Origin of the sequence: Cohnella silvisoli (genome assembly GCF_021190915.1) — a bacterium.
GTDB lineage: Bacteria > Bacillota > Bacilli > Paenibacillales > Paenibacillaceae > Cohnella > Cohnella silvisoli.
The window spans coordinates 173,015-225,320 of sequence record NZ_JAIOAP010000014.1 but is presented as its reverse complement, the minus strand read 5'-3'; the positions used below and the strand labels follow the sequence as shown (position 1 = coordinate 225,320).

The following is a 52,306-nucleotide window of genomic DNA, read 5'->3' as shown; positions in this document are numbered from 1 at the left end:
AACAAGATTCGTTCGACTTGCATGTATTAGGCACGCCGCCAGCGTTCGTCCTGAGCCAGGATCAAACTCTCCATAATAGTTGAAGCCGAAGCTTCTTATTAAAGAGCCTTTGAGGCTCAATCTGTACAACTGGTTTGCCATCCGACAACCGAAGTCATCTTCAGATGTTTGTTCGTTTTCTTACGCTCAATGTTCAGTTTTCAAAGATCAATTTGTGTTGCTTTTTGTGCTTCGTTTTTCGTCATCCGCGTTAACGGCGACTCAAATAATATATCACGCTAGGCGAATGGATGCAAGTGTTTTTTTGAATTATTTAATAAACTGTTTATATTGCTGTTATTATATTGTAATCCTAAGAAGTAAAGATACCCGCCCGCTCTAAGGCTAAGCCTCCAATTTCAGAACAATATCAAATACACAAAAGACCGGAAAAGAGGCCCTATGCCTTTCTTCCGGTCTTCTATACGATGAGAAAATCTCTTATTTGGTTGCGAATACTTCGCAAATGAACAGCTGACGATTCTGCCCGAGATTCACAATCTGCCCGTTAATGGATACCATCGGACGCGTCGGATTGTTGCGATCGGAGAATACGATTTCCCCAATGCTTCCATTGTTCAATTTAACGAATACTCCATTATGAAATTGCGTCGTTCTCTCAATAAAGGTCTGAACATACAGAGGCTCCAGCTTGCCGAAAGAACCGGAGTGCAGCTCTTCTAATACAAGGTAAGGCGACTCCGCTTTACGGTAATTACGATTGGAGGTCATCGCATGATACATGTCGGCTATTGCGACAATCTTCGCATACGGATGGATTTTATCCCCTTTAACTTTCATTGGATACCCACTGCCGTCGATACGCTCATGATGTTGAAGCGCCGCAAGCCATACGCCTTGATTCATCGAAGTGCTGCCCTCGAGCAATCGGAATCCATATACGGTATGCTGTCTCATCTCTTGCAGCTCTTCGGCAGTTAGCTTGCCCGTCTTGCGAAGAATCGCTTCATCCACTTTCACATTGCCGATATCGTGAAGCAATCCCGCCATCGAGATTGGGAGCCAATCTTTCTCAGGGAACTTGTTCCACTTGGCCAATTGATAAGAGGTCATTGCACAAAGTACGCTATTGCGAACTAAGACGTCTATTGCTACCGCGGAAGGCGGTGCATAGAACGTAAGCACGTTGTAATCGTCCATATGTTCGAGCAGCGCATTCAATCCATTACGCAAATCGAGCACAGGCAACTTTAAGCCGGAGGTAACCATAGACATAATACGTTTAAGAAGTTTCTCCAAGTTAAGAAACTCTTGCTGCAATGAGCTTAGCTTAACTTCCGCTGCAGCCGCTGCCGTCTCATCAGCGGCTGCATCCGGATCTATCTCTTCCATTCCGGCACGTCTGATGTCCACGCTAGGAATCAAAAAAGCCTGTAATATTTCCGCGTCCCGTTCAGAAAGCGTTCGACCTTGTTGCAGCAGCACGCTTCCGAGAGCGGTCTGAACGTCGCTGCCTAATCGATCGCCAGCTTGTATTTGTGAGGTCGGAATAATCGGCATACTGCAATCCTCCCTTGGAGCGGTCCAGGAAAACTTAAGATTAAACTTCTTCCTGTTCGCCTTCTTCTTCAGACTCCGTATCCGCATCTTCGCTGCGCGGCGCGCGAGCAACCGTCGCCACTGAATCATCGTCGCGAATATTTATCAACTTAACGCCTTGAGTAATCCGTCCCATTGTATTGATACCGGACATGCTGGTGCGAATCAAGGTTCCGGACGAAGTCATGATCATCAAGTCTTCATCATCATGAACAACTTTTAATCCCACGATGACTCCGTTTTTCTCCGTCACGTTCAAGGTTTTAATTCCTTTACCGCCGCGGGTTTGAATACGGTATTCCGTCATAGGGGTACGTTTGCCGTAGCCCTTGGCTGTTACGATCAGAACTTCTTGATCTGCCGCTACGACGTCCATATCGATAACCGCATCTTCTTTATCCAGTTGGATCCCCTTAACACCGGTCGCGGAACGGCCCATTGCCCTGACATCCTGCTCCGAGAAACGGATAGACATTCCTTGGCTTGTGCCCATGATGATCTCGCGTTCACCGTCTGTTAACTTCACGCCAATCAAGTCATCATCTTCCCGAAGAGAGATCGCGATCAGCCCGACTCTGCGGATGTTGGCATAATCATCAAGCGGCGTCTTCTTAACGATTCCGTTGCGGGTCGCAAAGAACAAGAATTGATTAGGCGCGAATTCCTCTACCGGAATGACCGCATTAATCGTCTCACCCTGATCGATCTGAATGAGGTTAATGATAGGTGTCCCCCGTGCCGTACGGCTCAGATCCGGAATCTCATAGGCTTTTAACCGGAATACCCGGCCTTTGTTCGTGAAGAACAAGAGGTAGTGATGGGTATTGGAAACGAATAGATTTTCTATGAAATCTTCGTCCTTCGTTCCCATCCCCATAACGCCTCTTCCGCCCCTCTTCTGGCTGCGATATGTGGATACGGGCAGGCGTTTAATATAACCGGTGTGAGTCATGGTGACGACAACATCATCGCGTGGGATAAGATCCTCATCCAGAATTTCGTCGTCGCTGACCGTAATCTCGGTCCGCCGATCGTCGCCGAATTTAAGTTTGATTTCTTCTAATTCCGAATGAATGATCTCATTCACCAGGTTCTCGTCCCCAAGGATCGCTTTGTATTCAGCAATCTTCACTTGCAACTCATTGTATTCTTGTTCGATTCTCTCACGCTCCAACCCCGTAAGGCGTTGAAGACGCATATCCAGAATCGCTTGCGCTTGATCATGTGAAAGACCGAATCGAGTGATCAAGCCTTCGCGAGCTTCTTCTGCGGTTTGCGAAGAACGAATAAGCGCAATAACCTCGTCCAGGTGATCCAAGGCGATGCGCAATCCTTCGAGAATATGCGCGCGCGCTTCCGCTTTCTTCAAATCGTATTCCGTACGACGACGAATAACCTCAACCTGATGCTTAATGTAGTGGTAAAGAACATCTTTCAGGTTAAGCGTTTTTGGCTCGTTGTTAACGATCGCAAGCATATTAATTCCGAATGTGCTCTGCATGGAAGTTTGTTTATATAAGTTGTTTAGCACAACGGTAGGCGTAACATCACGGCGCAATTCGATCACGATTCTCATACCGTTACGATCTGATTCGTCCCGTAAATCGGTAATTCCGTCGATTTTCTTCTCGCGTACCAATTCGGCTATTTTCTCGACCAGTCTAGCTTTATTAACCTGGTACGGAATTTCATGAACAAGAATACGCGCTTTGCCGTTTGTTTCCTCAATCGTAGCTCGCGCACGCATCGTAACGGATCCACGGCCAGTAGCATAAGCCTGACGAATGCCAACCCGGCCAAGAATAAGTCCAGACGTTGGGAAATCGGGCCCTTTGATATACTCCATCAAGTCGTAAGGCGTCAATTCCGGATCTCTTAAAAGCGCCTGCGTGCCTTCGATAACTTCCCTCAGATTGTGGGGAGGAATATTCGTAGCCATACCAACCGCGATACCGGTATTGCCGTTAACGAGCAAATTCGGATATCTTGCGGGCAATACGACGGGTTCAATTTCTTCGCCATCATAGTTAGGCCTGTAATCGATCGTTTCTTTGTTGATGTCTCTCAACATCTCCATTGCGATCTTAGACAGTTTAGCTTCCGTGTAACGCATAGCTGCCGCAAAATCACCGTCTACGGAACCGAAGTTTCCGTGACCATCAACTAACATGTAGCGGAGCGAGAAATCTTGCGCCATCCGGACCATTGCTTCATAAATCGGAGCGTCACCGTGCGGATGGTACTTACCAATAACTTCGCCGACGATTCTCGCCGACTTTTTGTAGGGCTTGTCCGGGGACATTCCGAGCTCAGACATCGCATAAAGAATACGTCTATGAACCGGCTTCAAGCCATCACGAACATCCGGCAAAGCCCGGCTCACGATAATGCTCATTGCGTAATCCATGAACGATTCCCGCATCTCGACCCCGATATCGCGGTCGCGGACTTGGAAGCGTTGTTCTTCCGACATGAAGATCCTCCTCATAACATGCAATCAGCGCTTTACGATTACTCACCGTATAGCGATTTCAGTCATAGATTAGAAAATATACAATAATTCATTATATCATAATGCTGAAGGGAAAGGTTGGATGAACCCGCATGGCGATTCAACGCGTCCGGAGTAAACGGGCTAAAACCGACGTTCTTCTCGCCGACCCCTCCCTAAGAGAATTCATTCCTTCTACCCGCAGCTTCCAACGCACAACCGTTGAACAAATGCTTGATCATTACGAAATGATCTACGTTAAACCGGTAAATGGTACATTCGGCAACGGTGTCATCCGTCTGGAGAAGAAAGCCGGAGCCGCAGAGCCCTATTTCTTTCAATCAGGCCAGCGTAAATACTCTTTCTCTACCTTTGACGATATGTACCGTAAATTACTTCGTGTCAAGAAACGCAAAGCTTACTTATCGCAGCAAGGCATTCATCTTCTCAAGTATTCCGGCAGAAGATTCGACCTTAGGGTGATGGTCCAGAAAAATCCTCATTCCCAATGGGAAACAACCGGAATGATCGGCCGCGTAGCCCATCCGCGCAAAATCGTCACGAATTACCATGCTGGGGGTACTCCCATGCCTGTAACTAAATTGCTTAAAGGGTCGATGACCACAGAACAAGTCAAGCATTATAAAACCCGTCTTCGCAAGTTAGGCGTCGATATCGCTAGCGCCTTGGAGAAGAAGTTTACTCGCATTAAGGAAATCGGAGTAGACATTGCGGTTGATCATAACTTGAAGCCTTGGGTACTCGAGGTCAATACGCTGCCTGACCCGTTTCTATTCAAGAAGTTGCCGAGTCGGGCAGTGTTCCGAAAAATGTATGCCTACGCGGTAGCATACGGTCGATTCAAGGCCCGCAAAAAGAAAGTTTAATCCGCAGGGGGCATCTCCAATAGAGATACCCCCTGATTTCACCCGTTCCAAATCAACCCCATATCGCAAACCAACTCGTCGTTGTCATCACTTAAACGTCTAAATTTTTAACGTATTTCGCATACTGTTGAATAAATTCCCGACGGGGCTCTACGTTGTCGCCCATCAAGGTATCGAACATTAAATCCGCTTTAATCGCGTCTTCAATTCTAACTTGCAGCATCGTCCGGCTATCCGGATCCATCGTCGTTTCCCACAGCTGGGTGCCGTTCATTTCTCCCAAGCCTTTGTAACGTTGGATATTCAACTTAGCGCCTTCTCCGAACTCGGCGATGATTTGATCGCGCTCTTTTTCGCTCATCGCGTAACGTACCGTTTTGTTGCGTTCAATCTTGAACAACGGCGGCTGAGCGATATAGATATATCCTTCTTCGATCAGTTTGCGCATGTAACGATAGAAGAACGTAAGAATTAGAGTACGGATATGCGCTCCATCGACGTCGGCATCGGTCATGATAATGATTTTGTGGTATCTTGCCTTGGCGATATCGAAGTCATCGCTGATCCCGGTGCCTAGCGCCGTAATCATCGCCCGAATCTCCAAGTTAGACAAAATCTTATCCAGACGCGCCTTCTCAACGTTAAGAATTTTACCGCGCAGCGGCAATATCGCTTGGAAGTGTCGATCGCGGCCCAACTTCGCCGAACCTCCGGCTGAGTCGCCTTCTACGATGTAAATCTCGCTGATAGAGGCATCCTTGGAAGAGCAATCAGCCAGTTTACCCGGCAGGGAACTTACTTCCAAAGCGCTCTTGCGACGAGTCAGCTCACGAGCCTTGCGAGCGGCTTCCCTTGCTCTTGCGGCTTGAAGGGATTTCTCCATAACCTTTCGCGAAACGGCGGGATTCTCATCGAGAAACTGTAGTAATTTCTCGCTGAATAAAGACTCGACCAAACCACGGACTTCGCTGTTTCCGAGCTTCGTCTTCGTCTGTCCTTCGAACTGCGGTTCCGGGATTTTAACGGAAATAATCGCCGTCAAACCTTCCCTTACGTCATCCCCGGTTAAGTTGGATTCGTTTTCTTTCACGAAACCCATCTTACGGGAATAATCGTTAATGATTCTAGTTAAAGCGCTCTTAAAGCCGGACTCGTGCGTTCCGCCTTCATGCGTATTGATATTATTCGCGAACGAATAGATATTTTCCGTGTAACCGTCGTTATATTGCAACGCGACTTCAACGTGGATATGATCCTTCATTCCTTCGACGTATATTGGCTGCTCATGCAAAGGATCGCGGGTGCGATTCAAATATTGCACGAACTCCACGATTCCGCCGTCATATCGGAACGTATCGCTCATTCCCGTTCTTTCGTCGCTGATGTTGATCTCGATGCCTTTATTCAGAAACGCAAGCTCGCGAATACGGCCAACAAGGGTATCATAATCAAAAACAGTCGTTTCCGTGAAAATTTCCGGGTCCGGCTTGAACCTAGTTTGGGTACCCGTTTCTTCGGTTTCCCCGATAATCTTCAAGTCGTATTGCGGCGCGCCCCGACGATATTCTTGCTGATAGATTTGCCCGCCGCGTTTTACGGTAACAATAACCTGCTCAGACAGTGCATTCACGACGGATACGCCGACACCATGCAGTCCGCCGGATACTTTATATCCTTCTCCGCCGAATTTACCGCCCGCGTGCAAGACGGTCATAACGACTTCAAGCGTCGATTTTTTCAACTTCACGTTCTCGCCTACCGGAATTCCTCGGCCGTTATCAATAACGGTAATGCTATTGTCTTCTTGAATAATAACGTCGATCCTTGTACAAAAGCCGGCCAACGCTTCGTCAATGCTGTTATCGACGACTTCCCACACAAGATGGTGCAAGCCTTTGCCGCTGGTCGAACCGATGTACATACCGGGACGTTTGCGTACCGCTTCCAAACCTTCAAGTACTTGGATCTGACTTTCATCGTAAGTGTTATGCTGTGAATTAACGGACAAACCTTCCACCGCCTTCTATACGTACCCACTCTTGAATAACGATTTATAACTATCCATCCAAATAATGCGCCCTTTTCTTTAGCGTGGACGTGGATATAGGAGAGTAATAAACTTTATGTTCCGTTACGACAATCGACTTCGGATCTTCTTCGCCGATTGTTTCTACTTCCTTGTTCTTCTGCGCATGAACGACGAATTGCCTGGAAAGCTTAGAAGATTGCTCAATGGAAATATCGAAAATAGCCACGAGCTGCGACGTTCGAATGATTTTTTCCCCGCCTAGATGAATGTACACGGAGTTCCTCCTTACATTAACGCAGCACTTGGCCGTTTCTCACATGAAAAATAGAAGCATCCTTTAACCGGCTCATGTTGACGCTCTCTAAACCCGTTGTCGTAATAAAAGTCTGCACCCGGCTCTGGAAAGTCTCAATTAGCTGGGTTTGCCGAGTCTGGTCGAGCTCCGAGAGAACATCATCGAGCAGAAGTAACGGGTATTCCCCGATCTCTTCGTGCATAAGCTCCAACTCGGCGAGCTTTAACGACAATGCGGCGGTTCTCTGCTGACCTTGCGATCCGAAGGACTGAACGTCTTTACCGTTGATGGCAAAAACCAAATCGTCCCGATGAGGTCCGGTTAAAGTCATTCCCCGCCTGAATTCCTGTTCTTTGCCTTGTGATAACTTTAACATAAATTGTTCGAATAAAGAAGAATGTTCTTGGTTATCCATCCCAGATGAACTGCCGAAAGAAGGTTTGTACTCCACGGTAAGGAGCTCGTTCCCTCCCGTTATGCCGGCATGTATTTTCTCTGCCCACTTTTGCAGGTGTACAATAAAGTTTTTCCTTTTTTGCATCATTTTAACACCGGACGTCGCAAGTTGTTCATTCCATACGTCCAACATTTCCGGTGAAGCTCTATTCATGTCCGTTGACTTTAAGTAATTGTTCCTCTGCTGCAGTATTTTCTGATATTGCTGCATGTCGTACAAATAACCGGGGTGCACCTGGCCGATTTCCATGTCCATGAATCGGCGGCGCACTCCCGGTGCTCCTTTGACGATGTCCAGATCTTCCGGCGCGAACAACACGACATTCAGCGTTCCGACGAAGCTGCTTAGCTTCCTCTGTTCCAGTCCGTTTATTTTGGCCTTCTTACCTTGAGCGGACAATTGCAATTCCAGGCTTACTTCGCCGTATTTTCGTTGTATTTGCCCGCGGATCAATGCGGCTTGCTGATTCCATCCAATCAGTTCCTTATCCTTGGATGTACGGTGTGATTTCGTTAAAGACAAGACGTGAATGGCTTCGATTAAGTTTGTTTTCCCTTGGGCATTAGGCCCGATAAAAATATTAACGCCGCCTTCGGTCGATAGCTTTAATGAATCATAGTTGCGGTATCCTTGAAGCTCCAAGGTATTTAACTGCATAGGATATTCCCTTTCCGACCGACTCTCTAAAGTCGTCAGGATTATCGGGTGACGATAATAAACGAACCGTTTCCTTCAACCTCGATTTGATCTCCGACCCTCAGCTTGCGCCCTCTGCGATTTTCCGCTTCCCCGTTGACTTGGACGCCTTGCTCCTGCAGAAAATGTTTCACTTCTCCGCCCGTGCCGATGCAGTCCGCAAGCTTGAGAAACTGTCCTAAAGTAATATACTCCGTCGTTATTCCTATGTTCTTCATCTTGCTCGCCTCAATTCGTCGTTCTGTAAGGGAGAATGAGATGCAGGCTGTTCTCGTGATCGCTCGGTCTAATAATAATCGGGCTCATCGCGCCGTTAAAGCCGATAAACAGTTCCTCGCTATCTATAACCTTCAATACGTCAAGCATATATTTGGAGTTGAATGCGATCTTCAGCGGGTCTCCGCTCATACTCGTTACGCTTAATTGTTCCGTTACTTTACCTAATTCAGAAGAACTGGAGGAGATTTCAATCCCTCCGGTTTCCGTTGTAACTAAGCGCACGATATTCGTTTTCTCTTCCCTGGAGAGCAAATAAGCGCGATCAATCGAATCGCTTAACGCTTTTGTATTCAATACGAGTTCTGTTTTGAAGCTTTGCGGAATAATCTTGGAAGTATCGGGATAGGTCCCGTCCAACATTCTGGAGTAGAACAATACATTTCCGAGTTTGAAAAGAACTTGATTTTCCGCGACGACAATATCGACCATGACGTTCTGATCCGGTACGATTTTCGCCAATTCATTCAAAGTTTTACCGGATATGACAATATTGGAAAATCGTACATCGTAGAGTTCGACAGTTGCCGTGCGGCTTGCCAGTCGATGTCGATCCGTAGCCACGAATTTGTAGATGCCTTCTTGTAAGTTCCATAGAACGCCCGTCAAAATCGGCGTCGATTCGTTGGTCGTAACCGCGAATACCGTTTGTCTGATCATATCCCTAAGGAGATCGCCTGGAATCGAAACCACTTGATCCTCTTGAACGCTCGGTAAAACCGGGAATTCCTCAGGGTCTAGTCCGACCAGTTGAATTTCGGTTGCTCCAGACGTAATTAAAGTCTGAAATCGATCTCCAACTTCAATATGAACCTCTTCATGAGGAAGTTTCTTAATGATTTCTACAAAAAATTTAGCCGTTAGAACAACGCTTCCCGTTCTTTCGACCGTTCCGATTGTTTTATTGGGCGTTTCGAGCGGGATGAAGCTTTGAATGGAGATATCGGTGTCGCTTGCGGTTAATGTAACCCCAGTTGGACTAGCATCCAATTTAATCCCACTTAAAATTGGGATTGTTGTCCTTGATGCAACGGCTTTGGATACATGTTGAATAGCGTCATTTAACTCGTTGCGCAATATCGTCAATTTCATGAGTTCACCTCGTCGATTTTGTATATTGTATCATGTTTAAATCTTAAAGTCGTAGTAGGGGCCCTGAATATGTGGATAACCGCGAAAAAGCTCGAAAATAGCGCCTATCCACATGTGGATGCTTTGTGCATAGGCGCTGGTGTTTTTTTAGGTTAAATTTTTGATTTTTTCCGTCAGGCTGTTGATAATTTTGTACAAGTCCTGGTCCACCTTTAATAACTGCGAAATCTTCTCATGAGCGTGGATGACGGTCGTATGGTCCCTGCCGCCGAAAGCATCGCCGATCTTGGGAAGAGAATAATCCGTTAACTCGCGGGATAAATACATCGCGATCTGTCTCGGAAAAGCGACGGCTTTCGTTCGCTTACGCGCTTTGAAATCCTCAAGCTTCAACCCGTAATATTCTCCAACCCGCTGCTGAATGTCCTGCATCGTAATCAAACGATTTCGTCCTGTCGGCAATATATCCTTAAGCGCTTCCGCTGCCAGATGCGCGGTAATATCCTGGTTGGTGAGGGAGGAGTAGGCAACGATCCGGATAAGGGCGCCTTCCAGCTCCCGAATGTTGGAATCGATCATGTTGGCGATATACATCATCGCTTCATTAGGGATATCGAGGTTTTCCGCTTTGGCTTTTTTCCGCAGAATGGCGATCCTTGTCTCTAAGTCCGGCGGCTGGATATCCGTAATCAACCCCCATTCGAAACGAGAGCGAAGACGCTCTTCGAGCGTTGGAATTTCTTTGGGCGGACGGTCGCTTGAGATGACGATCTGCTTATGTTCTTCATGCAGCGCGTTAAAAGTATGGAAAAACTCCTCTTGCGTTCCTTCTTTACCGGCGAGGAATTGAATATCGTCAATGAGGAGCACGTCGATGTTGCGATATTTGTTGCGAAAGCTTTCGCCACGGTTATCGCGGATCGCGTTAATAAACTCATTGGTGAATTTCTCGGAAGAAAGATAAAGAACCTTCATATGAGGGTTATGTTCCAAAATATAATGTCCGATCGCATGCATGAGATGCGTTTTACCTAGTCCGACTCCACCGTACATAAAGAAAGGATTGTAAGATTTAGCAGGAAGTTCCGCTACCGCTAACGATGCCGCATGCGCAAAACGGTTAGCAGCCCCAATGACGAAAGTATCGAACGTATATTTCGGATTCAGCATGTGCATCATAGGTTCTTCGGACGACGCTGGCTGACGGTTCGACGGTATTTGCGGATAAGGTTCTACGGGTTCTGCCGGGCGAATTTCTTCAATAGAAAATTTAACGTCTACGATTCTGCCAATATAATCCGAAAGCGTTGAAGAAACGAGTTTCGTATATCGCGTTTCCAGCCATTCGACCGCGAATGTTGTAGGCGCTGTTACGACAACGACATTGTCGCTTAAGAAGGAAGCTTTTGTCGCTTTGAACCAAGTATCAAAGCTGGGCTTGCTAAGCTTCGTTTGGATGACCGACAACACTTGTTGCCAGACTTCGTTGTTGCGGTTGTCCACGAGATTTTCTCTCCTTTAACCCGTCGCAAAGACAAAAAATAAGCGGAAAACGAAAAGTCGAATAAGTGCTCCGACCAGTTATCCACATAATTCCCTGAATTATTTGTAGGGATATTCAGTAAAAAGGGGTTTGTTCACAAAGTTATACACAGATTGTTAATAAACTGAGGAGTAAAAACAGAAATCCACTGGCAAAGTCTTGACTAATCATAGCAGACAAACCCTCTAAATTCAACGAATTTCACGGTGTTATCCACAATTTCAATAACTTGTGGATGAAAACTGTGCACAGTACTACATATTGTTGATAAGATGTGCGAACCTTCGACAAAGTTCAACTTTATACGGATTTCTGCATAAATTTTATTCACATGTGCATAAGTAAAATAACGGGAAAACACTGCTTTTATTGACTTTTTTCCTGTGTCGTGTTTTAATATATAAACGTGAGTTTTTAAGTAAGGGGGTTGGAATCATGGGTCCTACATTTAAGCCGAATGTAAGCAAACGCAAGAAGGTTCACGGTTTCCGTAGCCGCATGAGCTCGAAGAACGGTCGTAAAGTTCTCTCTGCTCGTCGCCATAAAGGTCGTAAAGTTTTGACAGCATAGTTTGCGAAAGACCACTTCGGGTGGTCTTTTTTTCATTAGAATATTTCCGGATAGATGGAGCGGTGTAGGATGCATAGGAAGCTGCGCCTTCGGAAAAGAGAAGATTTTAACGTTGTCTACCGATACGGTCGTTCGTTTGCCAACTCGCAATTTGTGGTTTATTGGCGCAGGCGCTCGCAGAGGGGATCTTTTCGCATGGGCGTTTCCGCCAGCAGCAAGCTGGGAGGAGCCGTCGTAAGAAACCGATTGAGACGAATGGTGAAAGAAATTATCCGATTGAATGCGGCTAAGCTTATAGAAGATACCGATTTAATCCTGATCGTGCGCAAACCGGCGCTTTCTCTTCCTTATAAAGAGATGGAAGGCAGCATTCTTCATGTTCTCCGGAAATCAGGGCTTATTAAAGGATCCAGTCCGAATATCGGGGGAACACCGCATTCGTCTTCCCGTGGAAATCGTCCGAATAACCGTAATGGAAAACAGGGCAAGTAAGCGTGTTCTAACCGGATAAGCCTTTGCTTTTCTTTGCCTTTCTTCTTATGGTATAGTGGACTTGTATGAGTGTGCGTATGTACAGGTTTTTTTCCGTTACACAATATTTCGGCATGCCGGGTTTTTAGAGGGGAGTTTTCAGTTTTGTTGCGAAATCGCAAATGGTGGATTGTTATCGGCGGGTTGACGCTGATGACGTTATTAACGGGCTGTACTGCAGCTACTACGGCAATAACGACAGGTGAAATGTCGGAAAGCCATTCTTGGTGGACTAGGAACGTCGTTTATTGGTTCTCGCTAATGTTAGATAAGTTTGCGGATTGGTTCGGCGGCGAATACGGTTTATCCATTCTATTGCTTACCATTATTGTAAGAACGATAATTCTTCCTCTAATGATTAAACAATACAAGAATACGAAAGCCATGCAAGCCCTTCAACCGGAAATGAAGAAGGTTCGCGAGAAATTCAAGGATGACCCTAAGAAACAGCAAGAAGAAATGATGAAGCTGTACCAGACGAACCAAGTTAATCCCTTGGCCGGGTGTTTGCCCCTGATCGTTCAAATGCCGATTTTTATTGCTTTATATAGTTCGATCAATAAGAACATTGCCATTCGTGAGCATACCTTCATTGGATTGAAACTGGGGGTTTCCCCGAGCGAAGCAGGGCACTGGTACTACTATCTGATCCCAATCGTTGCTGCAATGACGACTTTCATCCAGTCGAGGATGATGGCTTCGCAACAACCGATGGTCGGACCGATGAAGGGGCTTATGTACATTTTCCCGGTCATGATCTTCGTAATGGCGATCAATTTCCCTATCGCTTTGCCGCTGTACTGGATTTACAGTAATATCTACACGATTACGCAAAATTATTTCATGTATGCGCGTTCCCCTAAACCAACTGGCGATGAACCAAAACCAAATCAAAAGCAAAAGCCAAGAGGTAAAGGCAAGGAGGCCCGTGCCAAATGAAAAAGCTCCTGGCATCAGGAAAAACGGTAGAAGATGCGGTTCGTAACGGTTTAGCCCAATGGGGCGTGCAAGCAGACCGAGTGAACATCACGGTATTGGAACAAGCCAGTAAAGGTCTGTTCGGACTCATCGGAGTCAGAGAAGCAAAAGTAGAGTTGGAATTGCTGCCGGATGGCGTTGAAGAAGCCATTCAGTTTCTAGGCGAGGTTGCGGCAGCGATGGAACTAACCGTTTCTGTTGAACGGGTAGATGAGAATGATGCAGTGCGGATTAACATTACGGGTTCCGACTTGGGCATTCTGATCGGTCGACGTGGACAGACTTTGGATTCTCTTCAATACCTGGTGAACATCGTGGCTAACCGCCACTCGAATCACCATCTTCGTATCGTGCTTGATGCCGAGCAATTTCGTGAACGCCGTCGTCAGACTTTGGAGGCACTCTCCGAGAGAATGGCGATGCGGGTCATTCGCACGCGTAAAGAAATCGTGCTTGAACCTATGACTTCGCAGGAAAGAAAGATCATTCACGCACGGCTGCAAGCTAACCCGAGCGTGAAGACCTTCAGTCAAGGGGACGAACCTAACAGACGTATTGTAATTGCTTTAAGATAAATGAATGAGACCGCGCAATGGCTTCCGCAACGTTGGGGGTCATTGCCTTTTTTGTACGATACAAGAATTAAAAAGAGGGATAGGAATGGGTGAAGATACGATTGCCGCGATCGCTACGGCTTTAGGAGAAGGCAGTATTGCTGTCGTTCGGGTGAGCGGGCCGGATGCGATCAACACGGTCGCAAAGGTGTTCAAATCCAAGCAAAATCTGCGAGAAGTTCCCACTCATACGGTTCAGTATGGATGGATTGTCGATCCGCATAATGATAATGTGCTGGATGAAGTACTCGTTACGGTCATGAAGGGCCCTCGCTCATTTACGGCGGAGGATGTTGTAGAGATTAGCACGCATGGCGGCATTGTCGCGGTTAAATCGGTTTTGGAGTTAGTTTTGCGCCATGGCGCCCGGCTCGCGGAACCCGGGGAATTTACGAAGCGCGCTTTCCTGAACGGTCGAATTGATCTGGCGCAGGCTGAAGCGGTTATTGACTTGATTCGATCGAAGTCCGACCGTGCTTTCCAGGTGGCGAGAAAGCAGGCCGAGGGAGCTTTATCTAAGCAAATCGTTCCAATGCGTCAGCAATTAATTGAATTACTCGCACATGTTGAGGTTAATATTGATTATCCGGAGCATGATGTAGATGACGTGTCTTCCGGTCTTATTCGCGACAACTGCAGCTCGGTATTGAAACAAGTACAGGAGCTTTTAATAAAATCCAACGAAGGCAAAATACTAAGAGAAGGTATTGTGACAGCCATCGCAGGCCGTCCGAATGCAGGCAAATCCTCTTTGCTTAACGCACTAGCTCGCGAGAATAAAGCGATTGTAACGGACATTCCGGGAACGACCCGCGATATTGTAGAAGAAACGATCTCCTTGTCCGGTATCCCACTGAGACTCTTGGATACAGCAGGTATTCGGGAAACCAGTGACCGGGTGGAACAGATTGGCGTAGAAAGATCCCATGGTGCCCTTAACGATGCGGATTTGATCTTACTCGTATTAAACCATCATGAGCCTTTACACGATGATGAAAGAAAGCTTCTGAAACAGCTGAAGGATCGTTCGACCCTTATTGTCGTGAATAAAATTGACTTGCCAGGACAACTGGTTATCGAAGAAGTCGAGCAGGATTACGCCAAAGAACGTATTGTGTATTTGTCAGCCAAAGAGGGAAGCGGCATCGAGCAGTTGGAGAAGGCGGTTTCCGGGATGTTTTTCAGCGGTGCGGTAGAGTCGGGGGATATTACTTATGTAAGTAATGCACGGCACATTGCATTATTGCATCAGACGAAGCAATCTTTAGAAGATGCCATAAGGGCTTCGTATGAAAGCGTGCCGATCGATTTAATCCAGATCGATATTGCCGCCTCGTGGGAATCGTTAGGCCATATACTCGGTGATGCGGCAGGAGACTCCTTACTCGATCAAATATTTTCACAATTCTGTCTTGGAAAATAATAAACTCATTAGAAAGCAAGGAGGGAATCAGCATGACTTACCGTGCAGGAGATTATGATGTTATTGTTATCGGCGCCGGGCATGCGGGGTGCGAGGCTGCATTAGCTGCAGCCCGCATGGGCTGCGAAACGCTTTTGTTGACCATTAATCTGGATATGGTTGCGTTCATGCCCTGTAATCCGTCGGTTGGCGGGCCTGCCAAAGGTCACGTAGTAAGGGAAATCGATGCTTTAGGCGGAGAGATGGGCCGAAATATAGATAAAACCTTTATTCAAATGAGGATGCTGAACACAGCTAAAGGGCCGGCCGTACATGCGCTTAGAGCCCAAGCGGATAAATTTATGTATCAGCATAAGATGAAAGAAACGATTGAACAGCAAGAAAGGCTCACGTTACGTCAAGGTTTGGTCGAAGATTTAATGATCGAGGATGGAGCATGCGTTGGCGTTGTTACCAAGACAGGTGCAGAGTACGGAGCGAAAACCGTTGTTCTTACGACCGGTACTTATTTGCGAGGCAAAGTTATTCTTGGTGAGTTAATGTATGAGAGCGGACCGAACAACCAACAGCCGGCAGTTAAACTGTCGGAAGCATTGAAGCGCTGCGGATTTCAATTGGCGCGATTCAAAACAGGTACCCCTCCGAGGGTGCATGAGGATTCCATTGACTTTAGCAAAACGGAAATACAGCCGGGAGATGACAAGCCGAAATATTTTTCCTACGAGACGGGATATATGGCGCACTCGGAGCAGCAAATTCCTTGTTGGCTGACGTACACTTCCGAGGAAACCCACCAGATTATTAATGATAATTTGTACAGGGCACCGATGTTCTCGGGTTTAATCGAAGGAACGGGACCTAGGTATTGCCCGTCTATAGAGGATAAAATCGTCCGCTTTGCGGATAAACCGAAGCATCAGATCTTCTTGGAGCCTGAGGGTAGGAACACGAAGGAATACTACGTGCAAGGCCTTTCCACGAGTATGCCGGAAGAGGTTCAAATAGACATTTTGCGATCCATACCGGGTTTAGAAAAAGTCGAGATGATGCGTCCTGGTTATGCCATAGAATATGATGCGGTCATTCCAACTCAGTTGTGGCCTTCATTGGAAACGAAGATCGTGCAGAACTTATTTACAGCAGGCCAGATCAATGGTACCTCGGGTTATGAGGAGGCCGCGGGACAGGGGATAATGGCCGGAATTAATGCAGCGCGCAAAGTCCAAGGTGCCGAACCGGTTATTATTGATCGCTCGAAAGGTTATATCGGCGTCATGATTGATGATTTGGTTACGAAAGGGACGAATGAGCCCTACCGGCTTCTTACGTCTAGAGCAGAATATCGGCTATTGCTTCGCCACGATAATGCGGATTTGCGTCTAACGCCAATTGGATTCGAAATTGGTTTGATCACGGAAGCGCGTCATCAAAAATTTGTTGAGAAGAGAACGCGAGTAGAAGCGGAGATTGAGCGGCTTAAGGAAACGAAGTTCCGTCCTGACGAAACGGTGCAAGCGATGCTTGCGCAGGCGGAGTCGGCCCCGCTTAGCAATACGGTGGATGGTTTAACTTTACTTCGACGCCCAGAGCTTACTTATGGCCATCTGGAATCGTTAACACCGTCTCCAATCGAACTGTCGGATGACATAAAGGAACAAGTCGAAATTCAGGTCAAATATACGGGATATATCGAGAAACAACAAATTCAAGTCGATCGCATGGAGCGAATGGAGAAAAAGCGCATACCCGACAATATCGATTACGACATTATTTATGGTTTAGCGGTCGAAGCTAAGCAAAAACTCGGCAAAATTCGACCGTTATCTATCGGCCAAGCTTCAAGGATTTCAGGGGTGACACCGGCAGATTTATCGATTCTTCTCGTTCATCTAGAACATTATAATCGTGTAACAGCGGCGGCCCACGGATCATGATAGACACCATTCAAGTGCAATTTACGAAGCAGGTAGAGAAACTGGGCATCACATTGTCGGAAGGGCAATTGGCGCAATTCGAGTCTTATTATTCCTTGCTTATCGAATGGAATGAGAAGATAAATTTAACCGGCATTACGGAGAGGGATGCGGTGTACGAGAAGCATTTCTACGATTCGTTAACCATTGCCGGGGTCATACCTTTAGACAAGCAAAGCTCATTAGCGGATATTGGATCGGGTGCCGGGTTCCCATCCATCCCGCTTGCTATTGTTTTTCCTCATTTGCAAATTACGATTATCGATGCTTTAGCGAAGAGGATTAAATTCCTCGGGGAAGTAACCTCAAAGCTGGGCCTAACGAAAATATTATGCTTGCATAGCCGTGCGGAAGATGCCGCAAGAAAGAGAGAGCATCGTGATTGTTACGATGTCGTAACGGCTAGAGCAGTTGCAAGACTTTCGGTGCTTAACGAATTTTGCTTACCTTTCGTACGTACTGGCGGACTATTCATTGCGATGAAAGGAACGGACATCTCGGCAGAGCTGGACGAAAGTCGTTATAGCGCGGCTAAATTAAACGGTAAAATCCAAGACGTGAAGAGATTAACGCTGCCTTCTGAAGGCGCGGAACGGCATTTAGTCATTTGCATGAAGGAAAGTCCAACTCCCGCGGCATATCCTCGCAAAGCGGGGATCCCTATTAAATCACCGCTAGTTAAACCGAACACAGTTACTTCGTAACCCATACGCTTTATCAATTACAATGTTCCACGTGAAACATTACTCTCAAGTGAGAGTTATGTTTCACGTGGAACATTTTAACGCTTCCGGTTTGAGCGCAGTTGTGATACGGTTAGAAGGCCGTGAAAGTTTTTTCATAAGCAGGAGAATAGGGTTGGAATGGCGAATAGAATAGAATATCAGATAAGCGTGCCGCAAATACGCCACCTGGCGTGAATTGGCGGCGCTTTTTCGTCACTATGGACACAAAACTAACCGTCCTATCCTACTTAATGTGGTGATCCGAGAGAAATGAAAGAGCCATTCTCAAGACTGCTCGGCTTATCAGACCGTAGCAATCAGGAAGAAATCAAGCAAATCCCGGTTCGGGAAATTGTTCCAAGTCCTTATCAACCCCGATCCGTATTTGATGATGAACGGATTGACGAACTGTGTCAGACGATTAAGACGCATGGTGTCATTCAACCGATAGTCGTTAGAATTCGTAACGGTAAATTCGAAATCATTGCCGGCGAGCGTCGTTGGAGAGCTGTTACGAAGCTGGGTATGGAGCATATACCCGCAATAATAAGAGAAATTAACGACTCCCAAGCTGCTTCAGTGGCACTGATCGAGAACCTGCAACGCGAGGGTCTGACTGCATTGGAAGAGGCGATTGCCTACCAGAAGCTAATCGATTTGCATCAATTGACGCAAGAAAGCTTGGCACAACGACTCGGCAAAAGCCAATCGACGATCGCCAATAAAATTCGTTTGCTTCAATTAGGTGAATCGGTAAGAGCGGCGTTGTTCGAAAGAAAAATCACTGAACGTCATGGCAGAGCGCTGCTTTCATTGCCAAATGAAGAGATGCAAAACAAACTTCTAGGCGAAATCATTGAAAAAGAGCTGAATGTTAAACAAACGGAAACAAGAATCGCATTTCTGTTAGAGGCTACGAAACCGCAGAAGACGAAACGTTTCTCGTTTACCAAGGATGTACGTCTGGCATTAAATACGATACGGCAATCCGTAGATATGGTTACGGGGTCGGGGATTCCGATCAAAGCAAGCGAGAAGGATTGCGAGGATCACTACGAGATCATTATTCGGATCCCCAAACGATAGATCGAAGTGGGGACGTATGTGGCGCATAGTAATGCTTACCTGCGAGCGGATAGAGGGTAAGTGTTGTATAATGCAATGTCCGCTGTAGGCGATAAACATTGAGGTGAATTAGGTTGTCCAAAATTATTGCGATTGCCAATCAAAAGGGTGGTGTTGGTAAGACAACGACATCGGTTAACCTTGGCGCATGCTTGGCTTCACTAGGCAAAAAAGTACTTATCGTTGATATCGATCCACAAGGCAACACGACGAGCGGTATCGGAATCAACAAAGCAGACGTCAATTATTGCATATACGATGTGTTGATCAACGAAGTACATCCTAAACAAGCCGTGGCGGATACAAGTATACCCAATCTCAAGATCATACCTGCAACCATTCAATTGGCAGGTGCGGAAATTGAGTTAGTGCCAACTATGTCCCGTGAAATTCGACTCAAGAAGGCATTGGCGCTAGTGCGATCCGAGTTTGATTATGTATTGATCGATTGTCCGCCTTCACTGGGGATTCTCACAATCAATTCGTTGACGGCAGCGGATTCTGTTTTGATCCCGATTCAATGCGAGTATTATGCGTTGGAGGGACTAAGTCAGCTTCTAAACTCGATCAGACTCGTCCAAAAACATCTGAATACTTCGCTGCAAATCGAAGGCGTTCTGCTGACGATGTTCGATGCGAGGACGAATTTGGGTATTCAGGTTATTGAAGAAGTAAAAAAGTATTTTCAACAAAAGGTGTACCAGACCGTTATTCCGCGTAATGTAAGGCTTAGCGAAGCGCCATCTCATGGTCAATCCATTATTACTTACGATCCAAAGTCTAAAGGCGCCGAGGTTTATCTCGAGCTGGCGAAGGAAGTGATTTCGTATGAGCAAGCGGCTAGGTAAAGGATTGGACGCGCTAATCACCTCCCTTTCTATTAAAGAGGATGATAAGATCGTTGAAATCCCTTTAACGCAACTGCGAGCTAATCCCTATCAACCTCGTAAAACCTTCGAAGAAGAGGCCATTAAAGAGTTGGCTGAATCTATCCGCGAGCACGGGGTCATCCAACCTATCGTTGTAAGGCAAGCGTTAAGAGGTTTTGAGATCATAGCCGGCGAGAGAAGATTTCGTGCATCCCAGTTACTAGGTAATGTGACAATCCCGGCAGTCGTAAGAGCGTATAACGATCAACAAGTGATGGAAATTGCATTAATAGAAAATGTGCAGCGCGAGGATTTGAATTCGATAGAGGTTGCAATTGCCTATCAAGCGATCATGAATCAATTCAAACTTACTCAAGAGGAACTTTCGCTGAAGGTCGGCAAGTCCCGCTCGCATATCGCGAATTTTCTTCGCTTGTTATCGCTCCCGGACGAGATCAAGGATTATGTTTCACGTGGAACATTATCCATGGGTCACGCGCGCGCATTAGCCGGAATTAAAGATGATGCGGCAAGGCGGCAGTTAGTAAAACAAACCGTTGCGGGTGAGTGGAGCGTTCGCGAGCTGGAAGAAGCCGTTCAGAAATCGGAAACCAAAGCAAACGTGAAAGCAAAGACGAAGTCAAAGGCGAAAAAACGGGACCCGTTTATCGAAGAAATAGAAGAAACACTGCGCGAGAAATTTCAAACAACCGTCCGAATAAAGCCGAACAAAGATAAGGGAAGAATAGAACTTTCCTACTTTGGGCAAAGCGATCTTGAACGATTGCTAGAGTTACTAAAAGCGATGGCATAATATGTGAGGCGATAGCATACCCAAGTTGTAATCTTCCCAGGGAAAGATTAAACTAAGGTATGCTATCGTTGCGTTAGGACGGTGAATAATAAAACAATGGACAATAAACCGATCATATACTTAGATAATGCCGCAACAAGCTGGCCGAAACCGCCTGCCGTATGGGAAGCGATGGAACGAAACATGCGGGAGAGCGCAGCCAATCCAGGCCGCGGAAGCCATGCAATGGCGGTTAAAGCGAGCAGGGTTGTATTTGAAACGCGTAAACGTATAGCACGGTTGTTTCGAATCGGCAATCCAAATGATATCGCATTTACAATGAATACAACTCATGCTCTGAATCTTGCGATACAAGGGTTGTTGCAGCCGGGAGATCATGTTATTGCAACTTCGCTTGAGCATAATTCAATAAGGCGGCCGTTGGAGGCGTTGAAACGCAAAATAGGCATCGAAGTTACTTATATCTCAACAGACGTAAAGGGATTTCTGGATGTAAAGGCTGTAGAAGCAGCGATAACGGCAAGGACTAAACTAATTGCCGTCACGCACAACTCTAACCTTCTCGGTACAATAGTTCCTGTCGGGGAAATCGGTGCAATTGCGCGCCGTAGAAATGTGAAGCTGCTAGTAGATTCCGCACAAAGCGCGGGAGTGTTACCCATAGATGTTGAGGATATGGGCATTGATATGCTTGCGTTCCCGGGTCACAAAGGATTGATGGGTCCGCAAGGCACAGGCGGGTTGTACATTCATCCGAATTTGGAATTAGAGCCTTTAATGCAAGGCGGTACAGGTAGTAAATCCGAAGCGCCAGAACAACCTCATATACGCCCGGATCGATATGAAGCGGGCACTCCGAATACGGTCGGATTGGCAGGGCTATCGGAAGGCGTTCAATATATTATTAAGGAAACGCCGCAGGCCATTCATAATAAAGAGCAGCAATTAACCTTTGAATTAATGGAAGGCTTGCAACGAATACCGGGCGTCACCTTGCTTGGCCCAGACATCGGTGAAGAAAGAACGGCAATCGTATCTTTCCTATTAGAAGGAGTAGATCCTTCGGAGATGGCTTTCTTACTCGATCAACAATTCGGGATTGCGGTAAGAGCGGGGTTCCATTGTACGCCTCTGGGGCATGAAACTGCGGGTTCCTATGAGACAGGCGCTGTTCGCGCGAGCCCGGGATATTTTACGCAGAAATCGGAGATCGTATCAATGATTGAAGCGGTAAGCGAAATCAATCGTAAGCTTAGATTTGGGAAATAAGAGAAATGAAATGCAAGAGATAATGGGGGAGACAGAAATAATGAACGGTTGGAACGACCAAATCGCAATGGCGATTGCTGCAGGAGAAGGGCTGCTGCTCTTGATCTTGTTCATATGGCTCGGTGTATATGCAAGCAAACTGCGAAAGTTGAAATCTGCGCATCATAAGCTTATGGGCGAAACGGGCGTGAATAACATGGAGGACGTCATGCATGTGCTTCATGAACGGCTTTCCGCCTTGGAACATAATCAGAATAATCAGGGCGAAAAACTGGTACAGCACGAAAAACGCCTTTCGTCCCTAAAGGGACGAATCAGCGTCCATCGGTTTAACGCGTTCTCGGATTCGGGAAGCGATCTAAGCTTTTCGATTGCTTTCGTAAATGATGATCAAGACGGGGTCGTTATTACGGGCATACATGGAAGGGAACAAATGTTCCTGTATGCAAAACCGATCGATAAAGGGCAATCAGCGTACATGCTTACACCGGAAGAGAAAACGGCTATCAATCTGGCAATGCAAAAGGGATAATCGTGCTGCTGCGAGTATTATGTACTGCGGTTATCAGGCTTTGAGCGATGATCTCGGACATTTTAACGACAAGGTTTAAACGTGTGTTCTGCAGGACAAAGTATTCCATGAAGCCGCCGACATTTACGATGCCGGTCATATGGATATCTCCAACGGGGGGCAGCTCCTTATTAACGCCTGCTCCTGGACGCACGGGGCCAGAGCCGACCTGAATGCACCCTACACTGGATACTTGTCCGAGACAAGCATCTACGGCGATGACGAAAGGCTGGCGTGACGTTCTCATGATCTTGAGCAGAGTATCTCCTAAGTTCATGGCGTGAACTGGTTCATCCAAAGTCCCGTACAAATCAAATAAAGAGCTGTATTCACGGGATAGAGCCGTCCCGACCAATGGACCCAGAGAATCTCCGGTTGAGCGGTCCGTGCCAACGCAGACGATGACAATACGACGATCCACCGGTAAAGCTTCCAGGTAATACTCGAGCTTCTGGGACAATCGATTTAAGACAGTTGGTTCGTTAAAAGGAATCTTTAAAGAGAGCGCCGCTGATTCCGGTGCGGAGCCCGGACGTTTCTCCCACGCGCCGTTCATTCGTCCGATTCGCCTCCTACCCTAGTATGCTACTAGTATATGGACGGAACGGCTCATTTATACTTGTATGGTCAGAAAGGATTAGTTTTATAGGCGGGAGGTATTCGTTATGGAGTCTCTCTTGATTGCATTTGATTCCACACAGCAGGCACTGCGGGCTGAAATGCTGCTGGAATACGCGGAAATCGAGATTGATATATGTCCGACACCTAAAGAAATTACGGCGGGATGCGCGTTATCCATAGCGTTCCCAAGCGCCGAGTTATTGCAAGTGAAACAAATCATCCTCTCAGAACATGTTGAAATCCGAGGGTTATTCGAGAAAACGTCCAATGGCTACGAAGAGGTTCATTGAAATAAAGGAGATTTAAGACCTATGCGTGCTTTGATCGCTATAGAACAGACTGCACCAGACGGCAATCTTTGGGATCATTTCGTTGATCGCATGTGGAATATGATACGGGATACGGAAATGTGGACGTCGGCTTCAATGGTGCTTTTACGGATCTTTCTTATCATTATATTAAGCCGGCTGGCGTTGATCACGCTCAATCGCATTATTGATCATGCAACGAACGAGAAGAAATCGAAACGGTTAAAGCTGCGGACAAGGCGGGTGCAGACCGTAGGCCGGCTTCTGAAGAACACGGCTTCGTATACCCTTAATTTCATTGCGATATTGTTAATTCTAGGCGAGTTCCATATTCAATTAGCCCCTTTATTGGCCGGAGCGGGAGTGCTCGGATTAGCCATCGGATTTGGGGCGCAAAGCTTGGTTAAAGATGTGATTACCGGGTTCTTCATTATTTTAGAGGATCAGTTCGCGGTCGGAGATGTCGTTCAGACGGGGGCATTTAAAGGGACGGTTGAAATGATCGGCCTGAGGGCAACGAGAATCAGAAACTGGACCGGCGAAATCCATATCATCCCTAACGGGCTCATTAACGAGGTTACTAACTTCTCGGTTAATCAATCGTTAGCGGTAGTCGATATTACGATAGCTTATGAGGACTCCGTTGAAACATTGGAAAATACGATCCGGACCGTGTTAACGAAGCTCAACGACAAGAACATTACGAAGACACCTGAGTTGCTTGGCATACAGGCGCTGGCCTTAAACCAAATGACCTTAAGAATAACGGCGCAATGTAAGCCCAACTCCGCATCGGAAGTTACGCGATTGATCAATACGGAATTAAGAAAAGCATTTGATGCAAAACGGACAGAAGTAACCTCTTAGAGAGAGCGGAATAGTGCACTGCACGAACGGGGGGATCGCAATGGAACGGAAAGCCTTTGAGCTTGGAGACGTCGTACTCATGAAGAAACAGCACCCTTGCGGAGCTAACGAAATGGAGATCATCCGCATGGGGATGGACATCCGCATTAAATGCGTGAAATGCAAGCACAGCATTTTACTGCCTAGGGCCAAGTTCGAGAAGAGCTTGAAAAAGGTGCTGAGATCGGCAGAGGGCGGGCAATCGGCGGTTGATGAATAGCCATTAGCGCTTTGAATATGGAGATTCGGACCAGTTGCAAGCGCAAAGTAAATGTGATATCATATTTCTTGCTGCGGAGAGGTACCCAAGAGGCCCAAGGGGGTTGACTCGAAATCAACTAGGCGTCGCGAGGCGTGCGTGGGTTCGAATCCCACCTTCTCCGCCATCCCTTATATTGAATGCTAATAACCTTCTACTCTCGAATGGGTGGAAGGTTTTATTGTTGTGTCTATAGAACATAAAAGGATAGCGACATGAGTAGAGGTGCAGGTAACGATGCGTAAATTTCTTAAAAAGAACGGCAAAGCTATGATCATTGGATGGTGTTTATTGTTCATTGTGACAGGTTGTAACACTTATTCCAGTGGAAAATCGGAAATCAGGGCCGTGGCGTTAAACGCTAACCGGATTGATAACCTTACAGCACTAAAGGGTGACCAAGCGAGTAAGACAAAGAAACCAGTGATCTGCATCGAGGCTGGCCATCAGAGCAAAGCAAACATGAAGCTTGAGCCGATTGCGCCTGGCAGTAAGACGATGAAAGCGAAGGTCATGGGGGGAACGCGAGGAATCAAGACCAAGAAACCGGAGTATCAATTGAACTTGGAGGTTGCCCTTAAATTAGAGAAAGCCCTGACAGGGGACTACAAGGTTGTAATGGTGCGACGCGATAATAAGGTGGATATTTCGAACAGCGAGAGGGCCGTCTTCTGCAACGATGCCAAAGCGGATGTCATGGTACGGATTCATGCGGACGGCAGCGACAATCCGAACGTGACGGGAATGACCTTCTTCTACCCCTCATTCGATAATCAATATACGAAACCGATCGCCAAGCGCAGTATGGAAATAGCAAAGACTGTTTCCAAGCAAGTGATTGACGAGACGGAAGCAAAGCTGAATGGCGTCAGATCGCGCGGAGACCTTACCGGCTTCAATTGGGTTAAGGTACCTACAATTCTGATTGAAATGGGTTTCATGACGAACAAAAAGGAAGACGCGTTAATGAGCAAACCGGACTATCAGGACAAGATTGTCGCGGGGATCAAGAAGGGGTTGGATGTTTATTATAACCGGAACGATAATGAGACTAAAAAAACAAAGAACCCTTCGCAGGGTTCTTAGGGCGACGTGTAATGAGTTGCATTGAGATCGTAACCATAACGTTGCTGATATAACTCAGCGCTTCGGTATTCCGGAATTCTCTAACACTGCGTGTTACAGATGTGTGTCTTTAGCACAACCCTCCGCTTCCCTACTCCGAAAGGAACGCTTGCTCCTGCTGTTGTTGCACCCAGTCGTTCAAGGGAACCACACCTCTCGTTTAACGTCGCCGAGATATAGAATGGCTCAAATGATCACGCAATATACATGTTGATAAGAAAAAACGATCGCTCATTTAATGAAATTGTTTCATCTTTTTCCACTTGCGGTTGTGATTCGTTGTTTCAGGAAAAGGCTGACCTTTACGCAGTTCGACATGCTGGGGATCCTTAATATTCATGTGGAAGGAATCCTCTCCGACCTCCATATACTTTCCGTCGTTCGGTGCCCGCTGTCCCGGCTCGAATTGAGTTTGTTCACCCATTGCCATCACCCCCTGTCCTATAGGATAGTGTAGCGCGAAATTCCTTGCGATATTCGGGCTGTTGTGATAAAGTATTCAGGCATGCGACTGAATGCATGCTCCTTGCTCCCCTGCCGATTGACAAGCTCGTCGGTATACTAAGAGGGGGGCCAATGACCTTAAGGAGGTGAACGGAAGATGCGCAACTACGAGTTGATGTACATCATCCGTCCGGACGTGGAACAAGAAACCGTTCAAGCTGTCGTGGAAAAATTCCAGGGCATCATCGGGAACGGCGGAGAGATCGTGAAGCACGACATTATGGGTAAACGTCGTTTGGCTTACGAGATCAACAAACACCGCGATGGGACGTATGTGTTGGTTCATTTCTCGGCGCCGTCGACAGTTGTGACGGAGTTGGAACGCGTTCTGAAGATTACGGATGAAATTATCCGTCATATGATCGTCAGAGAACAAACCGCGTAAGCCACACAGCTACCAGGCGGTTATCCGCCGCAAGCCTTTATGTCATGTTAGTGGAGGGAAGCCGCGATGTTGAATCGAGTTATTCTCATAGGACGCCTAACCAAGGATCCCGAATTGCGTTATACGCCTGCAGGCGTCGCTGTCACCCAATTTACGCTAGCGGTAGACCGTCAGTTCTCCGGCAGCAAAGAAGAGCGCGAAGCGGATTTTATTCCGATCGTAACATGGAGACAGCTAGCCGAGACGTGTGCCAATTATCTTCGTAAAGGCCGTCTGGCCGCAGTAGAAGGCCGCATTCAGGTGCGCAACTACGAGAACAACGAAGGCCGCCGTGTTTATGTTACGGAAGTCATCGCCGACAACGTTCGATTCCTGGAATCAGCCAACCGCGAGGGCGGCGGTCAAGGAAGAGACGAGGGCGCCAGTGGCTCAACGAACGCAAGCGGAGGCAATCGCAACTCAGGCTCTCGCAACAGCGGCAACAATAGTGATCCCTTCGCAGATGACGGAAGACCGATAGATATATCGGACGATGATTTGCCATTCTGAGTCCTGACATCATATCTAAGTGCGTAACTTGTGCAGGTAGTATGGTGAGTCAGGAAAAAAACCATGACAGGAGTTGAAATAAATGAGCGAACAACAAGCAGCAGCACCAGCAGAACGTCCAGCGCACAGCCGTCCAAGCGGCGGCGGTGGAGATCGTGGCGGAAACCGCGGTGGCGACGGCGAGCAACGCGAGCCTCGTAAATTCCGCCGTGGCGGACGCAACAAACGCAAGAAGGTTTGCTACTTCACGGTGAATAAAATTACTCACGTGGATTACAAAGAGTTGGACTTGCTTCGTAAGTTCATCAGCGAGCGCGGCAAAATTTTGCCACGTCGCGTGACGGGCACGAAAGCGAAGTATCAACGTATGTTGACGGTAGCGATCAAACGCTCCCGCCAAATGGCTTTGCTTCCTTACACGACTGAGTAGTAGTACCGCATATAACAAAATCGACGCTGCCGGTATCCCGGCGGCGTTTTTCTTTTTTCCGAACTGGTTTAACTTGGACTGTGTGGAATCATTTCTATTTGTTTAATTAAAGAACAGGCACGAATTGTAACTATAATTGCGTTTGAATCGTATATTAGAAGTCCAGAGAAATTTAAAATGAAAGAGATGGAAATTCATATAGGAGAGTTAGGAGAGGGAGAGAGAAATTATGCGTAATTATCGTCGTTTCAAAATCGTTATTATTTCTACGTTTATGCTGTTAGCAGTAGCTGCAGGGGTCATATACGCTAACCGGGGATCTTTGTCGGCTCTAGGTTACGATTGGTTCTTGTCCGATAAGGTTGAAGCAAGCTTCGCGGGTTCCTATAAGCCGCTTACGGATCGGCCGGTAACGCAAGAGCCTCCGCAAGTAGAACAACCGTTCAGCATGCTGCTCATGGGAGTAGATGCAAGGAATCATGAACACGGCCGTTCGGATACGTTAATCTATACCGTTGTCCGTCCACAGGATGGCAACGTTCTGATGGTTTCCATTCCGCGCGACACGTATACGGACATCGTAGGCAAGGACAAGAAGGATAAGATCACTCATGCATACGCCTACGGGGGTCCTGAGATGGCCGTGAATAGCGTAGAGGAACTGCTTGATACGAAGGTCGATCACTATGCCTCAATTAACTTCCAAGGTTTTGTTAAGGTTGTCGATGCGCTTGGAGGGATTCCTTTGCCAATTGGGAAAGACATCGTTAACAAAGGGGCCGACCACGAGAAATTTACCGTAAAAGCGAATCAAGACAGCTATTCGGGCGTAGACGCGCTTAACTACGTGCGTTATCGTGAGGATGCCGGCGGCGATATGTCGCGGACAGAGCGCAATAGAGTATTCCTTGAGGCGCTCGTGCACAAAACTTCGTCTTTGAAGCAATGGACGAAGATTCCCGAGTTACTGGACATTGTCGGGGAAAACTTCAGCACGGATTTACCTCCGGAGTCGATGAACGAGCTCGCCAAGCAATTTCTGCAAACGGGACATGAAATTAAGAGCTATACGCTTAAAGGCGAAGGCAAACGGATGGGTACGCAGAATCTGTGGTATTACGTGGCGGACGAGGATGATTTGGCGAATGTTCGCTCGACAATCGCAAATTGGTTAAACCCGGAAACTCCAGAAATCCAATTAACGGCGCCGCAGGATCCAAGTACAACAACCGAATCCAAGTAAAATGTCTTCGCCGTCTTTAGGACTGCGGATGGTGAATGATAAGTCGACCATGATATAATAAAAATGCTGCGGCTAGAGGCTGCAGGTATTTCGTTGAACGATTAGAAAGTATAAGTCTCCATAGAGACCGTTTTAATTAGACGGAGGAGGAAACTATGAACATCGCATTTTTTCTACTGCCTAAACAAGAAGTCATAAGCGTAAACGAAGACGCTACGCTGCGCCAAACGCTAGAACGGATGGAACGCCATCGGTATACGGCAGTCCCCGTTATTAGCGAAAAAGGCGAATACAAGGCAACGGTTACCGAGGGCGACCTTCTCTGGTATTTGAAAAGCCACCCCGAGTTAAGCTTTGATCAGCTTCATCGTGTATCTTTGTGCGACGTTCCGCTAAGAATGAATAATCTTGCCGTTAGAATCGACGCGAACATGGAAGATTTGATATCGCTGGCTAAGACGCAGAACTTCGTGCCTGTCGTAGACGATATGAATCGGTTTATCGGAATCGTAAGGCGAAGCGACATTATTGATTATTGCGAGCAACTGCTTCTTCCTTTCAATTCGAATGAAAAAGAATTAAAGAGGGAAGCGTAGGAAAATATTGGACAACTATGGAGGAACGGATGAATCATCGCCGGCACGCATCACGTAAACGCAAGATTTTCCCCATTCTGATACTACTATGCATTGTAATCGTCGCCGGGGGGATATGGGCTGGAACTACCTTATTCGGCGATCGGAATGCCAATCCATTGTCACCATCTAGCCCGAGTTCTACGGCTGAAAGCGAAGGCGGCGCCTCTCCTTCTAGCAGCGGGTCACCGCCTGTCGATGTGAAGGAAGAAGGCGTGATCGATCAGCCGACGGCTTCCGAATTAGGTAAAACCTACGATGTCGTTATTTCCAACGGCCGGGTTATTAATCCGGAGACGAAGCTGGACCGAGAAGGCCTTAACGTGGCTATTCAAGGAGGCCAAATCGTACTTGTTACGGATCAGAAGCTGAAGGGCAAACGGGAAATCGATGCGACGGGGCTGGTTGTGTCTCCTGGATTCATCGACAATTTGTCTTATGACCCGAATCCGATCGGAGTATGGAACAAGATCGCCGACGGCGTGACGACGAACATCGCCATGCACGGCGGAACGGCAAGTCCGGAGAAATGGTATCCGTATTACGTTCGCAACAGAACTCCCGTTCACTTCGGGGCATCGTTCTTCTATACGCAAGCGCGCAACCAGTTCAAGCTGAGCCGTTACGATACGGCGAAACCGGCACAAACGCAAAAGTTGGTTGATCAAGCCGAGAAGGCTCTGAACAATGGGGCGCTCGGCATCTCGTTCAGCCTGGAGTACGTGCCCGGAGTAAACGACAAAGAAATATTGCCGCTTATGAAGCTTGCTCAGAAATATAACGTGCCGGTTTATTTTCACGCTAGATATTCCGATATGGAAGAACCGGGAACGAACATCGATGCGCTCAACGAAATATTGGGTTACGCGCGTGCTTCGGGTGCGGCTGTCCACATCGACCACATCAATAGTACCGGCGGAACGTTCTCCATGACGCAGTCGCTTAAGATGGTATCCGATGCGATAGCTGAGGGACTCGATATTACGTCGTGCATCTATCCTTACGATTACTGGGGAACCTACCTGAATTCCGCTCGGTTCGACACGGGATGGCAGGAGCGGTTTCGTATAACGTACAAGGACCTGCAGATTGCCGGTACGAACGAACGCCTTACTGCAGAGTCGTTCCGGAAATATCAGCAGCAAGGCAAGTTAGCCGTCGCCTATGCGATTCCGAAGCAAGACGTTATCGATTCGCTGAAAGCGCCGTATGTCATGATCGGCAGCGACGCCATTCTGGAGCCGGGGTTCAACAACCATCCACGGGCTTCGGGAACTTTCGCGCGAACGGTGGGGCTCTATGTTCGGGAGCAGAAGGTCATCTCGCTCTCCGACGCGATCGCGAAGATGTCGCTCATGCCCGCTCAACGGTTAGAGAAGCAAGCGCCTGCCTTGCAGAAGAAAGGCCGTATCGCCAAAGGGATGGATGCGGATATCGTCGTCTTCGATTATAACAAGATCAGCGATAAATCCACGGTAGCGAAGCCGGAGATCGTATCGGCGGGCATCAAGTATGTACTCATTAACGGGCAAGTCGCGCTAGACGGGAAAGGCATCCACAAGGATATCCGCGCGGGACAACCTATTAAAAGCGAGTTCTTACGCGTGAAGGCTGGCGGGACGTCACTCTCTTGGGAGGGCGATACGATTACTCTGCTGGATTACCGGGGTTCTAACTATGTAGATCTGGTTGCCCTGGAAGGCCACGGCTATACCTTTAAATGGGACAAGATTACGCATACGTATAAGTTAGCCGTCGTCAAGGACTCCAAAGCAACAAATGTACCGAAGCCCAAAGTCGGGGAGCTGATGCTGGAGCGGGGATACAAGCTGCTTTGGGATAACGGCGTCAACACGGAGCTGTTATCCGTGGGAGATCGCAGCTACGTCCCGCTGACGGCGCTTCAGGCGCATGGCTGGAAGCTGACGAAGTCGGGTAAGGAAATGAAGCTGGAAGCCCAATAGGAAAGAGCGTAAACCCGGTCGCATACGTTGCTTCCGGGTTTTTGCATCTATCGGAGAGTATAAATTCCTCGATAGAGCCGGTTTACTTGCCCTGTCGTGTCGCATCGGTTTTGTGATATAATGAAGTTTGCAGCTTTCCGGGCTTCTGCATCTATGTTGAGTTGAGCGCAGGAGGAATAGCGATGGAACGTGACTTGGATGTAGCAACCAGAACACGAATGATCGAGTGGTTAAAAACCGAAGTGGTCGATCAGGTATCGCGCCTGTTCAAAGCATTATGGGACGGGAGCACGAACCGGGTAACCGACAGTTTGGCGGGGCTTATCGCTAGCTCTTACATCTTGGGACGACGTCTGGGCATACCGTATCGGGATCTGGACCAGGCCATTGCGGACAAGCTAGCTAAGCTTAAACAAGAGGGACATCAATTGGAGGACCAATACCGGGATCTAACCGAGTTGTCCGAACATATCCGCAAGAGGTGAATTTGTTGACTATAAGCTCAAAGTCGCTGGCTTGGAGTGCGGCGGCGTTACTTTTACTGCTTTCGCTTGCGACACCCCTGAATTTTATGACGACCTTTTTGATCATGACCCCGTTCGTAGTCCTCTACACCATGCTTAAACCAAAGATTTTCGTCTTGCATCTCCTACCGATCGGAGTCATCGCGTACTTCTTGTCGGGAGCTTATGGACCGGTCGTCTTGACGCTCGCTTTCTTCTTCCTTGTTCCGTCAATTGCTATCGCGCATATGTACAAGAGAGGAAGCTCGGCGCGTTTAGCGGTCACTATCGGATTTGTTTTCGTATTGGCGCAATTGCTGCTTGAGCTCGCGCTCTTCTCGTTGCTCTTCAATATCGATCTCAAAGCGGAATTGATCTCGATGCTTACGGAAAACTTAAAACAGCTTGAAACAGGTAATATATTCGCGGCCGGTTGGGCGGTGGATACGGCTAACGCTTTCGGCGATGCTATTATGACAATGCTGCCTATGCTGCTGCTGCTCTCTGCGTTTCTCTTTACGATTGTGACGCATGCATTGTCGCGGTTGGCGCTTCGGACAGTAAACATACAAGCACCGGCTTTGCCGCTTGCTAAGACATGGAGATTACCGAGAAGTTTGGTGCTGTATTATTTGGTAGCGATGATTGCCAGTATGGCGATGCCGGACGATAGCGGCGGGTATTGGGCGATCGTCGTATCGAATCTTATACCGGTGTTGCGGTTCGCGTTTACGATCCAAGCGATCGGATTTTTCTTCTTTCTGGCGGATGCCAAAAAGTGGCCGAGAATCGTTCCATTGATATTGTGCATACCGCTTATGCTATTTCCCCCGTTTTACATGATTGGTCTGCTCGACGCAGCTTTCCCGCTGCGCAAATATTTCGTGAAATAAGGTGCGAATAGGAACGGCTTGCTCGCTGTAAGCTGTTCTACCACCATTAGACGGGAGCGAAAGCGGATATGCCCAAGTTTCTCGTGCAGCGTTGGCACGGCATGCATATCGTCTGGGCACTAGTGCTCATCTTCATGTTAACCGTTGCATTGGCTTGGTACCAATGGCTGCTCGGTTTATTAGGTTTGGTGCTCGGCGGCGGAGTCGCTGTATATAGCATACTTGCGGAGAAAGCATTTCGAAGCGATTTGAACGATTACGTACTTACGCTGTCCCATCGGATTAAGAGCGTGGGCAATGATGTCATTGGCCAGCTTCCTTTCGGAATAATCATTTATAACGAAGATAAAGAAATACAGTGGCACAATGCTTTCGTTGCAACGGTCATCGGTAAGGCTTCCATTGTCGGGGAACCTCTAGCCACCCATTTTCCCATACTTCAGCAGCCGCTTAAGGATAAGGAATCCGGCATTGAGGTGACCATCGGCGGGCGCGTATACGAGCTGCTGCTTCGCGCGAACGAGAGATTCCTGTATATCCGCGATATCACGGACCGTTGGACGCTTAAGAAACGTTACGATGAAGAGAAGCTGGCGCTCGGTATCGTGATGATGGATAACCTCGAAGAGGTCGCCCAAGGGATGGATGAGCAGCAGCGTGCGTTAATGTTGTCCAAGGTAACCGGCGAGATCAACGAATGGGCTCAGAAATACGGTTTATTCTTGCGTCGGTTATCTTCCGATCGTTATATGGTCATTACGAATCAAATCGCTTTGAAGGCACTGGAGCAATCCCGTTTCGAGCTGCTGGATGACGTTCGCGAAATCACTATCGAGCAGAAGCTTCCAATGACGTTGAGCATCGGTTTCGCATCTGGCGCTGATAATGTCATTGAGCTTGGACATCTGGTACAAGGAAGCTTGGATATCGCGCTCGGACGGGGCGGCGACCAAGCGGTCGTGAAGATCGGGCAGCGTCAAAGCTTCTATGGCGGCAAAAGCAATGCGGTGGAGAAGCGGACGAGGGTGCGGGCGCGAGTCATCTCGCATGCGTTGCGCGATCTGATCAAGGAAAGCGATAATGTCGTGATTATGGGGCATAAGATGCCCGATATGGATGCCGTCGGAGCGGCTATCGGCGTAATGAAGGCGGCTCAGCTATACGGCAAGGAAGCTTATATCGTGCTTGAAGGTATTAATCCTGCGATTCAGCGGATGATGGATATGCTCAAGGAAGACGAGAAGCTGACGAAGAGGTTCATTTCCCCAGAGCAAGGGATGGGCCTGATCGGCAAAAGGTCGCTGGCGGTCGTCGTCGATACGCACCGCGCGACGATGGTTGCGGAACCTCGGCTGCTGCAGGGAACGGATCGGATCGTAATCGTGGATCACCATCGCCGCAGCGAGGAATTTATCGACGATGCGGTGCTGGTGTATATGGAGCCCTACGCTTCCTCAACATGCGAGCTTGTAACCGAGTTGCTGCAATATATCCATGAGCGTGTCGTGCTCGATGTAAGGGAAGCGACGGCGCTGCTGGCGGGTATAACCGTCGACACGAAGAGCTTTGCCTTTCGTACGGGATCGAGGACTTTCGAAGCTGCCTCTTTCCTTCGCCGCAATGGCGCCGATTCGGTGCTCATTCAGCGCATGCTGAAAGAGGATTTAGAAGAATACATTCGCAAAGCGGAAATTATTCGCAACGCGGAAACCTATCGGGATTGCATCGCGATCGCGGTGGCCGATTCAGGCAAGCAAATACCGCAGCTGCTCATCGCGCAGGCCGCGGATACGCTGCTGAATATGACGGGAATTAAAGCTTCATTCGTTGTAGGATTGCGGCCTGACGGCTTAGTTGGAGTAAGCGCAAGGTCGCTGGGGCAAATCAATGTTCAGATCGTAATGGAGCGGCTAGGCGGAGGCGGTCATTTCACGAACGCAGCTTGCCAGATTCAAGGGACGGTAGCCGAAGTAGACGCTAAATTAAAACAAGTGCTCAAAGATCTCGAAGAGGAAGAGGGGTTATTCGAATGAAAGTAATCTTCTTGCAAGACGTGAAAGGCCAAGGGAAAAAAGGCGAAATCAAAGAGGTATCGGAAGGCTATGCACGCAACTTCTTGTTGCCCAAGGGCGTTGTTCAAATTGCAACGGACGGAGCTAAGAAGTCGTTGGATCAACAGGTGGCTTCCGCCCAGAAGAAGAAGGAAAACGAGAAAAACGAATTCAAAGCTCTCGCGGCTAAACTGTCCGAGATGACAATCGTCATCAAGGCGAAAGCCGGAGAAGGCGGACGGTTATTCGGTGCCATAACGAGCAAACAAATCGCGGAAGCGCTGGAAGCGCATAAAATTACGATCGATAAACGGAAAATCGAGCTTGAAGATCCTATCCGCGTACTAGGCGTAACGAAAGTAACCGTGAAGTTATATCCCGACGTAAAGGGCACGCTAAACGTACAAGTCGTGGAGGAATAATCCGATGAACGGAAGCGGAGATCAACTGATATACGATCGCATTCCTCCTCAGAATCTCGAAGCCGAACAAGCGGTGCTTGGCGCTATTTTGCTTGAGTCGGAAGCTCTTATTACGGCCATGGAGAAGTTGAAGGCCGAAGATTTCTACAGCGTCTCCCACCAGCGAATCTATGACGTAATGGTTGCTCTCAACGACGACAACGAGCCGATCGACCTTGTTACGTTAACAGCTCGGCTTCAAGATCTAGGGCAGATGGACGAGGTTGGCGGGATCATGTATTTAGCCAAGCTGGCTAACTCGGTTCCAACGGCAGCCAATGTGGAATACTATGCGCAAATCGTCGAAGAGAAGTCCATTCTCCGGCGCCTGATTCGAACGGCTACTCAAATCGTCTCTAACGGCTATGCGACGGAAGACGACGTGGGAGTTCTGCTTAATGACGCCGAGGCGCGTATTATGGAAATTTCCAACCGCCGCGCGACGCATGGGTTTATCAGCATACGCGACGTGCTCATGGAGGTGTTCGAGAAGGTCGAGTTTCTCTACACGAACAAGGGCGGGGTAGCGGGAATACCTTCCGGATTTATTGATCTCGATAAGATGACCAACGGTTTTCAGCCCAATGACCTCATTATTGTTGCGGCTCGTCCATCGGTAGGGAAAACGGCATTCGCCCTGAACATTGCCCAGAATGTAGCCGTCCGCTCCACTGAGACGGTCGCGATTTTCAGCCTGGAGATGTCTGCCCCCCAGCTCGTACAGCGGATTATATGCGCGGAATCGAATGTGGATGCCACGCGTATGAGAACCGGGGATCTGAAAGGCGATGATTGGGAGAAGCTGTCGATGGCCATCGGCGCTCTTTCCGAAGCTCAGATCTATATCGATGATACGCCGGGCGTCACGGTTTCCGATATCCGGGCTAAATGCCGCAGGCTTAAGAAAGAACGGGGTCTAGGCATGATTCTCATCGACTACCTTCAGCTCATTCAGGGCCGGGGCAAAGCCGGGGAGAACCGTCAGCAGGAAGTTTCGGAAATTTCCCGTACGCTTAAGCAGATCGCGCGTGAGTTAGAAGTGCCTGTAATTGCCCTGTCCCAGCTGTCGCGGGGCGTGGAACAACGTCAAGACAAACGTCCGATGATGTCCGATCTTCGGGAATCCGGTTCCATCGAGCAAGATGCCGATATCGTCGCTTTCTTGTACCGGGATGATTACTACGACAAGGAATCGGAAAAGAAAAATATTATCGAGATCATCATCGCCAAACAGCGGAATGGTCCCGTCGGTACGGTGGAGCTCGTATTCTTGAAAAATTACAATAAATTTGTCAATCTTGATCGATCTCATGAAGCAGCCTATGCCGGAAGCGCATAAAAGGGCGAATTTAGGGCTGAATTCCGAACAATGATATAGGTACTAGCAGGAATGTTCGTTTTTACGTTGACTTCCAAGAGCGCAATTGCTACACTAATCTTGCTGCCTGATCGCCCGAGTGCGATTTCGGGTGGCATTATCATGCCGGTGTGGTTCACACCCCGGATGGAGGGATTGCAATGTCAACAGTCGTTGTAGTAGGTACGCAATGGGGAGACGAGGGCAAAGGGAAGATTACCGATTTTCTTGCCGAGAAAGCAGATGTCGTCGCTCGTTACCAAGGTGGAAATAACGCCGGACATACCATCCTAATTCAGAACAAAAAGTACAAGCTGACGATGATTCCTTCAGGAATTTTTAATGAAAATAAATTGTGCGTTATCGGCAATGGAATGGTCATTAATCCTGGAGCTTTAGTCGAGGAAATTCAATATATACGCGACAACGGATTTTCAACCGATAACTTGAAAATCAGCGATCGCGCTCATGTTATCATGCCGTACCACCTTGTGCTTGACGGGCTTGAGGAAGACCGCAAAGCCGACAACAAGATCGGTACGACGCGCAAAGGGATCGGTCCTTGTTACATGGACAAAGCCGCACGCAACGGAATTCGCATCGCCGATCTGATGGTAGCGGAAGCGTTCGAAGAGAAAGCACGCAGCATTATCGCCGATAAGAATCAAGTGATTATCCAGATGTACGGCGGCGAGCCGCTGGATGCGGATAGCATCATCAAGGAGTACTTAGAGCTTGCTGAATTGCTTCGTCCTCACGTGACCGACACGTCGGTCGTGCTGAACGACGCGATCGATGAAGGGAAGAAAGTACTGTTCGAGGGCGCTCAAGGCGTTATGTTGGACATCGATCAAGGTACTTACCCATACGTGACGAGTTCCAACCCTTCTGCCGGCGGCGTCTGCATCGGGTCCGGCGTAGGGCCTTCCAAGATCAAGGAAGTCATTGGCGTGGCCAAAGCCTACACGACGCGTGTAGGGGACGGTCCTTTCCCGACCGAGTTGCATAACGAGCTTGGTCAATGGATTCGCGACAAAGGCCACGAATACGGTACGGTGACGGGTCGTCCGCGCCGCGTGGGCTGGTTTGATACGGTCGTTGTCCGCCATGCCCGCCGCGTAAGCGGGATTACGGGTTTGTCCCTGAACTCGCTTGATGTATTGACTGGGCTGGAGACGGTTAAGATCTGTACCGCATACAAGTTCCGCGATACGCTGATGGAGCACTACCCTGCCAACCTCAAGTTGCTGGAAGAATGCGAAGCGGTATACGAGGAGCTGCCGGGCTGGAGCGAGGATATCTCAGGCGCTAAAACTTTGAGCGACTTGCCGGAAACGACTCGGAATTTCGTGGCCCGGGTATCGGAGCTTACGGGAATCCCGATTGCGATCTTCTCGGTTGGCCGCAACCGCGATCAGACGAACCAAGTCGCACCGATTTACGGAGCATAATCCTATAGAGTTGAAAGCCGCTTGGTGGATGCAAATCTGCTGGGCGGTTTTTTTTCTATGAATCGCAAACTTTGAAACTTCGCATTTTGTGAATAGGAATGTTTATTAGGAGGTTTGCCCATACTAAAAACTATGAAAAGGGTTAGCGGGAGGTATAGAGATGTTTAAGTGGGTAAGCTGGGTAATCAAGATGGGGGCGACGGCTTTGCTGCTCAGCTTCTTGTGCATATGGACGACGGGCTATATTGTGAATAGTTATATGGAAACGATCATTAAACAGTTGGATTTGCCGATAGAAACGCAGCCGTTCGCATTAACCGGGGTGTGGGGCAAGCTGTGGGGGGCGGAGAAAATTCCGCAAGCGGCCGCTTCCGCAAGCAAGCCGCCAACGGACACAGGTAACTCAAGCGAGAACTCGGGTAACCCGGATAACCCGGTAACGGATCCGGCTAGCTCAAATCCCGTTCAAACTCCGATCGATAAGAGTGCTGATCATGGAATTCCGGAGGCTACGCCCGATAAGGATACTGAAGTGAAACCGGGGGAGGAAGCTAGCCCTAGTCCAAGTCCGGACGGCAAGGGCAATGTCGACTCAGCCCCGGTGTTTAACAGCCAGACCGAGGCGGGACAGCTGACGGATTCGGAGCGACAGGCTTTATACTCTATGGTCGTGTCCAAGCTAAACCAGGCTCAGCTGAAGCAGCTATCCGACTCGCTGAAGGGAGGGCTTACGGCGGAAGAGCTCGTTCAAGTGCAGAATATGCTGAAGTCTTCGTTAACCGATCAGGAATACTCTCAAATGATGGCAATGCTCCAAGGGAGCAAAAAAACGGAAACAGAAACGCTGCCAGAGTAAATAAATCGCATGTAAAAAGAGCAACCGCCGAGATGTAAATCGGTGGTTGTTTCCATTTTTCATAATTCTAATCCGCTCAGACGGTTGATAGGTTCGTCGGACTTATGCTAAAGTTATAAACAAGCTTTTGCCATAACCGGGAAAAGAATATCGAATGCAAGCGAAAAGGAGAAGATCATGACCGATTTCAGGGGAATGGATCGAATCCGGAAATTATGGGATGCCTCACGGCAAAAGTTCCGGCATGTTCGGTCCAAGAGATTGAAAGGTATGACCCTTATTACCCAATCGTCGCAGCCTATAAACAGCAATTTATTCCGCCATTATCGCCAACCGCTTATCGTAACCGCATGCGGCATTGCCGTACTAGTCGCGATCGGAATCGGCGGGCACAAATATGTTCAAGCCCATAACGTAGAGTACTATAGCGTTTTCCTTGAGGGTAAACCTGTCGGAGAGATCAGCAGCGAGCAGAAAGTCGAGCAGTTATTGGCGGCTAAAGCATCGGAGCTAGAGAAAGCTGACACTCCCGTACGTCTTGTGCTTAATGAAGGTCAGGTCACCTATGAGCCTGAAAGGGCTTACAAAAAGTCGACGGATGACGAAGCCACGCTTAATCGTCTGGAAAACATGCTTCAAACTCATCCAATCGGCGTGAAGCTGGTCATTGACGGGAAAGAAGTAGGCGTCGTTCGCGACGAGAAGACGGCAAATGCGATTTTGCAGCGGGTGAAGAATAAGTACGTTCCCGCAAGCAGCGCAGTTAAGAAAGCAGGCTCGGAAGTAAAGTCCTTGTCTTTCAAGGCAGGAGCGTCAGCAACGGCAGCAGAGGCCAAGCCGCAACGTACCGTAACGTCAGTTACTTTCGTAGAGCAGGTTAAGATGGTCACCGAAGATATGGATTCCCCGAAGCTGTCAGACCCCGAGGAATTGTACCGCAAGCTGACCGAAGGACAACCCATCCCGCGGAAGTATACGGTTAAGAAAGGCGATTGTATTGGTTGTATTGCCGCTAAGCTGGATATTACCGAGGATCTTATTTACGAGAACAATGCTTGGATCAAGAATGATAATCTTCAAATAGGCGACGTGTTGGATCTTTCCGAATCCGAGCCTCCGATCTTGAACGTAAATTCGGAGGAGCAAGTAACGGAGATTGAAGACATTGACCCGCCGATCGTATACAAGAAGAGCGACTCGATGAAGGTAGGCCAGTCCAAGGTACTTCGTGAAGGAACGGCAGGTAAGCAGCAGGTTACATACCGTTTGACTAAGCGGAATGGATCGCTTATTGAAGAGGAGCAAATTGAAAAGAAAGTATTGAACGCCCCAATCCCTACACTGATTCTTAAAGGGACCAAGGTCATACGCGGCGAAGGTTCCGGCAAGTTTTCCTGGCCTGTTATCGGGGCTCGAATTACAAGCTATATGGGTGCTAGATGGGGCAGAATGCACAAAGGCATCGATATTATCGGCAAGAGCAGCATCATGGCTGCCGATGAAGGCGTCATCGAATATGCCGGATACAAATCCGGGGGATTAGGCAATGCAGTCATTATCGATCACAATAACGGATTCAAGACCGTGTACGGCCATATGAAAAGCGTCAAAGTCAAGAAAGGCCAGATCGTCGAAAAAGGCGATGTCATCGGAATTATGGGCAGTACCGGACATTCTACAGGCACTCATCTTCATTTTGAGGTACATCTGAACGGCAAAATTAAGAATCCTACGAGCTACCTGTAACACAATTCAAGACTTTCTCGGCGATCCCAATCGGACCCGGGGAAGTCTTTTGTTTTGTCGTACGTAAACTGCCACGAAACGCCATTGGGGTCTTGCCTGCATTATGGTAAGATAACATTAGAATAGCTTCCGAGAAGCGGAAGGCGGTGACGTCATGTTAGGTAAAATTCTGGTCGTGGACGATGAACGGCCGATTGCGGATATTTTGAAATTCAACTTGGAAAAAGAAGGCTACGAGGTCGTCTGCGCTTTCGATGGGGAGGCGGCGGTTCGGCTTGCTTTCGAGGAGGAGCCGGATCTGATCCTGCTCGATCTCATGCTTCCGATTAAGGATGGGATGGACGTATGCCGGGAAGTGCGGACGCGTCTGTCTACGCCTATTATTATGCTGACGGCCAAAGATAACGAAATCGACAAGGTGCTGGGCCTTGAGCTTGGCGCGGACGATTACGTGACGAAGCCTTTCGGTACGCGCGAGTTGCTTGCACGCGTAAAGGCGCATTTACGCCGCCAACGTAAGGTCGAGACATCGCGCACGGATGAGGATGTTCAGCCGGAAGCCGAGAGACAAGGCTTGAAGTTGTTTAATCTTTTTATCGATACGGATATGTATGTCGTCTATAAGAACAACCAACCGCTCGATCTCACCCATCGGGAATTCGAGTTGGTCCATTACTTAGCTAAGAATAGCGGGAAAGTGATGACCCGCGAGCATCTTCTTCAGGCGGTGTGGGGGTTCGAGTATTTCGGAGATGTGCGTACTGTGGACGTTACGATTCGCAGGCTTCGGGAGAAGCTTGAGGACGATCCGAGCCGTCCGGAGATCATTATGACAAGAAGGGGACTCGGTTATTTGGTACGCAATCCGAAAATGACGGGCGGTCATTACGGATGAGAGGTGTTCGCATGTTCCGCAGCATTCAGATCAAGCTTATTCTTATGGTGCTGCTGCTCATCCTCATCGCGGTGCAATTGATCGGCGTGTACTTCATCAGCACGATGAAAAATTCTTTGACGAACTCCTTCACCAGCAATTTGAATAACCAAGCGAACTTGCTGACTACCTTCTTGTCTTCGCTAAATCTTTCTGCGGATAACAAGGATGAGACTGCGCAAGCGGCGACGAGCGCAATGCTGAGCGCTCTCGTTAATAACTTTTCGCTTAGCGGCGCGGAAATTCAAGTGCTCGATGCAGGGGGCAAGGTGCTGGCCACGTCAAATCCGTCCCTGCAATCCTACATTGGACGCAAGAACACGTCCTTGTTAGTTGGCCGGGCGCTGCAGGGTGTCCGGGACAACGAAGAAGAAATCATTGATGAAGACAACAACCGGAAAAAAGTTATCGCTAAGCCTGTCATAAGCAACAGTAAAATCATTGGCGCTATTTATATTGTGGCTTCCATGAAAGAGCTGTACAAAACAATGGAAGGCATTAACCGAATATTCGTCTCGGCAACCTTAATCGCGCTTGGGCTTACCGCTGTTCTGGGGGTCCTGCTCGCAGGTACGATTACTTCTCCGATCAAAGCGCTGACGCGTCAAGCGACCGCGGTGGCGGAAGGTCGATTCGACGAGCGGGTTCCGGTGTTCGGCAAGGACGAGATCGGTCAGCTTAGCGTCGCTTTCAACGATATGACCGACCGTCTTAGCGATGCGCTGTCGATTAACGAAGAGGAGAAGGAAAAACTGGCTTCGATTCTCTCCAATATGAGCGACGGAGTGCTGGCGACCGATGAGTTAGGCAAAGTTATCGTGACCAACCGGAGAGCAAGAGGCATGTTAGGCATCTTGGAGCTCAAGGATGGGACTACGCTGTCCGAAGCGCTGGGAATCGAGAAAGAACCGATTGCCGAGACGCTGGAAGGCAAAGAGTCTTCCTTGTTGCTGAATCGGGAATTGGACGAGCACGAAGAGGAATTGGTGTTCCGGGTTACGCTCACGCCGATTCGTCGGCGGGATAAGGGGGTTGCCGGAGCGATTGCGGTACTGCAGGACGTTACGGAGATGGAGAAGCTTGAGCAATCCCGCAGGGAGTTCGTAGCGAACGTATCGCATGAGTTAAGAACTCCGCTGACTACGATCAAGAGTTATGCCGAGGCACTGGATGACGGGGCACTCGAAGAACCTCCTCTCGCCGACCGGTTCGTAGGAGTTATTCGCAGCGAGACGGAACGGATGATCAGGCTCGTCACCGATCTGCTCCACTTGTCCCGTTTCGATTCCCGCCGCAACCAGCTGCGCCGCCAGAAGACCGACTTGACGGAGATGTTGGAGGAAGTTGTGGATCGGTTTTCTTTCCAACTGCGTCAGAAGGCGATTACGGTATCGGTTAAAGTGGAGAAGAAGCAGAAGACCGCATGGCTCGATCGGGACGGAATCGATCAGGTATTGGACAATCTCGTGTCCAACGCCATTAAATATACGCTTGATGGCGGTACCATCGATATATCCGCCAAGAGCAATGAAGCTGGACAACTGGCGATCGCTATCAAAGATACCGGTATCGGTATTCCGAAGAAGGATTTGAACCGTATATTCGAACGGTTCTACAGAGTAGATAAGGCTCGCTCGCGCAATATGGGCGGCACCGGGCTCGGCTTATCCATTGCCCGGGAAATTGTTCGGGCGCACGGCGGTTCTATCGCGATAGAATCGGAAGCGGGAGTAGGCACCGTCGTTACGGTGCTGCTGCCGATCGTGCCGGAAGGAAGTGAGACCGCATGATCGAGAAAGGGAAATCGGTTCTGCTGTTCCTGCTCGTAGTAGTCAGCCTCGTCCAAAGCTATTTTCTCGCCTATAGCATGCCTTACATGGAGGCGAAGGTGAAGACGGAGCTGGATTACGTGAAGACGGAGCCGCTCGGCACGGAGGAGAAGGTGGAGAAGCTCATTTTCCCCGAGCAGCTTGTGCTTCATCTGGGCAATGACAAGCATACGGTATTTTACCCGAGCACGCTGCCTTATTACAAATTGATTTTCGAGAAGCTGCAAAGCCGTGAATTCAAAGGATTGACGCAGAGCTCCATTAATTCGGTCAATTGGGATCAAATTAGGCGCGAGGATCAAGGGGTCGAGCTGCGCTTCGGGCGTGCGGTGCCTTTCGGGCTGTTGCAGCGCATATTCAAGATTGATGATTTCCTGTTTTCCAGAGACTCCATCGACCGCATCTGGATCTACGCTAGCAAAGGCCGCGATGAAGTGCGGACGTTTTTCTTCAGCGCGGACGGCCGTAACGTCTATGAATCTCTTCGCGCGGACCTGACCATCGGGGACGTTGAAGGTTATGTGGGCTTCGGTCAGTACTGGGATCCCTATACGACCGAGGATGGCAAACTATATATTCCGGAGAAGCCGATAACTCGGCTGCTGGAGATGCAAGTTGCGTTTAACCGGTATACGACGGATCAAATGCAGGATAACCTGTTCTTCGACCCGGGGATAACGAGGACGATTCAGAATAGTAAAACCGGTCCGCAGTTCTATACGGATGGCAAAAGGGGATTAAAGGTGGAGCAGGATGGCGTATGGCTGTCCTACACCGACCCTGTGGCACCGACCAATGCCGAGAACGACATGATCGATAACGTAATGGCCGCGGTCAGCTTCGTGAACCAGCATGGCGGCTGGAACGGGAAGCACCAGCTCGTCAAGGAAATCGAGTCGGAGACGGGCAGCGCGATCCGGTTCCAGCAGTATTATCGGGATGTGCCTATCGTGTCCGGAAGTTCGATGAATTTCGGCTATATGCAGCTTACTTTGCAGCAAGGGGTCGTATCTTCTTACAATCGCTCTTTGCTCGTACTCGGCAGCGATGTGACCAACAAGCACAGCAGGCAGCTGCCTGGGGGCGATCAACTCAGGAAATTAATCAACAACATGGATGCTAGCGGAAGGAATATCGAAGCGATATTCCCCGCCTTCAAGCCGTTATTGGATAAAGAAACGGTAATCCTGAGCCCGGTTTGGGCAGCCCGGTTAGTGACCGGGGAGGTTGTCATCCTCTCGGAATCAGGACCCGTAGCGATAAAATGACTTTAAATAAACCGGGAATGCAATGAGGGAGGTGGGAGCGGAATGGACTGGAGACGGGCGAAGAGCGTATTGATACTGTCTTTTCTCGCGCTTAACGTGATTCTAGGCTCCCAGCTATGGCTCGAATGGCGAGAGCGATTAAATACGGCGGTCGATTGGACATCGCTGCCTCCCGAAACGCTTCAGGTTATGCGCGAAAAGAATATCCAGGTAGATCCCAACGCCAAGATTCCGACGGAAACGCCGGATATGCGGGAGTTGACGTATACCTTCAAGCAACGGGCGGGAGAGGGCATCGATGAGAGAACGCCGATTACCCCGCCGCCCGAGACTCGCATCGTCTATTTCGAAGATGAGTTTGCGAAAGCATTGGGAGGCACTATTCCTGATCTTGGAAGCTATAAGCTCGATCAGCCCGGAAGCAGCGATTATACTTTCATCCTCAATCGGATGGAGGGCGGGTTGCCCATGTTCGACATTCACTTGGAGCTATTCTATAGCGAACAGAAAATAAGAGCTTACTCGCAGGATATCATCGAGATTAAGCCTTCGGGCGGTGCCAAGGAACAGCAGGTATTAACCGCTGCCAAAGCGTTAGCTAAAGTCATCGAGAGAAATTTACCGGCAGGTTCCGTCATCAAGGAAATTCGGCTTGGGTATCATGGGGAAATATTCGACGACGTGCAAACGCAAGTTTCGTCACCGACTTGGAGGGTTTTGCTGGAAAATGGCGAAGAAGTGTACTATGTGAATGCGATAAGCGCTGAAGTTACGACAGAGAAAAGCAACGCGCTCGTTAAACCATAGGCGAACGAGGTTAGCGCCGATGGAACGGGGCACGTCGTTCGGGAGAGGAATAGGAACGATCATGGGACTTCGTTTCACGGTATTGTCCAGCGGTTCGACCGGCAATGCAACAGTCGTATCCACGGATTCGGCTACTGTACTTATTGACGTCGGCCTAAGCGGCAAAAAAATAGAAGAGTTAATGAAGGAGCGGGAGGTTTCCGGCCGGGAGCTGGATGCCATCCTCGTTACGCACGAGCATTCCGACCATATTAAAGGGTTAGGGGCCTTCGCTCGCAAGCATCAGGTTCCCGTGTACGCCAACGAGAAAACATGGGGAGCCATGCTGCGGACGATTGGCGAAATACCGGATGAGCAGCGAAAAATACTGCCGACGGATGGCGTGATGGAAATCGCGGATTTGCGGATCGAGTCGTATGCGATTTCGCACGATGCGATCGAACCGGTCGGTTATTGTTTTCAAGCAGACGGAGCTAAGCTAAGCTTAGCAACGGATTTGGGGTACGTGAGCGACAAAGTTATGCGCCAGCTGCAAAATTCCGATGTCATGGTGCTAGAGTCCAATCATGATGTTAACATGCTTAGGATGGGCCGATATCCATGGAACATCAAGCGGCGAATATTGGGCGATACCGGCCATCTTTCCAACGAAGCGGCAGGTGAAGCGCTGTGCAGCTTGCTGACGGGAAGCCTCAAGAGAGTTTATTTGGCACATTTGAGCCAAGAGCATAACCTGATGGATTTAGCCAAACTTACCGTGAATACAGTATTAGAAGACAATGGATTTTTCTTTCAGAAGCATGAATTCGCGCTGTGCGATACTTATCATGACCGTCCGACCCCATGGGACTACGTTAAGGTAGGCAGCTAGCAGACTAGTTCCTAATCCAGACGGGTAACACAATACTTACAGCAGCAGCTGCCGGTCGAGCTCGGTTTCCATCTGCGCTGCTTTTTCCCGGATTTCATCCGTAGTCAGTATCCCTTTTTCCACCAACAGCTCGATCATCGTGCTTAAAGCGAGAAGCTGTCGGTAATGATCATGCTTCATGTCCGACACTTGCGAAGCAAGCTCAAGGGTATGCCATCCATAAGCGGTTGCTTTCATTTTCGGTTCCTTCCTTTCTTTACATGTGGATTATGAGGGAAAAGCACTTGCTTGTCCTCTCTGATTCTATTACTATTCTAGTCAAAACCTTAATAAACATTCCTATTATTTAATCCATAGTTGAAGTATAAACATAGAATATGTAGAAATCCTAAGAATAGATTGCCTGATTAAGAGGAACGCCGCAGCGGAGAGGGGACCGGAATTTCCCCTACTAGAAGGATGGTGCAGGACCATGAGCTTGTTCGATGATGATTTCTACTCCACTAAGATGAATAAACGCTCGCGCATAGACAGAGGTTCAAATTCCCGCGGGTTCCGCCAAGGGTCTATGTTGAGGGTTGCCATTATATCTTCGGTAATTAGTTCGCTGCTCGTCGTGGTTCTGTTCGTTCTCTTAAACGGTCGTGGAGAGACGCAGGCGGAAGCGAAGCCTGCATTGGCTAGCGGTCAATCGCTAGTCGAAACCTCGGAGCGGATCATATCGGCTGCCGAGAAAGTTCGGCCAGGGGTTGTCAGCATCATTAATCTGACGAACCAAGCGCTTGAACAGCAAGATGGCGATCAAAGCTTAGAGGATGGGGAATTACCTGCCAATGCGAGCTTGGGTTCCGGCGTTATTTATGAGAAAAAAGACGGCAAAGCCTACATTATCACGAATGCGCATGTCATCCAGGACGCTGCGGAGGTTCAGGCCGTACTCGTTAACGGGGATAAAAAAGAAGCTAAGATTATCGGCAAAGACATCGTTACCGATCTGGCTGTGTTGGAAGTCGACGATAAAGGGATAGATACAGTTGTAGAAATTGGCGATTCCGAGAAGCTGCGCGACGGCGAGATGGTTATCGCGATCGGCAATCCGCTCGGGTTCGGGGATTCGTTAACGCAAGGGATTGTCTCTAACAAGAAGAGGGTTATTCCGGTATCGCTTAATCAAGACGGAATTTATGATTGGGAGCAGGAAGTGATCCAGATCGATGCCGCGATTAATCAAGGAAACAGCGGCGGGGCATTGGTGGATCTAAACGGCAAGCTGGTGGGCATTAACAGCATGAAAGTCGCCGATATGGGCGTCGAGGGCATCGGATTCGCGATTCCGATCGATAATGCCATGCCGATCCTGAAATCCTTGATGGAAAAGGGTAAGGTAATCAGGCCGTACATGGGTGTCTACACAATGGATTTGGGATTATATCTCGATACTCCGCAGGCAAGCAGCGATCCGCAAGCGAGCGACGGCGAGGATGGAGATACGGCGGATAGCGGCGATGCAGCGGACGGAAGCTTCGAGACAGCGACACCGGTCATTCCCGATGGCGTAACGGAGGGACTCATCGTGCTTGAAGCAGTCGGTCCTTCATTAGATGCCGGGCTAGCCTTCAACGATATTATCGTAGAGTTGGACGACAAGCCGATCGGAAGCACGATGGACCTTCGCAAATATTTGTATAACTCCAAAAAAATCGGGGAATCGTTGAAAGTAACGTATTATCGCGACGGGAAGAAAAAAACGGTAGAAGTGCAGCTTGCGGAGAAAATGGAAGAAGAGCAGAAATAAGCGGGTTAGAAGGGAACTAATCTATGTATTGCGTATGCCGTGAGCATGTTGAGCTTGCGATCGATAAATTCGTGGATGAATATGAGGATGCGCCGGACTTGGTTAGTCTGGAAACGACGGCATTCTCGGCTTGGACTCCGCCCGAGCATTGCGAATGGTGCGGAAACAAGGCGGAAGTATTGGTGGTTTAAGCAATAAAGCAGAAGACGCAACCCTCGGGTCTGCGCTTTTTTCAAATTATCAGAAGTGATAGCTCGATACAAACGTATGCCGCCGTCCCAAGGACAGCCCGTTTTACTTGTACGAACAGGGAGTTTATGACCATCTACTCATCTGGGAAATGTAGGGAAAAACCGGCACCTAATTTCCGTGCCATTTCGGAGAAAACGTACCATTATCCCCCCGCCTCAGAAGCGAGTTGCCAATCAGTGGATTTACGAATGTCATGACAGAAGTGAGTTGCCGCGAATCAACGGATTTTCGAATGTCATGTGACTTGAGCGGGGAGTCGCCAATCAGCAGATATTAAAATGTCATGCCTTGAGTGGGAGTTGCAATCAACGTATTCCGGGATATTACGCACAAGTTTGCCTTTTCGTGAATTGTATTGAATGAAACGTGTTATCGGCAACTTAAAAAGCAGTCATCCCAAGCATCAAGCATTCCATAGGGTGAGATATTTTCCTTTCCACTTCGCTTTGCTTCCCCAGACCACCCAGGGAACGGTGAGAACCGGTTTGCTGCGGGTCAGATCTTTGTAAGTCAAGGTTGGCGTCACAGCGCACCAATGGAGCAGTTGGCTGAATACCGGGGCATGGCGGAGTTTTAAGTTCAACCGGAAACAAAACTCGTCTAAATAAGCCTGCAAATGTTTAGCTCCGATGCCTTGAAACGTATTATTCAGCCACGCGGTCACAGTCCACTTGATGGGGTTGAAAGCAGGGTGAAGTTTGCCGCGCCCCAAAACGGTCACGGCTTTTTTATCTATATGATTGTCTACGAACGCTTGGACGCCAGGTTTTTCAATCCACCTCAACGCGTTATTCACATGGCTGGGATCCGGTTGTTTGATTTTGACCTGCTGAGGCTCGTCTCGCTCGTCGAGGGATCCGCCGATCAACAGCGGCTGCTTGGCCTCGCTATAATACGTGTAACCGTAAGAGATAGGGTCAACTCGCACAACACCCGTGAGCGGGTCGCCTTCATCGGCTTGTTGCAGGGCATGGCGGATTTTTCTTGCGATGAGCCACGCGGTCTTATAGGTGACCTGAATCACTTGGGACAGGCGGGAGGCGCTGATGCCGGAAGGCCGGGAGATCAGAAACATCGCTTGGAACCAACGGGTCAACAAAGTGGAGCTGCCTTCCATGATGGTGCCGGCGATGACAGAAGTCTGATGGCGACAGGAGCGGCATTCGTAGAGAGGCAGTCTGCGCGTTTGGATGAGATAAAAATGAGGATGACGACAAGTCGGGCAACGGAAGCCGTCCGGCCATCTGGCTTCGAACAGCGCCTCGGCGCAAGCCTGCTCGGAGTTGAACTGCTGGCAAAATGCCTCGAAGGTCAGATGATCTGGAAACATAGACTTCCCTCCCGAAATAGAACGCTTGTTCTTGTTCCCATCATACCAAACGTACGTTCTATTATCAAGAGGTGACGGGTGAAATTGCAACTTTCCTGGTTTATTTTCAAAAGCATGAACAAGGGTTTTTCCCTCTGATCGGAAGGGATAATGGGACGTTTTTGCGGAAAGGAGGTAGGATCCGTTGCGGTGGTCCTATTCTGCTTCTGATGCGAGGGGATAAAGGCACGTTTTCGAGGAAAGGAGGTGGGAGCCGTTTCGGTGGTCCTATTCTGCTTCTGATACAAAGGGATAAAGGTACGTTTCGCGAAAAGTCGTAGGCATGAACAGGAAAGTCGGACCGATCGCCCCTCCCCCTCTCCCAGAGTTACAAGGGAGTTCATGGGTTCGATTGCTTTATTACGGATATCCGCCAAAAGTAAAAGGGCCGAAGGCAAAGTCTCTGTGCGTTACTTATTTAATGCAGCTATGCAGCTCAGCCCTTCCTGCGATACCTGCGTAGGAAGTCCCTCCCCCATTTCCATAGGACGCCGATGACAAGCAGGAAAGCGACGGCCAGGCCGGAGAAAGTGACGGCGAATGCGATCCATTGGAAGCTCGAATAACCGCGCAAGAATGACCAAGTGTAGTTTCCCTTCAAGTCCTCGATGACCTGGTTCATGCCGTATATTCCGCTTATAACCGTATAAATCGTGAGGATAGTCAGCAGATAGCTGGATCGCTTGGAGGTGCGGGTTTCCTGGTACTTGTACAGATCGTTGAGCGTCTGCTTAACGTCCTCGAACAGTTCATCGTTACCGTAGACGGCGCGAAGCTGGTGAAAGATTTCCCGACCTTGAGTCTGGGAGACGATCTCGACAAAATAATATTTAGCGAAGAAACATGTAATATCGCGGATTAGTTCCTCCGTATGCTCCTGTTTTCGTTCCAACTGTACCTGAGAATAAGCAATCGACAATTTAAGCAAGACGATCCTGTGGAACAAATTGAGCATGAGCCCGTAGTAATACTCCCCGTACATTTGATTGGCCAGCCGGTTTGCGATATCTATTTTCTCGCGTGTAAGGCAAATAAAACAGGTTTCGTCCGTTATGTAATAAGTGTTGGGAGCCCAACGATTATACTCGAATTTGTTGCTGTATTGTTCCATGTAAGGCTGGTAGCTTGCTCCGATTCTCGCATTGCCCTGCACATCCAAGCCGTCAAGGCGCCCGGCGCGATAACGGTGCAGAAGGGTGATATCGGAATCCTCGGGGAAAGCGCAAAAACCGATAACGAACATCCGATCATCCATGAAAAAAGGAAGTTTCTCGAAATAAGTGCCCTCCATCGGAGATTGATCCAAGAATGGCAGCAAATGAGGAGCCAGTACTTGAAAGACGAATTCCTCGACCTCCTCATACCTCGTACCGCCAGTCTCTATGTAGGCATTAAGATCCAGCTTGTTCGTGTCCTGAAGATGACGCATCCTGTCGCCGAATTCAATCGCCTGGCTGAACGAAATCTCATGGTTCGGGTTAAGCTCCACGCGCAGCGTAAGAAACCCCGTGTTGAACGGACACAGAAATAGATCGACGGAGTGGACCGCGAACGGGATACTAAGCTGCCGGGTATGGAACTCGGCTTGTATGTTTACCGCCTTGGTCAGTCTGCGGAACGCTTCCGGGTCATCCTGGCTCGGGAACAGCACATGATTGGTGAACGGCAAATAGTAACGCTCCATATCCCGATGGGATACTCGGTTGTCCGGACCGTAGAAAGCTTTTTCCAAATCCAAGTCCCCCAGCTGAAAAGAAACGAACCCTCTTTCAGAAGGGTTTCCCGCAGCTGGTCTTGGCAATCGCGCTCCAATGAGAAGGGAAATATCAATTGAAAAATCGCCCTCTTAAGCAAAGGTTCCTCGCTCTGGGCAATGATCATGTTTAGCCACCTCTTCCTATCCACGACAGGGTACTCTTTTCATTTTGCAGCTCGGCTGCTTTAGCTTTCAATTCCTTAGCGAACGTTCGGTTGATGATGTTCTTCTCGCCGTATACGTATAGGATGTCGCCTGATTCGAGCTTGGTCCGCAACCGTTCCTTCCGCACCGTTTCCGTGCCTCGCTGGATGAATAACACATTGAGGTCAGGCTCTCCTTGGCACAGCT

The 52,306-nt window shown here is 48.6% G+C and carries 52 protein-coding genes, 1 tRNA gene and 1 rRNA gene (1 of these 54 only partly in view); 39 read left to right on the top strand and 15 right to left on the bottom strand.

Features of this window, described 5'->3' with window-relative positions; translation table 11 throughout:
- The 3 genes from K7P76_RS23995 to gyrA all read right to left on the bottom strand — a co-directional run.
- A 16S ribosomal RNA gene (locus K7P76_RS23995) occupies positions 1-77 on the bottom strand; the annotation flags it as partial.
- Between the two features lie 403 nt (positions 78-480).
- A complete protein-coding gene (locus K7P76_RS23990; protein ID WP_232187893.1) occupies positions 481-1,560 on the bottom strand; it encodes an HD-GYP domain-containing protein in 1,080 nt (359 codons plus the stop codon).
- 40 nt (positions 1,561-1,600) lie between these two features.
- On the bottom strand, positions 1,601-4,072 hold the full coding sequence (gene gyrA, locus K7P76_RS23985; RefSeq protein ID WP_232187892.1) for a DNA gyrase subunit A: 2,472 nt from the start codon (positions 4,070-4,072) through the stop codon (positions 1,601-1,603).
- A gap of 131 nt (positions 4,073-4,203) precedes the next feature.
- Between gyrA and K7P76_RS23980 the strand changes: the two genes are divergently transcribed.
- Positions 4,204-4,977, top strand: a complete 774-nt coding sequence (locus tag K7P76_RS23980; RefSeq protein WP_232187891.1) for a YheC/YheD family protein — start codon at positions 4,204-4,206, stop codon at positions 4,975-4,977.
- Between the two features lie 91 nt (positions 4,978-5,068).
- On the opposite strand, the gene gyrB is transcribed toward K7P76_RS23980, so the two are convergent.
- From gyrB to dnaA, 6 genes are all read right to left on the bottom strand, one after another.
- Positions 5,069-6,985, bottom strand: a complete 1,917-nt coding sequence (gyrB, locus tag K7P76_RS23975; RefSeq protein WP_232187890.1) for a DNA topoisomerase (ATP-hydrolyzing) subunit B — start codon at positions 6,983-6,985, stop codon at positions 5,069-5,071.
- Positions 6,986-7,034: 49 nt separating this feature from the next.
- The gene (gene remB, locus K7P76_RS23970) at positions 7,035-7,280 is read right to left on the bottom strand and encodes an extracellular matrix regulator RemB (RefSeq protein ID WP_232187889.1); all 246 of its coding nucleotides are present in this window, start codon (positions 7,278-7,280) and stop codon (positions 7,035-7,037) included.
- 16 nt (positions 7,281-7,296) lie between these two features.
- Positions 7,297-8,415, bottom strand: a complete 1,119-nt coding sequence (gene recF, locus K7P76_RS23965) for a DNA replication/repair protein RecF (protein ID WP_232187888.1) — start codon at positions 8,413-8,415, stop codon at positions 7,297-7,299.
- Between the two features lie 41 nt (positions 8,416-8,456).
- Positions 8,457-8,672, bottom strand: a complete 216-nt coding sequence (gene yaaA / locus K7P76_RS23960; protein ID WP_232187887.1) for a S4 domain-containing protein YaaA — start codon at positions 8,670-8,672, stop codon at positions 8,457-8,459.
- 10 nt (positions 8,673-8,682) lie between these two features.
- Positions 8,683-9,822 carry a DNA polymerase III subunit beta gene (gene dnaN / locus K7P76_RS23955; RefSeq protein WP_232187884.1) on the bottom strand — a complete coding sequence of 380 codons (1,140 nt, stop codon included), beginning with the start codon at positions 9,820-9,822 and terminating at the stop codon, positions 8,683-8,685.
- Positions 9,823-9,969: 147 nt separating this feature from the next.
- The gene (dnaA, locus tag K7P76_RS23950) at positions 9,970-11,325 is read right to left on the bottom strand and encodes a chromosomal replication initiator protein DnaA (protein WP_232187883.1); all 1,356 of its coding nucleotides are present in this window, start codon (positions 11,323-11,325) and stop codon (positions 9,970-9,972) included.
- A gap of 475 nt (positions 11,326-11,800) precedes the next feature.
- Between dnaA and rpmH the strand changes: the two genes are divergently transcribed.
- The 12 genes from rpmH (at position 11,801) to K7P76_RS23890 (ending at position 22,788) form a co-directional block, all read left to right on the top strand.
- Positions 11,801-11,935 (top strand): 50S ribosomal protein L34, encoded by a 135-nt coding sequence (gene rpmH / locus K7P76_RS23945; RefSeq protein ID WP_115995717.1) that lies wholly within the window; start codon positions 11,801-11,803, stop codon positions 11,933-11,935.
- Between the two features lie 69 nt (positions 11,936-12,004).
- Positions 12,005-12,427, top strand: a complete 423-nt coding sequence (rnpA, locus tag K7P76_RS23940) for a ribonuclease P protein component (protein WP_232187881.1) — start codon at positions 12,005-12,007, stop codon at positions 12,425-12,427.
- 192 nt (positions 12,428-12,619) lie between these two features.
- Positions 12,620-13,405: a YidC/Oxa1 family membrane protein insertase gene (locus tag K7P76_RS23935; RefSeq protein WP_373692473.1), complete on the top strand. Its 786-nt coding sequence runs from the start codon at positions 12,620-12,622 to the stop codon at positions 13,403-13,405.
- Complete coding sequence (gene jag, locus K7P76_RS23930; RefSeq protein WP_232187877.1) at positions 13,402-14,019, top strand: RNA-binding cell elongation regulator Jag/EloR; 618 nt, start codon at positions 13,402-13,404, stop codon at positions 14,017-14,019. Before K7P76_RS23935 ends, jag begins: the two co-directional genes overlap by 4 nt.
- Positions 14,020-14,104: 85 nt before the next feature.
- Entirely contained in the window at positions 14,105-15,481 is a 1,377-nt protein-coding gene (gene mnmE, locus K7P76_RS23925) for a tRNA uridine-5-carboxymethylaminomethyl(34) synthesis GTPase MnmE (RefSeq protein WP_232187876.1), read from the top strand.
- A 32-nt stretch (positions 15,482-15,513) separates the two neighbouring features.
- Positions 15,514-17,415, top strand: a complete 1,902-nt coding sequence (gene mnmG / locus K7P76_RS23920) for a tRNA uridine-5-carboxymethylaminomethyl(34) synthesis enzyme MnmG (protein ID WP_232187875.1) — start codon at positions 15,514-15,516, stop codon at positions 17,413-17,415.
- Positions 17,415-18,158, top strand: a complete 744-nt coding sequence (gene rsmG, locus K7P76_RS23915; RefSeq protein WP_232187903.1) for a 16S rRNA (guanine(527)-N(7))-methyltransferase RsmG — start codon at positions 17,415-17,417, stop codon at positions 18,156-18,158. Before mnmG ends, rsmG begins: the two co-directional genes overlap by 1 nt.
- A 291-nt stretch (positions 18,159-18,449) precedes the next feature.
- A complete protein-coding gene (noc, locus tag K7P76_RS23910; protein ID WP_232187874.1) occupies positions 18,450-19,265 on the top strand; it encodes a nucleoid occlusion protein in 816 nt (271 codons plus the stop codon).
- Positions 19,266-19,378: 113 nt separating this feature from the next.
- Positions 19,379-20,152, top strand: a complete 774-nt coding sequence (locus K7P76_RS23905; protein ID WP_232187873.1) for a ParA family protein — start codon at positions 19,379-19,381, stop codon at positions 20,150-20,152.
- A complete protein-coding gene (locus K7P76_RS23900) occupies positions 20,133-20,987 on the top strand; it encodes a ParB/RepB/Spo0J family partition protein (RefSeq protein WP_232187872.1) in 855 nt (284 codons plus the stop codon). Before K7P76_RS23905 ends, K7P76_RS23900 begins: the two co-directional genes overlap by 20 nt.
- 96 nt (positions 20,988-21,083) lie before the next feature.
- Entirely contained in the window at positions 21,084-22,256 is a 1,173-nt protein-coding gene (locus K7P76_RS23895) for an aminotransferase class V-fold PLP-dependent enzyme (RefSeq protein ID WP_232187902.1), read from the top strand.
- Between the two features lie 40 nt (positions 22,257-22,296).
- Complete coding sequence (locus K7P76_RS23890) at positions 22,297-22,788, top strand: DUF4446 family protein (RefSeq protein WP_232187871.1); 492 nt, start codon at positions 22,297-22,299, stop codon at positions 22,786-22,788.
- Here K7P76_RS23890 and yyaC read toward each other — a convergent pair.
- Positions 22,763-23,383, bottom strand: coding sequence for a spore protease YyaC (gene yyaC / locus K7P76_RS23885; RefSeq protein WP_232187870.1), 621 nt, complete (start codon positions 23,381-23,383; stop codon positions 22,763-22,765). The two genes, K7P76_RS23890 and yyaC, sit on opposite strands and share 26 nt — an antisense overlap.
- 109 nt (positions 23,384-23,492) lie before the next feature.
- Here yyaC and K7P76_RS23880 point away from each other — a divergent pair, with 109 nt between their 5' ends.
- The 5 genes from K7P76_RS23880 to K7P76_RS23860 all read left to right on the top strand — a co-directional run bounded on the left by K7P76_RS23880 (position 23,493) and on the right by K7P76_RS23860 (position 26,007).
- Complete coding sequence (locus K7P76_RS23880; protein WP_232187869.1) at positions 23,493-23,738, top strand: putative Se/S carrier protein; 246 nt, start codon at positions 23,493-23,495, stop codon at positions 23,736-23,738.
- Positions 23,739-23,759: 21 nt separating this feature from the next.
- Positions 23,760-24,623 (top strand): mechanosensitive ion channel family protein, encoded by an 864-nt coding sequence (locus tag K7P76_RS23875; RefSeq protein ID WP_232187867.1) that lies wholly within the window; start codon positions 23,760-23,762, stop codon positions 24,621-24,623.
- A 40-nt stretch (positions 24,624-24,663) separates the two neighbouring features.
- Positions 24,664-24,882 carry a DUF951 domain-containing protein gene (locus K7P76_RS23870; RefSeq protein ID WP_232187866.1) on the top strand — a complete coding sequence of 73 codons (219 nt, stop codon included), beginning with the start codon at positions 24,664-24,666 and terminating at the stop codon, positions 24,880-24,882.
- Between the two features lie 75 nt (positions 24,883-24,957).
- A tRNA-Ser gene (locus K7P76_RS23865) sits at positions 24,958-25,048 on the top strand.
- Positions 25,049-25,158: 110 nt separating this feature from the next.
- Positions 25,159-26,007, top strand: coding sequence for an N-acetylmuramoyl-L-alanine amidase family protein (locus K7P76_RS23860; RefSeq protein WP_232187865.1), 849 nt, complete (start codon positions 25,159-25,161; stop codon positions 26,005-26,007).
- Positions 26,008-26,281: 274 nt separating this feature from the next.
- On the opposite strand, the gene K7P76_RS23855 is transcribed toward K7P76_RS23860, so the two are convergent.
- The gene (locus tag K7P76_RS23855) at positions 26,282-26,470 is read right to left on the bottom strand and encodes a YjzC family protein (protein ID WP_232187864.1); all 189 of its coding nucleotides are present in this window, start codon (positions 26,468-26,470) and stop codon (positions 26,282-26,284) included.
- 177 nt (positions 26,471-26,647) lie between these two features.
- Here K7P76_RS23855 and rpsF point away from each other — a divergent pair, with 177 nt between their 5' ends.
- The 19 genes from rpsF (at position 26,648) to K7P76_RS23760 (ending at position 46,783) form a co-directional block, all read left to right on the top strand.
- Complete coding sequence (rpsF, locus tag K7P76_RS23850; protein ID WP_232187863.1) at positions 26,648-26,935, top strand: 30S ribosomal protein S6; 288 nt, start codon at positions 26,648-26,650, stop codon at positions 26,933-26,935.
- Between the two features lie 66 nt (positions 26,936-27,001).
- Positions 27,002-27,484: a single-stranded DNA-binding protein gene (gene ssb, locus K7P76_RS23845; RefSeq protein WP_232187862.1), complete on the top strand. Its 483-nt coding sequence runs from the start codon at positions 27,002-27,004 to the stop codon at positions 27,482-27,484.
- Positions 27,485-27,566: 82 nt separating this feature from the next.
- A complete protein-coding gene (gene rpsR, locus K7P76_RS23840) occupies positions 27,567-27,914 on the top strand; it encodes a 30S ribosomal protein S18 (RefSeq protein WP_232187861.1) in 348 nt (115 codons plus the stop codon).
- A gap of 229 nt (positions 27,915-28,143) precedes the next feature.
- A complete protein-coding gene (locus tag K7P76_RS23835) occupies positions 28,144-29,157 on the top strand; it encodes an LCP family protein (protein WP_232187859.1) in 1,014 nt (337 codons plus the stop codon).
- Between the two features lie 155 nt (positions 29,158-29,312).
- The gene (locus K7P76_RS23830) at positions 29,313-29,753 is read left to right on the top strand and encodes a CBS domain-containing protein (RefSeq protein WP_232187857.1); all 441 of its coding nucleotides are present in this window, start codon (positions 29,313-29,315) and stop codon (positions 29,751-29,753) included.
- A 29-nt stretch (positions 29,754-29,782) separates the two neighbouring features.
- Complete coding sequence (locus K7P76_RS23825) at positions 29,783-31,756, top strand: amidohydrolase family protein (RefSeq protein ID WP_232187855.1); 1,974 nt, start codon at positions 29,783-29,785, stop codon at positions 31,754-31,756.
- Positions 31,757-31,938: 182 nt separating this feature from the next.
- A complete protein-coding gene (locus K7P76_RS23820) occupies positions 31,939-32,241 on the top strand; it encodes a MazG-like family protein (protein ID WP_232187853.1) in 303 nt (100 codons plus the stop codon).
- Between the two features lie 5 nt (positions 32,242-32,246).
- Positions 32,247-33,152 carry a DUF2232 domain-containing protein gene (locus K7P76_RS23815; RefSeq protein ID WP_232187852.1) on the top strand — a complete coding sequence of 302 codons (906 nt, stop codon included), beginning with the start codon at positions 32,247-32,249 and terminating at the stop codon, positions 33,150-33,152.
- Positions 33,153-33,220: 68 nt separating this feature from the next.
- Positions 33,221-35,185: a DHH family phosphoesterase gene (locus K7P76_RS23810; protein WP_232187851.1), complete on the top strand. Its 1,965-nt coding sequence runs from the start codon at positions 33,221-33,223 to the stop codon at positions 35,183-35,185.
- Entirely contained in the window at positions 35,182-35,625 is a 444-nt protein-coding gene (rplI, locus tag K7P76_RS23805; RefSeq protein WP_232187850.1) for a 50S ribosomal protein L9, read from the top strand. The genes K7P76_RS23810 and rplI overlap by 4 nt, the downstream gene beginning before the upstream one ends.
- A 4-nt stretch (positions 35,626-35,629) precedes the next feature.
- The gene (gene dnaB, locus K7P76_RS23800) at positions 35,630-37,003 is read left to right on the top strand and encodes a replicative DNA helicase (protein WP_232187849.1); all 1,374 of its coding nucleotides are present in this window, start codon (positions 35,630-35,632) and stop codon (positions 37,001-37,003) included.
- Between the two features lie 179 nt (positions 37,004-37,182).
- Complete coding sequence (locus K7P76_RS23795; RefSeq protein WP_232187848.1) at positions 37,183-38,472, top strand: adenylosuccinate synthase; 1,290 nt, start codon at positions 37,183-37,185, stop codon at positions 38,470-38,472.
- A gap of 160 nt (positions 38,473-38,632) precedes the next feature.
- The gene (locus K7P76_RS23790) at positions 38,633-39,328 is read left to right on the top strand and encodes a hypothetical protein (protein ID WP_232187847.1); all 696 of its coding nucleotides are present in this window, start codon (positions 38,633-38,635) and stop codon (positions 39,326-39,328) included.
- A gap of 177 nt (positions 39,329-39,505) precedes the next feature.
- Positions 39,506-41,074, top strand: coding sequence for a M23 family metallopeptidase (locus tag K7P76_RS23785; RefSeq protein WP_232187846.1), 1,569 nt, complete (start codon positions 39,506-39,508; stop codon positions 41,072-41,074).
- Positions 41,075-41,228: 154 nt separating this feature from the next.
- Positions 41,229-41,969 (top strand): response regulator YycF, encoded by a 741-nt coding sequence (gene yycF / locus K7P76_RS23780; protein ID WP_232187839.1) that lies wholly within the window; start codon positions 41,229-41,231, stop codon positions 41,967-41,969.
- A complete protein-coding gene (walK, locus tag K7P76_RS23775) occupies positions 41,966-43,798 on the top strand; it encodes a cell wall metabolism sensor histidine kinase WalK (protein ID WP_232187837.1) in 1,833 nt (610 codons plus the stop codon). The genes yycF and walK overlap by 4 nt, the downstream gene beginning before the upstream one ends.
- Positions 43,795-45,105, top strand: a complete 1,311-nt coding sequence (locus tag K7P76_RS23770) for a YycH family regulatory protein (RefSeq protein WP_232187835.1) — start codon at positions 43,795-43,797, stop codon at positions 45,103-45,105. Before walK ends, K7P76_RS23770 begins: the two co-directional genes overlap by 4 nt.
- A gap of 42 nt (positions 45,106-45,147) precedes the next feature.
- Complete coding sequence (yycI, locus tag K7P76_RS23765) at positions 45,148-45,912, top strand: two-component system regulatory protein YycI (protein WP_232187834.1); 765 nt, start codon at positions 45,148-45,150, stop codon at positions 45,910-45,912.
- Positions 45,913-45,973: 61 nt separating this feature from the next.
- Complete coding sequence (locus tag K7P76_RS23760; protein WP_232187901.1) at positions 45,974-46,783, top strand: MBL fold metallo-hydrolase; 810 nt, start codon at positions 45,974-45,976, stop codon at positions 46,781-46,783.
- A gap of 36 nt (positions 46,784-46,819) precedes the next feature.
- Here K7P76_RS23760 and K7P76_RS23755 read toward each other — a convergent pair whose 3' ends face one another.
- Positions 46,820-47,020, bottom strand: a complete 201-nt coding sequence (locus K7P76_RS23755) for a hypothetical protein (RefSeq protein WP_232187833.1) — start codon at positions 47,018-47,020, stop codon at positions 46,820-46,822.
- A gap of 235 nt (positions 47,021-47,255) precedes the next feature.
- On the opposite strand from K7P76_RS23755, the gene K7P76_RS23750 reads away from it, so the two are divergent.
- Positions 47,256-48,578: a S1C family serine protease gene (locus K7P76_RS23750; RefSeq protein WP_232187832.1), complete on the top strand. Its 1,323-nt coding sequence runs from the start codon at positions 47,256-47,258 to the stop codon at positions 48,576-48,578.
- Between the two features lie 23 nt (positions 48,579-48,601).
- Positions 48,602-48,769: a CxxH/CxxC protein gene (locus K7P76_RS23745; protein ID WP_232187831.1), complete on the top strand. Its 168-nt coding sequence runs from the start codon at positions 48,602-48,604 to the stop codon at positions 48,767-48,769.
- Between the two features lie 464 nt (positions 48,770-49,233).
- Here the strand turns inward: K7P76_RS23745 and K7P76_RS23740 are convergent, their stop codons facing one another.
- The 3 genes from K7P76_RS23740 to K7P76_RS23730 all read right to left on the bottom strand — a co-directional run.
- Positions 49,234-50,160 (bottom strand): transposase, encoded by a 927-nt coding sequence (locus K7P76_RS23740; RefSeq protein WP_232187830.1) that lies wholly within the window; start codon positions 50,158-50,160, stop codon positions 49,234-49,236.
- Between the two features lie 475 nt (positions 50,161-50,635).
- Complete coding sequence (locus K7P76_RS23735; RefSeq protein WP_232187828.1) at positions 50,636-51,931, bottom strand: magnesium transporter CorA family protein; 1,296 nt, start codon at positions 51,929-51,931, stop codon at positions 50,636-50,638.
- 151 nt (positions 51,932-52,082) lie between these two features.
- Positions 52,083-52,306, bottom strand: the 3' portion of a protein-coding gene (locus tag K7P76_RS23730; protein ID WP_232187827.1) for a TrkA C-terminal domain-containing protein. Its footprint extends 265 nt past the window's final position; only the last 224 of its 489 coding nucleotides appear in the window; its start codon lies beyond the right edge, outside the window — the gene reads right to left on this strand; it ends in the stop codon at positions 52,083-52,085.

Excerpts from the sequence above, each read along its gene's own strand:
- yycI (WP_232187834.1), top strand. The coding sequence starts at position 45,148 with ATGGACTGGAGACGGGCGAAGAGCGTATTGATACTGTCTTTTCTCGCG.
- rpsF (WP_232187863.1), top strand. The coding sequence starts at position 26,648 with ATGCGCAACTACGAGTTGATGTACATCATCCGTCCGGACGTGGAACAA.
- dnaN (WP_232187884.1), bottom strand. The coding sequence starts at position 9,822 with ATGAAATTGACGATATTGCGCAACGAGTTAAATGACGCTATTCAACAT.
- K7P76_RS23790 (WP_232187847.1), top strand. The coding sequence starts at position 38,633 with ATGTTTAAGTGGGTAAGCTGGGTAATCAAGATGGGGGCGACGGCTTTG.
- K7P76_RS23890 (WP_232187871.1), top strand. The coding sequence starts at position 22,297 with ATGAACGGTTGGAACGACCAAATCGCAATGGCGATTGCTGCAGGAGAA.
- K7P76_RS23990 (WP_232187893.1), bottom strand. The coding sequence starts at position 1,560 with ATGCCGATTATTCCGACCTCACAAATACAAGCTGGCGATCGATTAGGC.
- K7P76_RS23835 (WP_232187859.1), top strand. The coding sequence starts at position 28,144 with ATGCGTAATTATCGTCGTTTCAAAATCGTTATTATTTCTACGTTTATG.
- K7P76_RS23830 (WP_232187857.1), top strand. The coding sequence starts at position 29,313 with ATGAACATCGCATTTTTTCTACTGCCTAAACAAGAAGTCATAAGCGTA.
- K7P76_RS23900 (WP_232187872.1), top strand. The coding sequence starts at position 20,133 with ATGAGCAAGCGGCTAGGTAAAGGATTGGACGCGCTAATCACCTCCCTT.
- rnpA (WP_232187881.1), top strand. The coding sequence starts at position 12,005 with ATGCATAGGAAGCTGCGCCTTCGGAAAAGAGAAGATTTTAACGTTGTC.
- rpmH (WP_115995717.1), top strand. The coding sequence starts at position 11,801 with ATGGGTCCTACATTTAAGCCGAATGTAAGCAAACGCAAGAAGGTTCAC.
- mnmE (WP_232187876.1), top strand. The coding sequence starts at position 14,105 with ATGGGTGAAGATACGATTGCCGCGATCGCTACGGCTTTAGGAGAAGGC.
- rpsR (WP_232187861.1), top strand. The coding sequence starts at position 27,567 with ATGAGCGAACAACAAGCAGCAGCACCAGCAGAACGTCCAGCGCACAGC.
- noc (WP_232187874.1), top strand. The coding sequence starts at position 18,450 with ATGAAAGAGCCATTCTCAAGACTGCTCGGCTTATCAGACCGTAGCAAT.
- yaaA (WP_232187887.1), bottom strand. The coding sequence starts at position 8,672 with ATGAAGAACATAGGAATAACGACGGAGTATATTACTTTAGGACAGTTT.
- K7P76_RS23935 (WP_373692473.1), top strand. The coding sequence starts at position 12,620 with ATGACGTTATTAACGGGCTGTACTGCAGCTACTACGGCAATAACGACA.
- ssb (WP_232187862.1), top strand. The coding sequence starts at position 27,002 with ATGTTGAATCGAGTTATTCTCATAGGACGCCTAACCAAGGATCCCGAA.
- K7P76_RS23785 (WP_232187846.1), top strand. The coding sequence starts at position 39,506 with ATGACCGATTTCAGGGGAATGGATCGAATCCGGAAATTATGGGATGCC.
- K7P76_RS23745 (WP_232187831.1), top strand. The coding sequence starts at position 48,602 with ATGTATTGCGTATGCCGTGAGCATGTTGAGCTTGCGATCGATAAATTC.
- K7P76_RS23855 (WP_232187864.1), bottom strand. The coding sequence starts at position 26,470 with ATGGGTGAACAAACTCAATTCGAGCCGGGACAGCGGGCACCGAACGAC.
- K7P76_RS23810 (WP_232187851.1), top strand. The coding sequence starts at position 33,221 with ATGCCCAAGTTTCTCGTGCAGCGTTGGCACGGCATGCATATCGTCTGG.
- K7P76_RS23895 (WP_232187902.1), top strand. The coding sequence starts at position 21,084 with ATGGACAATAAACCGATCATATACTTAGATAATGCCGCAACAAGCTGG.
- K7P76_RS23880 (WP_232187869.1), top strand. The coding sequence starts at position 23,493 with ATGGAGTCTCTCTTGATTGCATTTGATTCCACACAGCAGGCACTGCGG.
- K7P76_RS23795 (WP_232187848.1), top strand. The coding sequence starts at position 37,183 with ATGTCAACAGTCGTTGTAGTAGGTACGCAATGGGGAGACGAGGGCAAA.
- walK (WP_232187837.1), top strand. The coding sequence starts at position 41,966 with ATGAGAGGTGTTCGCATGTTCCGCAGCATTCAGATCAAGCTTATTCTT.
- yyaC (WP_232187870.1), bottom strand. The coding sequence starts at position 23,383 with ATGAACGGCGCGTGGGAGAAACGTCCGGGCTCCGCACCGGAATCAGCG.
- K7P76_RS23760 (WP_232187901.1), top strand. The coding sequence starts at position 45,974 with ATGGGACTTCGTTTCACGGTATTGTCCAGCGGTTCGACCGGCAATGCA.
- K7P76_RS23770 (WP_232187835.1), top strand. The coding sequence starts at position 43,795 with ATGATCGAGAAAGGGAAATCGGTTCTGCTGTTCCTGCTCGTAGTAGTC.
- K7P76_RS23755 (WP_232187833.1), bottom strand. The coding sequence starts at position 47,020 with ATGAAAGCAACCGCTTATGGATGGCATACCCTTGAGCTTGCTTCGCAA.
- recF (WP_232187888.1), bottom strand. The coding sequence starts at position 8,415 with ATGCAGTTAAATACCTTGGAGCTTCAAGGATACCGCAACTATGATTCA.
- K7P76_RS23820 (WP_232187853.1), top strand. The coding sequence starts at position 31,939 with ATGGAACGTGACTTGGATGTAGCAACCAGAACACGAATGATCGAGTGG.
- K7P76_RS23870 (WP_232187866.1), top strand. The coding sequence starts at position 24,664 with ATGGAACGGAAAGCCTTTGAGCTTGGAGACGTCGTACTCATGAAGAAA.
- K7P76_RS23860 (WP_232187865.1), top strand. The coding sequence starts at position 25,159 with ATGCGTAAATTTCTTAAAAAGAACGGCAAAGCTATGATCATTGGATGG.
- dnaB (WP_232187849.1), top strand. The coding sequence starts at position 35,630 with ATGAACGGAAGCGGAGATCAACTGATATACGATCGCATTCCTCCTCAG.
- mnmG (WP_232187875.1), top strand. The coding sequence starts at position 15,514 with ATGACTTACCGTGCAGGAGATTATGATGTTATTGTTATCGGCGCCGGG.
- K7P76_RS23750 (WP_232187832.1), top strand. The coding sequence starts at position 47,256 with ATGAGCTTGTTCGATGATGATTTCTACTCCACTAAGATGAATAAACGC.
- jag (WP_232187877.1), top strand. The coding sequence starts at position 13,402 with ATGAAAAAGCTCCTGGCATCAGGAAAAACGGTAGAAGATGCGGTTCGT.
- K7P76_RS23740 (WP_232187830.1), bottom strand. The coding sequence starts at position 50,160 with ATGTTTCCAGATCATCTGACCTTCGAGGCATTTTGCCAGCAGTTCAAC.
- K7P76_RS23825 (WP_232187855.1), top strand. The coding sequence starts at position 29,783 with ATGAATCATCGCCGGCACGCATCACGTAAACGCAAGATTTTCCCCATT.
- K7P76_RS23875 (WP_232187867.1), top strand. The coding sequence starts at position 23,760 with ATGCGTGCTTTGATCGCTATAGAACAGACTGCACCAGACGGCAATCTT.
- K7P76_RS23980 (WP_232187891.1), top strand. The coding sequence starts at position 4,204 with ATGGCGATTCAACGCGTCCGGAGTAAACGGGCTAAAACCGACGTTCTT.
- rplI (WP_232187850.1), top strand. The coding sequence starts at position 35,182 with ATGAAAGTAATCTTCTTGCAAGACGTGAAAGGCCAAGGGAAAAAAGGC.
- yycF (WP_232187839.1), top strand. The coding sequence starts at position 41,229 with ATGTTAGGTAAAATTCTGGTCGTGGACGATGAACGGCCGATTGCGGAT.
- gyrA (WP_232187892.1), bottom strand. The coding sequence starts at position 4,072 with ATGTCGGAAGAACAACGCTTCCAAGTCCGCGACCGCGATATCGGGGTC.